This is a genomic window from Kocuria arenosa (assembly GCF_042879215.1).
Lineage (GTDB): Bacteria > Actinomycetota > Actinomycetes > Actinomycetales > Micrococcaceae > Kocuria > Kocuria arenosa.
Genome location: NZ_JBHZTA010000005.1, coordinates 222995 through 279544, shown reverse-complemented (window position 1 = coordinate 279544; position 56550 = coordinate 222995). Strand labels below are relative to the sequence as shown.

The window sequence follows — 56550 nt, the reverse complement described above, 5'->3', positions numbered from 1 at the left end:
CGGCGGTGCGCCGCACCAGGTCCAGCAGCCGCCGGAAGGCGTCCTCCACGTGGCCGCCCGAGGCGTCGAGATCGGCGACGGCCAGCTGGGCCGCCACGTCCTCGGGGGCGGCGGCGGCCTCCGCGCGGACCGTCGCGGCGTCCAGCGGCAGCACGCGCTGGAGCAGGTGCACCTGGGCGAGGGCGAGCTTCGCCTCCCGGTCCCCGGGGTTCTCGGCGATCGCCTTCCGGTACGCGGCCTCGGCGGCGTCGACGTCCCCCGCCTCGAGGGCGTCCACGGCCTCCTGGTGCAGCGGGGGCAGCGGCTCCGGCTCGTCGTCGGCGCGCGCGGGCTCCACGGTGCCCGAGATCCCGTTCTGCTCGGCGAGGGCGAGCAGCTCGTCGAGGAGCTGGCCCACCTGCTCGGGCGGGACCGTGGAGTTGAACAGCGGGACGGGCCGTCCGCCGAGCAGCGCCACCACGGTGGGCACCGACTGCGCCTGGAACATCTGGGCGATCTCGGGGGCGGCCTCGGCGTCCACGGAGGCCAGCAGGAGCCGCCCCCGGTAGCGGTCGACGACCTGCTCCAGGGTGTCGGTGAACGCCACGGACTGCTCGCTGAAGCGGGCCCACAGGGCGAAGACCACCGGTACCTGGGTGGAGAGCTGGGCGACCTCCTGGAAGTCCGCCGCGGTGACCTCCCGGCGGTACCCGCCCGGCCGGTCCTCCCCCGCGGGCGGGCCTCCGGGGGCGGGCACGGCGCCCAGGTCCACCGCGCCCCGCACCGACGACGGGAGCGCGGCCTCCTGGGGCGGCGGAGCGGCCTCGGCGGTGCGGCGGGGCTGCTGGTGCTGGAACTCGTTCACGGGGCGTCTCCTGAGGGCTCGACGACGGGCTCGGCGGTCCGCTCGGCCGTCGGCGTCGGGGGCTGGGTCGGTGGTCTGGGCCGGTGGTCCGGGTCGACGGCGGCGGAACGGCGGGTCTCCCACGATTATCGACCGCCGGGGGCGGCTCGGCCACCGGCGCGGCCCCGTGTCCGCTCCCGGCGTGACGGCGGCCGCGGCGAGGGGCGGCAGCGGTCTCAGCGGCGGGTGCGCCAGCAGCGCTCGTGCCAGTGGCGGCGGTCCTCGAAGGCGCTGCGCGCCCCCAGCAGGGAGTCCTGCTGCCAGACGACCAGATGCGCGATCCCCGGCGGGATCGACCGGCCGCAGCCGGGGCAGGTGTAGGTCTTGACGGCGTTGACGGGCCGGACGTGGCGGACCAGCCAGTCCCCGTCCGCCGAGCGCTCCACCGTGGGCGCCGGCTCCAGGACGCGTTCGACCGACCACGGCTCCTGCGCCGCGCCGCGCTGCCACTTGCTGGCGCGCGGGCCGGCGCCGGGGCCGCCGTGGCGGCGTCGCGAGGAGTGGTTGGAGCGTGGCACGGCGCCATCGTCTCACACGGGTGCCACCGGGTCCGGTCCCGCTCCCGCGGAGCGCTAGGCTGGAGCGCGTGCGTCTTGTCATTGCCGATTGCTCCGTCGACTACGAAGGGCGTCTGCGCGCCCACCTGCCCGCCGCCCGGCGTCTTCTGCTCGTGAAGGCCGACGGCTCCGTGCTCGTCCACTCGGACGGCGGCAGCTACAAGCCCCTGAACTGGATGAGCCCGCCCGCCCGACTGCACGTCGGCGAGCCCGGGGCTGAGCTCGCGGCCGAGGGGGTCCTGCAGACGTGGACCGTGCAGGCCGCCAAGAGCGACGACCGCCTGGTCATCCAGGTGTTCGAGATCCACGAGGACGTCTCCCACGAGCTGGGCAGCGACCCCGGGCTGGTGAAGGACGGGGTCGAGGCGGACCTCCAGCGCCTGCTCGCCGAGCAGATCCACCGCCTGGGCTCGGGGCACACCCTCGTCCGCCGCGAGTACCCCACCGCGATCGGTCCGGTCGACATCCTGGCCCGCGACGCCGCCGGCGCCACCGTGGCGGTCGAGCTCAAGCGCCGCGGCGACATCGACGGCGTCGAGCAGCTCACCCGGTACCTCGAGCTGCTCAACCGCGACCCTCTCCTGGCGCCCGTGCGCGGGGTGTACGCCGCCCAGCTCATCAGGCCCCAGGCCCGGGTGCTCGCCGAGGACCGGGGCATCGTGTGCCTCACCCTCGACTACGACGAGATGCGCGGGCACGACGACAGCGACTCGCGCCTCTTCTGAGCCCACCACGGGCTTCCGGGTCCCCCGCCGGGCGCAGGAGCGATCACGCGGTCGGCGAACAGCACGCAACACGCGATGATCAGCAGGCGAACAACGTTGACCGCCCCCGGGGAGTGTGTGAAGCTGAACATGTTCTTCGTTCCATGTTTTGCATGCTCGCAGAACGGGTAAGCGAGCGTGACGTTCGACCCTGGCCCTGGTCCTCCTCCCTCGGGAAAGGAGGCCTCGGCCCTCGGCTCATCTCGTGGTACCGCCCTTCCGTGCACGACCTGTGCACACGTTTCGCACCATCTCGCAAGGAGAGATCTTCATGGCCCAGGGCACCGTCAAGTGGTTCAACGCCGAAAAGGGCTTCGGCTTCATCACCCCCGACGACTCCGACTCGGACGTCTTCGTCCACTACTCGGAGATCCAGTCGGGCGGCTTCCGCACCCTCGAGGAGAACCAGCGCGTCGAGTTCGAGATCGGCCAGGGCCAGAAGGGCCCGCAGGCCACCGGCGTCACGCTCATCTGATCCGCTTCCCGCGCACCGGCTGAGCAGGAGCCCCGCACCCGTCCCGGGTGCGGGGCTCCTCCGTGCCCGACCGGCAGCTCAGTACGCGGTGCCGGCCAGGTGCCGCTCGACGGCGGCCCCGGCCGCCGCGAGCTGCTCGACGAAGTGCTCGTAGCCGCGGTCCACGTGCTCCACACCGTGCACGTCGGTCGTGCCCACCGCGGCCATCCCCGCGATCACCAGGGCCGCGCCCGCCCGGATGTCCTTCGCCTCCACGGGAGCCCCGGAGAGCACGGGCATCCCGGCGACGAGGGCGTGGTGGCCGTCGAGGCGCACGCTCGCGCCCAGCCGCTCCAGCTCGGCCGTGAAGCCCCATCGGGCCTCGAAGACGTTCTCCGTGACCATGCCGGAGCCCTCGGCCACCGCGTTGAGCGCGACCACGAACGGCTGCAGGTCGGTGGGGAACCCCGGGTACGGGAGGGTGGAGACGTTGATCGCCCGGGGACGCTCCGGCCCGGCCACCACCAGGGCGCCGTCGTGCGCGTCCACGTGGCACCCGGCCGCGCGCAGCTTGTCGAGCACGACCGCCAGGTGGCCCGGCTCCGCGCCCTCGATCCGCACGGTCCCCCCGGTCACGGCCGCCGCGAAGGCCCACGTGCCGGCCACGATGCGGTCCGGCACCGTCCGGTGCTCGACCGGGCGCAGGGACGCCACCCCGACGACCGTGACGGTGCTCGTGCCCAGGCCCTCGATCCGGGCGCCCATGCCCTGCAGCATCCGCCCGATGTCGACGATCTCCGGCTCCCGCGCGGCGTTGTCGATCACGGTGGTGCCCTCGGCCAGCGTCGCGGCCATCATGAGGTTCTCCGTCGCCCCCACGGAGGGGTAGTCCAGCCGGAAGTGCGTCCCGCGCAGGCTCCGGGGCACGGACGCCACGAGGTAGCCGCGCTCGATCTGCAGCACCGCCCCCATCGCCTCGAGCCCCGCGCGGTGCATGTCCAGCCCGCGGGAGCCGATGGCGTCCCCGCCGGGCAGCGCCACCTCGGCCACGCGGCACCGGGCGACCAGGGGGCCCAGCACGGAGATCGACGCGCGCATCGCCCGCACCAGGTCGTAGTCCGCCTGGTGGTGCAGCACCGGCGGGACGTCGATCCGGACCGTCTTCTCGGCGCGCTCGTAGGCCACGGCGCAGCCGAGTCGGCGCAGCAGCTCCGCCATGATCGTGACGTCGTGGATCTCGGGGACGTTCGTGATGGTGGACTCGCCCTCGGCCAGCAGCGTCGCCGCCATCAGCTTCAGCACGCTGTTCTTGGCGCCGGAGACGCGCAGGGTGCCGTTGACCGCGGTGGGCCCGTGCACGACGATCTTCTCTTCCATCCACTCTCCTGGGCGGTCTCGCCGGGGAACCTGGGGTCCCCGGGTACGGCCGCGGCCTCCGCACCGGTGGTGCGGAGGCCGCGGCTGGACTGGGTGCGCGGGGCGGTGCCCCGCGCGGACGGGCGGGATCAGGCGGCGGCGGCGCCGGGCAGCTCCACGTTGTCCGCCACGATCGTCACCCGGTCGTTGTCGACGAACACGAAGCCGGCGTCGATCGTGCCCTCGACCCGGGAGCCGTCCACCGGGTCCACCGCGAAGTCGCCCGGCTTGAGGATGCCGGCCAGGGCCTCGTGGCCGGGCAGGATACCGATGTCGCCCTCGGACGTGCGGACCCGCACCATCCGGGCCGTGCCGGTCCACACGGCCTGCTCGAGGGAGACGATTTCGACGATCATCTCAGCCACGGCTACTTGCCACCGGTCCGCTTCTTGATCTGCTCCCACTGCTGCATGACGTCGTCCAGGCCGCCGACGTTGTAGAACGCCTGCTCCGGGACGTGGTCGAACTCGCCCTCGGTGATCTTGCCGAACGCCTCGATGGTCTCCGCCAGCGGGACCGTGGAGCCCTCGACACCCGTGAACTGCTTGGCGGTATAGGTGTTCTGGGAGAGGAACTGCTCGATGCGGCGGGCGCGGGAGACGACGACCTTCTGCTCCTCGGAGAGCTCCTCGACGCCGAGGATCGCGATGATGTCCTGCAGCTCCTTGTTCTCCTGCAGGATCGACCGGACGCGGATCGCGACGTCGTAGTGCTCCTGGCCCACGATCTGCGGGTCGAGGATGCGCGAGGTCGAGGTCAGCGGGTCGATCGCCGGGTACAGACCGCGGGAGGCGATGTCGCGGGAGAGCTCCGTGGTCGCGTCCAGGTGGGCGAACGTCGTGGCCGGGGCCGGGTCGGTGTAGTCGTCGGCGGGCACGTAGATCGCCTGCATGGAGGTGATCGAGTGGCCGCGGGTCGAGGTGATGCGCTCCTGGAGCACGCCCATCTCGTCCGCCAGCGTCGGCTGGTAGCCCACTGCGGAGGGGATGCGGCCCAGCAGGGTCGACACCTCCGAGCCGGCCTGGGTGAAGCGGAAGATGTTGTCGACGAAGAGGAGCACGTCCTGGTTCTGCACGTCGCGGAAGTACTCCGCCATCGTGAGCCCGGTCAGGGCCACGCGCAGGCGCGTTCCCGGCGGCTCGTCCATCTGGCCGAACACGAGGGCGGTGTCCTTGAGGACGTTCGCCTCCTCCATCTCGACCCAGAGGTCGTTGCCCTCGCGGGTGCGCTCGCCCACGCCGGCGAAGACCGAGGTGCCGCCGAAGTTGCGGGCCACACGCGTGATCATCTCCTGGATCAGCACGGTCTTGCCCACGCCGGCGCCGCCGAACAGGCCGATCTTGCCGCCCTTGATGTAGGGGGTCAGCAGGTCGATCGACTTGATGCCGGTCTCCATCATCTCCGTGGAGCCCTCGAGCTCCGCGAAGGACGGTGCCTTGCGGTGGATCGGCCAGCGCTCGGTGATCTCCAGGGAGGAGGTCTCGACGTCGAGGGCGTCACCGAGCACGTTGAAGATGTGGCCCTTGACCACGTCGCCCACGGGCACGGAGATCGGCCCGCCGGAGTCCTTGACCTCGGTGCCGCGCACCAGGCCGTCGGTCTGCTGCAGGGCGATCGCGCGGACCATGTTGTCGCCCAGGTGCTGGGCGGTCTCGAACGTGATCGTCCGCTTCTCGCCGTTGAGCTCGTACTCGGAGGTCAGGGCGTTGTAGATCCCGGGGACGGCGTGCTCGGGGAACTCGACGTCGACGACCGGCCCGATGACCCGGGCGATGCGGCCCGTGGCACCGCCCGAGACCGGCTGCCCGGCCTGTTCGCTGATGGTGGCAGTCATATCTCTCACTTCACTTGTTCGTGGTGGATAGTTGCTGGATCGCCGGGACGGCCCGTCACAGGGCCTCGGCGCCGCTCACGATCTCGGTGAGCTCGGTGGTGATCTCGGCCTGGCGGGCGTTGTTCATCAGGCGCGTGTACTTCTTGATCAGGTCGTCCGCGTTGTCGCCGGCCGCCTTCATGGCCCGTTGCCGGGCCGCGAGCTCGCTCGTGGCGGCGTGGGCCAGGCTCGCGAACAGGCGGGCGTCGATGTAGCGCGGCAGGACCGCGTCGAGGAACTCCTCCGGGTTCGGCTCGAACTCGAAGGTGCTGTCCGGCTCCTCCAGCTCGTCGAAATCCCGGGCCACCTCGTCGGTCAGGGCGTTGGCGTCCACGACCTCCAGCGGCAGCAGCCGCAGCACCCGGGGCTCCTGGACGACCATCGACTGGAACGAGGTGTAGACGAGGTGGATCTCGTCGACGCCGCCGTCCTCGTACGGGGTCTCCAGGTCCCCGATCAGCACCTTGCGCAGCTCGCGCGCGCGGTCCGGGCGGGCGTTGTCCGTGTCACCGGTCCAGTTCTGCTCGTACGGGCGGCTGCGGAAGTCGAAGTACGCCTGGGCCTTGCGGCCGATCAGGTACACCTTGGTCTCCTTGCCCTCCCCGTGCAGCAGCTCGAGCAGGCCCTCGGCCTCCTTGAGCACGTTGGACGAGTAGGACCCGGCCAGACCGCGGTCCGAGGTCATGATCACCACGGCCGACCGGCGCACCTCGTCGGCCCGCGTGGTCAGGGCATGGGAGACGTTGTGCTGGGTGGCGACCTGTGAGACCGCCCGGGTCAGCGCGTTCGCGTAGGGACGCGCCGCCTGCAGACCCTGTCGGGACTTGTTGATGCGCGAGGTCGCGATCATCTCCATGGCCTTGAAGATCTTCTTCATGGACTTGGTCGACGCGATCTTGTTCCGGTAGACCCGAATCTGCGCTCCCATGTGACTTCCTTTCGTCACCGTGCCCGGTGCGCCGCCGCGGCGGCGCACCGGACCGACCGGTTACTTCCTGACGATCCGTTCCTGGTCGACCGCGGACGCGTCGAGGGGCTCGTGCTCCTCGTGGCCCGGCTCGATGCCGTGCTTCGTGCCCCGGAAGTCCCGCTTGACCTCGGCGACGGCGGTCTCCAGGGCCGCGACCGCGTCGTCCTCGAGCTTGCCGGTCCCGACGATCGAGTCCATCACGTTGGTGGTGCGGCGCACGTGCTCCAGCAGCGCCTGCTCGAAGTCGAGCACGTCGGCGACCTCCACCTCGTCGAGGTGGCCGTTGGTGCCGGCCCAGATCGACACGACCTGGTCCTCGACCGGGTACGGGGTGTACTGCTTCTGCTTCAGCAGCTCCATCAGCCGGGCGCCGCGGGTCAGCTGCTGCCGGGACGCGGGGTCCAGGTCGGAGGCGAACATCGCGAAGGCCTGCATCGAGCGGTAGGACGCCAGCTCGAGCTTCAGCGTGCCGGAGACCTTCTTCATGGCCTTGACCTGCGCGGCGCCGCCGACGCGGGACACCGAGATGCCCACGTCCACGGCCGGGCGCTGGTTGGCGTTGAACAGGTCCGACTGCAGGAAGATCTGGCCGTCGGTGATGGAGATGACGTTGGTGGGGATGAACGCCGAGACGTCGTTGGCCTTGGTCTCGATCATCGGCAGCCCGGTCATCGAGCCCGCGCCCAGCTCGTCGGAGAGCTTGGCGCAGCGCTCGAGGAGGCGGGAGTGCAGGTAGAAGACGTCGCCCGGGTAGGCCTCGCGTCCCGGCGGGCGGCGCAGCAGCAGCGAGACCGCGCGGTACGCCTCGGCCTGCTTGGACAGGTCGTCGAAGACGATGAGGACGTGCTTGCCGCCGTACATCCAGTGCTGGCCGATGGCCGAGCCGGCGTAGGGGGCGAGGTACTTGATGCCCGCGGCCTCGGAGGCGGGAGCCGCGACGATGGTCGTGTACTCCAGGGCCCCGTTGTCCTCGAGCGTCTGGCGCACGCCGGCGATGGTGGACGCCTTCTGACCGACGGCCACATAGATGCAGCGCACCTGCCGGTTGACGTCGCCCGTCTCCCAGTTGGCGCGCTGGTTGAGGATGGCGTCCACGGCGATCGCGGTCTTGCCGGTCTGGCGGTCGCCGATGAGGAGCTGGCGCTGGCCGCGGCCGATCGGGATCATCGCGTCGATGGCCTTGATGCCGGTCTGCAGGGGCTCGTGGACCGACTTGCGCATGGTCACGCCGGGAGCCTGCGTCTCGAGGGCGCGGCGCCCCTCGGCCTCGATCGGGCCGAGGTCGTCGATGGGCGTGCCCAGCGGGTCGACCACGCGGCCGAGGAACGCGTCGCCCACCGGCACGGAGAGGACCTCCCCGGTGCGCTGGACCTCCTGGCCCTCCTCGATGCCGCGGAAGTCGCCGAGGATCACGACGCCGATGTCGCGGGTGTCGAGGTTCTGCGCGAGGCCGAGCACGCCGTTCTCGAAGCGCAGCAGCTCGTTGGCCATGACCGAGGGCAGGCCTTCGACCCGCGCGATGCCGTCGGAGGCGCTGCTGACGCGGCCGACCTCGGTTCGTTCTGCGGTGCCGGGCTCGTAGGACGCGGCGAATTCGCTCAGCGCGCTACGGACGTCGTCGGCATTGATGGTGACTTCGGACATGTCCTGTCCCTGCTCTCCTAGTTCGTGATCACTGCCGTCAGCGGTGACCGTGAGTCCAAATCTGTGGCGGAACGCTGCGCCCGTCCACCGGCTGCCGCCGTTCGGCCGGCAGCGGCGCCCGCCCACGGCGGCGTCGTGCCGACCCCGGGGATCAGGCCCCGATCCGCTGGCGCAGCTCGTCGAGCCGGGCCGCGACGGAACCGTCGATGACCTCCTCGCCGACCTGCACCTTGAGCCCGCCGATCAGCGTCGGGTCGACGTCCACGGTGAGCTTGAGGTCCTTGCCGTACAGCGTGTTCAGCTGCTGCTGGAGCCGGCGCTGCTGGTCCTCGGTCAGCGGCCGCGACGTGGTCACGTGCGCGAGCCACCGCTGGCGGCGGGCCGCCACCTCCTCCGCGAAGCGCTCCACGAGACGGCCCACCAGGGCGCCGCGCGGCGAGAGCACGGCCTGCTCCACGAGCAGCAGGGCCTCGTCCGAGGCCCCCGGGGTCAGCCGCTGGGCCAGCCTGGTCTTGGCCTCGACGTCGGCGCGCTGGTCGCTGAGGGCGCGCTGCAGCTCGTGCGAGCCGTCCAGCACCCCCTTGAACGCGATCAGCTGGTCGACGACCTGCTCGAGGCCCTCGAGTCCGCCGCGGTTCTCGGCGGACGCCGCGGTAAGGGTCACCCCGGCGTGCTCGAGGGCGTCGGTGAACTCACGGTCGTCGCTCCAGCGCCGGCCGGCGAGGGTCGCGACGATCTCCACCGTGTCCGGGGAGACCTTGTCGGCGAAGATCTGGCGCACGACCTGCTCGCGCCGCGGCCCCTCGTAGGAGGGGTCGACCAGCGCGCGGCGCAGGGCGCCGTTCTCGTCGAGGATGGCGAGCACGGCGAACAGCTCACGGGCGAGCGCGGGGCTGGCGGAGCCGGCCCAGCGCTCGACCTCACGAGCGTTCTGCTGAGTGAATTCGTTCGCTGCGTCTGCCATTACCGCGCCGCACCTGCATTCCGTTCCTGCTCCTGCTCGAGGTCGGCGAGGAAGCGGTCGACCACCCGGTTGGACCGGGCGTCGTCGTCGAGGGACTCGCCCACGATCTTCGCCGCGAGCGTGGTGGCCAGGGCGCCCACCTCGTTGCGCAGGGAGACCACGGCCGCCGAGCGCTCCGCCTCGATGGTGCGGTGGGCGTTCTCGGTGATGCGCGCCGACTCGGCGTTCGCCCGGTCCTTGAAGTCCGCGAGGATCTTCTCGCCCTCGAGGCGGGCCTCCTCGCGGATCTTCTGAGCTTCCAGGCGCGCGCTCTCGAGCTGCTGGTTGTACTCGTCGCGGGCGGCGGCGGCCTCGGCCTGGGCGGCCTTGGCCTTCGCCAGCCCCCCTTCGATGGCCTCGGTGCGCTCACGGTAGACCCGCTCGAACGCCGGCACGACGAACTTGACGACGAGGAAGAGCAGGATCAGGAACCCGATGCCGGTGATCAGCATTTCCCAGACGTTGGGGAAGAGGGGGTTCGCCCCTTCCTCGGCTGCCAGCAACAGTGTCATGTGCGCGATTCCTGTTCTCTCAGAAGGACGTGTACTTGGTCAGGCACTCAGGCGATGAACGCGAGCACGAAGCCCAGAATCGCGAGGGCCTCGACCACGGCGAAGCCGAAGAACAGCATCGGCTGGAGCACGCGCTGCGACTCGGGCTGGCGGGCGACGGACTGCATGTACGCGGCGAAGATCAGACCCACGCCGATGCCACCGCCGATGGCAGCCAGACCGTAACCAATAGCGCTGAGCGAACCAGTCATGAGGGGTGTTTCCTTTCTAGGTGCCCGGGGGCCGGGCGTCGTAGCCGTGTCGGCTCTGAACATTTCGAGGATGGACTGCGGGGTCCGGCCGGGGCCGGGGCTGCTCCGCCGGCGTCAGTGGCCCTCTTGCAGGGCGCCCTGTACGTACACGGCGAAGAGGAGGGTGAAGATGTAGGCCTGGAGGACCTGGATCAGGATCTCCAGGAAGTAGATGAACACGCCGAGCACGGTCGAGCCCAGGGCGACGACGCTGATGGCGCTGGCCTGGGAGAGCAGGTAGCCCGTCATGGACGCCGCGACCATCAGGGCGAGGTGACCGGCGAACATGGTGGCGAACACACGCAGGGCGTGCGTGACCGGGCGGATGATCAGGTTCGAGAGGAACTCGATCGGGATGAGGAAGATGTAGAGCAGCTTCGGGACGTCCGGCGGCATCGTCATCTTGCCCATGAAGCCGCCGAGGCCGTGCCGCTTGATGCCCATGAAGACCCAGGTGACGTAGGCGATGCCGGCCAGGACGTAGGCGGAGCCCGCGTGGGAGAGGGTCGGCAGCTGCAGCACCGGGATGGAGCCGAACAGGTTGTTCACCAGGATGAAGAAGAAGAACGTGAACAGCAGCGGGACGTAGGGGCGGAACTCCTTCTCACCGATGATGTCCCGGCCGAGGTGGTTGCGCACGAAACCGTAGCCGCTCTCCGCGAGGTACTGCGACTTCGACGGGACGAGCGCGTTGCGGCGGATGGCCCACATGAAGAAGCCGGCGATCAGGACGACCGACAGGAGGATCAGCAGCGTCTGCTTGCCGAACTCGAAGGTGCCCAGCGCGAAGAACGGCGGCAGGTGCATCTCGTCGACGGTCGGGGCGGTGAATCCTCCGGTGGCGGGGAGCCTGATGAGGGCGGCGTTCAATGCGGGTCCTTTCTGCAGTGCTCTGGCCGGTGGTCACGGTCGGGGCGCCGAGTCCGGGCCGGACTGGTGCGGGTTGTGTGGATCTCGCCCATCGGAGGTCAGGCTGCGACGAAGCCCCTCCTGCATGTGGAGGTACACGACGTAGATCCCGGAGGCGGCGCCGATGCACGCTCCCAGGACCACGATCCACCGGGTTCCCAGCACGCGATCCGCACCCCACCCTACCAAACTCCAGAACCCCATCCCGATCACCACGTAGAGGAGTGTCGTGAGACCTCCGGAGAGTCCTCCGCCCTCCACGAGCTCCCCCGCGGTGCGCAGTCCGGGGGTCTCCGGGGGCCCGTTCCGCCGTGCCCCGGGGCCGTCGTCCGGGGCTCCCGGCAGGGGCGTCCCGTCGGGGCCGGCCGCGTCGTCGCGGTCATCCGTGCTCATGGTCGTCCTGCCTCCTGTCGTCCTGCTTCCGGTCGTCGGTGCTGCCGGTCGCGCCGGGGCCGCCCGGGCGCTCGGCCTCCGCCCGCCGCCGGGCCGCCGGCACCGGGCCGAGGGCGGCGCGGGTGCCCCGGGCGCCGGCTCGGGCCGCGAGCGCCAGCGAGACGACCAGCGCGGTCAGCACGCCGGCCGCGACCCAGCCCGGTGCGAGCCAGGGCGGCGCGGGCACGGTGAGCAGCACCCAGCCGAGCAGCAGCACCTTCAGCACGTACGTCGCGGCGAGCACCGGGGCGGCGACCGGCCCGTCCGTGCCCGCGGTGGCCCGCGCCACGAGCACGGTGACCAAGTGGCTCGCGGCGACGAGCCCCGCGCCGAGCAGGACGCTGAGCGCGGTCGCGCTCACGGGCGGGTCTCCATCCGGGCGCGGGCGGCCGCCCGGCGCCCGAGCAGTGCGGGCAGCACGAGGTAGAGCGCGAGCACCGCGAGCACGAACGCGCCGGCCAGGGCCGTGGCGGCGGGTCCCGTGCGCAGGCCCACGACCGAGGCGACGCTCACGAGGACGGTCGCGGCCGTGACGACGAGCGCGGAGCCCGTGTGGGACAGGCCCACGTCGGTCAGTCGCTGGTAGACGTGCTGGCGGTGCGGCCGGTACCAGGCCTCCCCCGCGCGGACGCGGCGGAGCAGGGTCACGGAGGTGTCGGCCACGTAGACCGCGAGCGGGGGCAGGAGGTACTCGACGTAGACGCCCGAGAGGAAGGCCGCGACCGCGATGCCGGCCAGCGACCCGCCGAGCAGGTAGGAGCCGACGTCGCCGAGGAACACGGTGCCGCGGCCGAGGTTCCAGGGCAGGAACCCGGCGAAGCCGCCCGCCACGGCCAGGCCGGCGGCGACCATCCACGGCAGGTCGTTGGAGGCGCCGGCCCACGCGTACAGCAGCCCGGCGGCCAGTCCGTGCAGCCCCGAGATGCCGTTGATGCCGTCCATGAAGTTGGCCATGTTCACGTAGGCGGCGATCGCGAGGGTCCCCACGGGCAGCCACCACGCGGAGGTGCCGAGCACCGTGACCAGGACGGCCGTGGCGGCCAGGCCGATGCCCAGCTGGGCGGCCAGGCGCACCCGCACGGACACGCCCCGGTAGTCCTCGGCCCAGCCGAGGGCTGCGAACAGCCCGGTGACGGCCAGGACCACGAGCGCGACGGAGCGGTCGACCTCGATCGCGCCGGTGAGCAGGGCGGAACCGTAGGCGAGGAGCACGGCGACGGCCACGGCCAGGCCCATGCCCCGCACCACGGTGCGGTGGTGGGAGGAGCGCTCGTTGGGGACGTCGAGCACGCCCCACCTGGCGAGCAGCGGCTTGACGACCAGGGGCAGCAGGAGGCTGAGCACGAGGGCCGGGACACCGACCGTGAGCACGAGCTCCCCGAGCCGGCGCAGCTCCTCGGGGTCGGGGGCTGCGCCCGGGTCGGTGAGGTCCAGCCCGGCCGGGAGCAGCACGGCCGGGAACGGGGCCGCGCTCACGACGCCCGTCCCGAGGAGCTGCGCGGACGCTGGACCGACGTGGGCGGCGGCTGCGTGGACGGTCTCACCACGGGGATCGTGCCCGTGTAGACCATGCCGCCGCGCACCTTCCACGTGTGCCGGTCCAGCTGGGCGGGGTCGAGTCGGTCGGCGCGCGCGTGCGAGATCTTGGGGTGGAAGGGCCGCTCGTCCTTCTCGCCGAGGCCGATGAGGTCCTCGTGCAGCTTCTCCCCCGGGCGCAGCCCGGTGATCTCGATCTCGATGTCCTCGCGTCCGCTCATCACGCGCAGCCGCTCGGCGATGTCCATGATCCGCACGGGCTCGCCCATGTCCAGGATCAGCACCTCGCCGCCGCGGGCGATCGCCCCCGCCTGGATCACGAGCTGGCAGGCCTCGGGAATGGTCATGAAGTAGCGGGTGGCCTCCGCGTGCGTCACCGTGATCGGGCCCCCCTGGCGGATCTGCTCGGTGAACAGGGGGAGCATCGAGCCCCGGGAGCCGAAGACGTTGCCGAAGCGCACGGAGACGTACCGGCTCCCGGTGCGGTCCGCCATCCAGGCGGTGAGCTTTTCCGCGACGCGCTTGGAGTGGCCCAGGGCCGTGGTGGGATTGGCGGCCTTGTCCGTCGAGATGTTGACGAAGACCTCGACCTCCGCCTCCTCCGCGGCCTGCAGCACGTTGAGGGTGCCGATGACGTTCGTCTTCCACGCCTCGTCCGGGTACTGCTCGAGCAGGGACACGTGCTTGAGAGCGGCCGCGTGGAAGACCACCTGGGGCCGGCGGTCGCGGAAGATCGCCCCGACGGACTCGGGATCGCGGATGTCGGCGAGGACGGTGTCGCGGCCGTCGAGCAGACCGCGGCCCGTGATGGAGATCTGGGTGCCCTGCAGGGCGGACTCGTCGCGGTCCACCATGATCAGTTCCGCGGGATCGAACCCGACGAGCTGGCGGCACAGCTCGGAGCCGATGGATCCGCCCGCCCCGGTGACCAGGACGCGGCGGCCCTTGACGTAGCCGGCGATCTCCTCGACGTCGATGTCGACGGGGCGGCGGCCGATGAGGTCCTCCATGCTGATGTCCCGGAAGTCCGAGGCCTGGTGCTTGGCGGTGAGCACCTCGCCGAGCGGGGGCATCGTCATGACCCGGATCCCGGTGCCGGCCACGGCGTCCGCGACCCGGTGCATGATGCGGGGGTCCGGGCTGGACATCGCCACGATGAGCACGGAGGCGCGGGTGCGGGCCATGACGTCCCGGATGTCGTGCAGGGTGCCGAGCACGGGCACGGAGGAGATCCGCAGGTGCTTCTTGGCGGGGTCGTCGTCGAGCAGGGCCACGGGCAGGAACTCCGAGTGCGGGTCCTGCATCATGCGCTGGATGAGGAAGGTCCCGAGGTAGCCGGCGCCGTAGATCACGACGTGCTGGGCGGAGGCCCCCGGGCGGGCGGAGGCCTCCTGGTACATCCGCTTGAGGTAGCGGAAGGCGGCCATGAACAGGCACGCGAAGGGGAACGCGATGAGGGCGGTGGAGCGCGGGATGCCGATGCTCGTGCCGACCACCAGGAGCAGGACCTGGACCACGGCCGTGACGATGAGGGTGACCACCACCAGGAGCTTGGCCTCGTCGAAGCTGCCGAAGGAGTACCTCCCCTTGTACAGGGCGAAGGAGAAGCCGACGACGAGCTGGGCGGCGACGGCCACCAGGGACACCAGCAGCAGCCCGGGGGTGCTGATGAACTGGAGGTCCATCTCGTAGCGCAGCACGAGGGCGAGCACGAAGGCCACGACCCAGGCGACGGAGTCCAGCAGCATCTGGATCCACAGCCACGCCACGGGCCGGTCCTGCGGGGCGGCGCGGGGCGGGAACCCCGTGCCGGCGCTCCCGGGGGGCACCGCCGTGCCGGCGGGGCGCTCGGGCTCACCACTCATCGCGTCGTTCCTTTCGTGGTCGGTGCCGGAGCCGGGGGCCGGGCGGGAGGAGGTCCGGTGCGGGTCGGTCAGCGGCGGGGCGCGCCGACCATGGCCCGGTAGGCGAGCTCCCGGAGCCGGGTGGGGACGAACCGGTAGCCGCCGCGCACCACCACGTTGCGCCCCCATTGTAGGAACCCGACGTGGCCGATCCCGCGCAACCGGGCCTGGAGGGCGAGCTCCGCGCGGAGCACGCGCCACCCGCCGCGCCGCTCGTAGGAGCCCGCGGAGACGCGGTAGCCGACCAGCGGCTCGGCCACGTTGCGGACGTCGGCGCCCGCGCGCAGCATCCGCACCCACAGCCAGTAGTCCTCGGCCAGGGGCACGTGCACGTAGCCGCCGGCAGCCCGCACGGCCGAGCGCCGGAACACCACCGTCGGATGGCTCACGGGGTTGCGGCGCCGCGAGACGGACAGGATGTCCCGCTCCCCCACCGGGGAGCGGCGCAGGGCGAGCGGGGTCCGCTCGTCGTCGCCGATCTCGTGCATCGACGAGCCCACGAGGTCGGCCCCGTCCTCGATCACGGGCAGCTGCACCGCGAAGCGGCGGGGGTAGGAGACGTCGTCGGCGTCGGCGCGGGCCACCACGTCGTGCCGGCACCGGTCGAGGCCGGCGTTGAGCGCCGCGGTGAGTCCCTCGTTGCGCTCGAGGTCGACCCGCACCACGGGCACGGGGAGCTCGCGCACGAGGCGGTCCAGCTCGGCCTCCAGCAGCGCGGGGACGGGGCCGTCGCGCACGACGACGAGCTCGGCGGGCCGGCGCTGCTGCTCGACGGTGGCCGACTCGGCCGCCCGGCGGACGCGCTCCGCGGTGTCGGCGCGGTAGACGGGCATGAGCACGGAGAACTCGGCGCCGGGGGGCGGGCTCACGGCGTCACCGCGGTCCGCCGAAGCCGCGGCCGCGCATCCCGCCGGCGTAGCGGCTCGCCCAGGACGCGAGACCGCGCACGTCGCGCCGGCGCAGGTAGTAGAGGGGGTAGCCGACGAGGTCGGCCCCGAGCTGGACGACCCGCTTGTACCGCCACGTGGTCCAGCCCCGGTTGCGGAAGAAGTGCTCGCGCTTGAACGCGGTCCCGGGCACCACGACCTTGAGCCGGCCGGGGACCACGACGTGCTCCTCGTCCCAGCCCGGCGGGTGTGCCACGGCGGTGCGGGTGGTGGTGCCGAAGGGCAGCCCGGAGCGGCGCAGCCGCACGAGGAAGTCGACCTCGTCGCCGCGCAGGAAGAGCTTGAGGTCCGGGAGCCCGACCGTGAAGAAGACGTGCTCGGCCATGAGGGCGCCGTTGAAGAAGGTGGCGTAGCCGGGCAGGAAGCCGAGCGGCTCCAGGTCCGCCCGGGCGTGGGTCATCCGCCCCTCGAGGCGGTAGGAGAAGGCCAGCGCGCCGTGGTCCTGGGGCGCCACGACGAGCGGGGACACGACCGACAGCTCCCGCTGCGCGGCCTCGTCCAGCAGGATCTCGAGGCAGTCGGGGCCCTCGGGACGGGCGTCGTCGTCCATGAGCCACACCCGGTCCGCGCCGGTCGCGAGCGCGGTCAGGATCGCGAGGGAGAACCCGCCGGCCCCGCCCAGGTTCGCAAGGGACCGCACGAGCTCGAGCGCGAACCGACCGCCGATCGCCTCCTCCAGCACGTCCCGCGGCAGCGCCTCGCGCCCCGCGTCGACGAGGCACAGGGAGGCGACGGGCACCGTCTGCTCGCGCAGCGCGGCGACGAGCGCGAGGACGTCCTCGTGCCGGTCCTGGGTCACGCAGGCCACCGCCACCGTGGGGGTGGGCGTGGGGTCGGACGGCATGCGGCTCCTCCAGTGCGGTGACGGGTGCGGGGTCCGGTGCGGTGCGGTGCCGAAGGTGGGCACCGGAACGACCCGAGTCTAGCAAGCGGCGCCCGGGCGGCAGGGCCGGCGGGCCGCGTCGCCCCGCCCCGGCGGTGGGCCGGTCTGTACGATGAGCGCAGGGATCGGGACCCGGACGACGGCGACCGGCAGCGACCGGCAGAGAGGAAGCACCGTGACATCGACGACGTGGGCAGTCCTGGGAGCGACGGGGTTCGTGGGTTCCGCGACCGTGGCCCGGCTGCAGGCGGACGGACAGACGGTGGTCCCGGTCTCCGCGCCGCGGCTGGCGTCCGGGGCGCGCACGGTCCACCACCTGCTCCAGCAGGCCGGCCGGCTCGAGTCCGTCATCGACTACCTCGCCGAGTCCTTCGCCGGGGCCCACGTGGTCGTCAACGCGGCGGGCCTGGCGGCCCCGGACCAGACCCACGAGGAGTCCCTCGTGGGGGCGAACGCGCTGCTGCCCGTGCTCGTGGCCCTCGCGGCGCGCCGCACGAGCGTGCGCCGGATCGTGCACATCAGCTCCGCGGCCGTCCAGGGCGACGTCGACGTTCTCGACGAGACGCCCACGGTCCGGCCGTTCTCCCCCTACTCCTTCTCCAAGGCCCTCGGCGAGAGCGCGCTCCTGAAGCTGCGCCGCGACTGGGCGGCCGAGGACGGGACCCCCACGATCACGGTGCTGCGCGCGACCTCGGTGCAGGGCTCCGGCCGGCGCACCACGGCACGGCTGGCCCGCTTCGCGTCCTCGCCGCTGAGCTCGGTGGCCGGCGACGGCAGCGCGCCCACCCCGGTGACCTCCGTGCACGCCCTGGCCGAGTTCGTCTCCCGGGTCGGGCGCCACCGCGAGGCGCTGCCCCCGGTCGTGCTGCAGCCGTGGGAGGGCGCCACCACCGGCTCCATCCTGCGGGACGCGGGCCGGCGGGAGCCGCGCCACCTCCCCGTGCTGCTGTGCCGGCTCGTGGTCGACGCCGGGTTCGCGGTCTCGGCCCTGGCCGGGAACCGCTGGCACGGGGTCTTCAGAAGGCTCGAGGTGACGTGGTTCGGCCAGCGCCAGGTGCGCGGCTGGGCCGAGGACCACGACGCGGTCCCTGAGCCGCGGATCAGCGAGGTGCTGCGCCAGGCGCACCTGGCCGCCGGCCGGGGCTGAGGCCCCGCCGGGGACGGCGCTCAGGCGCCGCCGTTGCCCCGCGCCACGAGGCGGGCGGCCTCGTCGACCGGCAGGGGCCGCGGCTCCCCCGGTGCCCCGGGGCGCTCGACGCGCGTGCGGTCCTGGTCCACCGCCGGCCGGGTGCCCGCTGCGGAGCGCGCCACGAGCGCCGCGGCCAGGCCCTGCGCCGCCGCGGCCCGCGCCGGGCCGGGCGCCGGGGGCTGCTGCTCCGCGGGCGCGGCGGCGCGGGGGTCCTGCGGGGCGGCCGGCTCCGCGGCGGCCGGCACCGCCTCCGGGTCGGGCTCGCTCACCGCGTGCGATCCCGCGGCCGCCGGGCGCTCGACGGCCGGGTCCGCGGAATCGGCCGCGGGGGTGCTGTCGAGCTCCTCGTCGCCGTCCGCCGGCACCACCGAGGGCACGACGGAGCGCAGCCGGGCGAGGCTCACGGTGCCGTGGCGCACCAGCAGCGGGGTCTCCCCCGTGCAGTCCACGATCGTGGAGGAGACCGGATCCCGGTCGGCGGGGCCGCCGACGGGCCGGGGGCCGCCGTCCAGGTAGAGCTCCACGGAGTCCCCGAGCATGTCGACCGCGTCCTGCGCCGTCGACGCGGCCGGGTGGCCGGTGCGGTTGGCCGAGGACACGGCCAGCGGGCCGCTCTCGATGAGCAGGGCCTGGGCGAGCTCGTCGTCGGGCACACGCAGGGCCACGGTTCCGTGGGTCTCCCCCAGGTCCCAGCCCAGCGACGGGTGGGAGTGGAGGATCAGGGTCAGCCCTCCGGGCCAGAAGGCGTGGGCGAGCGCGCGGGCGTCGTCGGGGACCTCGTCCGCCAGGCCGTCGAGCACCCCGGCGTGGGCGATGAGCACGGGCGGGGGCATGGCCCGCGACCGACCCTTGGCCGCGAGGAGGGTCGCGACGCCCCGGGCGGAGAACGCGTCGGCCCCGATCCCGTAGACGGTGTCGGTGGGCAGGACCACGCACGCGTCGGCCGCGAGCGCGCGCGCGGCGTGCTTGAGCCCGGCGGTGCGCTGGGCGATGCTGCTGCAGTCGTAGACGGTGGAGTTCACGGCGTCCATTCTCCCACTCCGGTCGTGCGCGCGCGGCCGCCGGGGGGCGTCCGGCCGGCCGTGGCCCGGTCCCGGCCCGCCAGGTCCTGGTGGCTCACGACGTCCTCGAGCCCCGCGGCCCGGAACGCGTGCGCCACAGCACCGGCCTGCACCTCGGCGTGCTCCATGACGAAGAACCCCCCGGGGCGCAGCAGCCGCACGGCCGAGGCCAGGGCCGCCCGCGGGAGCTCGAGCCCGTCCTCCCCGCCCCCGTACAGGGCGAGGTCCGGGTCGTGCTCCCGGGCCTCCGGCTCGCGCGGGACCGCGTCCGCCGGGATGTACGGCGGGTTGGAGACCACCACGTCGCAGCGGCCCTCGAGCTCCGGGAAGGCCGTGCGCAGATCGCCCCGGACGAGCTCCGCGCGCGTCCCGCGCAGGTTCTCGGCCGCCCACGCGTGGGCGGTGCCGGACAGCTCCACGGCGTGCACCCGCGCCTGCGGCACCTCGTGGGCCACCGAGGCGGCGATCGCACCGGAGCCGGTGCCCAGGTCCACCACGTGCGGCCGGTGCACGCCCGCGGCCAGCTGGTCGCGCAGCTCGTCGACCACGGCCTGCACCACGGTCTCCGTCTCGGGCCGGGGCACGAACACGCCGGGCCCGACGGCCAGCGTCAGGTAGCGGAAGTGGGCGACGCCCGTGAGGTGCTGCAGCGGGATCCGGCGGGCACGCTCGGCCACCAGGTCCGCGTAGCCCTCGGGCTCGTCCCCGCCGATGATGGCCCGCGCCTCGATCTCCCCCCGGGACAGCCCCGTGAGGTGCCCGGCGAGCAGCAGCGCGTCGGTGCGCGCGGAGTCGATCCCCGCCTCGGCGAGCACCTGCTCCGCCCAGCGCACCGCCTGGCCCAGCGACCTCGTCATCCCGGGACCCGCTCAGTCGTCCTGCTGGCCGATGGCCTCGAGCTGGGCCTGCTCGTCCATCTCGATGGCCGAGCGCACGACCGGCTCCAGGTCCCCCGCCATGACGTGGTCGAGGTTGTAGGCCTTGTACCCGGTGCGGTGGTCGTTGATCCGGTTCTCGGGGAAGTTGTAGGTGCGGATCCGCTCGGACCGGTCCATGGTCCGGACCTGGGAGCGGCGCTGCGCGGCGTTGTCCGCGTCGATCTGCTCCTGCTGGTGGGCCAGGATCCGAGCGCGCAGCACGCGCATCGCGGCCTCCCGGTTCTGCAGCTGCGACTTCTCGTTCTGCATGGCCACCACGATGCCCGTGGGCAGGTGCGTGATGCGGACCGCGGAGTCGGTGGTGTTCACGGACTGCCCGCCGGGGCCCGAGGAGCGGTAGACGTCGATCTTCAGGTCGTTCTGGCTGATCTCGACCTCCTCGGGCTCGTCGACCTCCGGGAAGACGAGCACCGCCGCGGCCGAGGTGTGGATCCGGCCCTGCGACTCGGTGACGGGCACGCGCTGCACGCGGTGCACCCCGCCCTCGTACTTCAGCCGCGCCCACACGCCCTCGGCGGGGTCCGTGGCGTTCGACTTGATCGCCACCTGCACGTCCTTGTAGCCGCCCAGGTCGGAGTCGTTGGTCGAGATGAACTCGGTCTTCCAGCCCCGGGCCTCCGCGTACTTCAGGTACATGCGCAGCAGGTCCCCGGCGAAGAGCGCGGACTCGTCGCCGCCCTCCCCCGCCTTGACCTCGAGGATCACGTTGCGCCCGTCGTCGGGGTCGCGCGGGACGAGCAGCCGGCGCAGCTTCTCCCGGGCGGCCGTGAGCTGCTCCTCGAGCGCCGGGATCTCCTCGGCGAACTCGGGCTCCTCGGCGGCGAGCTCCCGCGCCGCGCCCAGGTCCTCCTCGAGGCGGTGCACCAGGCGGTGCGCCTCGACGATGCCGTTGAGCTCGGCGTAGCGGCGCCCCAGCTTGCGGGCCTTGCCCTGCTCCGCGTGCACGGCGGGGTCGGCGAGCTGCCGCTGCAGCTCGGCGTGCTCGTCGATCAGGGACTGGACGGGATCCGGCATGGGGCGCTCCTTCGGAGGGGGCGGAGAAGGTCTGGCGGTGGTGGGCACGACGACGCCGCCGCGGCCCCGTCCGGTCGAACCGGTCGGGGCCGCGGCGGCGCGGACCTGCTAGCGGTCGCTCTCGGCGCGGGCCGACAGCGTGGTCTTCTGCACCTGGAGCAGGAACTCGGTGTTGGACTGGGTGTCCCGCAGCTTGTTCGTGAGCAGCTCGAGGGCCTGCTGCTGGTCGAGCCCGGACAGGACACGGCGCAGCTTCCACATGATCTTGATCTCGTCCGGGGAGAGGAGGTTCTCCTCACGGCGGGTGCCCGAGGAGTTGACGTCCACGGCCGGGTAGATCCGCTTGTCCGCGAGCGAGCGGGACAGGCGGAGCTCCATGTTGCCGGTGCCCTTGAACTCCTCGAAGATGACCTCGTCCATCTTGGACCCGGTCTCCACGAGGGCGGTCGCGAGGATCGTGAGCGAGCCGCCGTTCTCGATGTTGCGGGCCGCGCCGAAGAACTTCTTCGGCGGGTACAGCGCCGCGGAGTCCACGCCGCCGGAGAGGATGCGGCCGGAGGCGGGGGCCGAGAGGTTGTAGGCACGACCCAGGCGGGTCATGGAGTCCAGGAGGACCACCACGTCCATGCCCATCTCCACGAGGCGCTTGGCCCGCTCGATGGCCAGCTCGGCGACCGTGGTGTGGTCGTCCGCCGGGCGGTCGAAGGTCGAGGCGATGACCTCGCCCTTCACCGTGCGCTGCATGTCCGTGACCTCCTCGGGGCGCTCGTCGACGAGCACCATCATGAGGTGGACCTCGGGGTTGTTCGTGGTGATCGCGTTGGCGATCGCCTGCAGCATCAGCGTCTTCCCGGCCTTCGGCGGGGAGACGATCAGGCCGCGCTGGCCCTTGCCGATCGGGGCGACGAGGTCGACGACGCGGGGCCCGATCTTCTTGGGCTCCGTCTCGAGGCGCAGGCGCTCCTGCGGGTACAGCGGGATCAGCTTCCCGAAGTCCACGCGGTCCTTGTTCTCCTCGGTCTTCTTGCCGTTGACCGTGGTGAGCTGGACCAGCGCGTTGAACTTCTGCCGCGTGGCGTTCTGCTGCTCGCCGTCGCGGGGGGCGCGGATGGCGCCGACCACGGCGTCGCCCTTGCGCAGGTTGTGCTTCTTGACCTGGGCGAGGCTGACGTAGACGTCGTTCGGGCCGGGGAGGTAGCCGGAGGTGCGCACGAACGCGTAGTTGTCGAGGACGTCCAGGATGCCCGCGACGGGCAGCAGGACGTCGTCCTCGGTGAACTCCGTGTCGTCCACCTCGGGGCCGGTGCTGCGCCCGCGTCGGTTGCGGCGCTCGTTGCGCTCGGCGCGGTCGTTGCGGTCCCGGTCACGGTCGCTGCGGTCCCGGTCGCGGTCGTTGCGGTTGCGGTTGCGGCGGCTGCGGCGGCTGCCGCCGTCGTCCTGGCCGCCCTTGTCCTGACGGTTGTCCTGGCCCCGGTTGTCCTGGCCGCCCTTGTCCTGACGGTTGTCCTGGCCCCGGTTGTCCTGGCCGCCCTTGTCCTGACGGTTGTCCTGGCCCCGGTTGTCCTGGCCGCCCTTGTCCTGACGGTTGTCCTGGCCCCGGTTGTCCTGGCCGCCCTTGTCCTGACGGTTGTCCTGGGACTTCCCGCCCTCGGAGCGGTTGTCACGCCGGTTGCGGCCGTCTCCCTTGTCCTGGCCGCCCTGGACCTGGCGGTTGTCCTGGCCGCGGTTCTGGCCACGGCCCCGGTCCTGCTTCGACTGGTCGTCGTCCCGGCCCTCGGCAGAGGAGCGCGACTCGTCGGTCCTCTGCCCGTTGTCCTGGCCGCCGTTGTCCTGGCCGGTGCTGTCCTGGCCGTTGTCGTCGCGGTTGCGGTTGCGGCGGCTGCGGTTGCGGTTGCGGCCGCCCTCGCCCTCGGCGCCGGAGGAGTCCTCGGCCGGAGCGGTCTGCTCCGCCGGCTGCTGCTCGGTGGTTCCCTGAGCGGTGACCTGCTGCCCGGTGTCCTGCTGGGCGGCGACCTGCTGCCCGGTGTCCTGCTGGGCGATGTCCTGCTGCGCGGAACCCTGCTGGTCGGGGGCGGACACCACGCCGGTGCTCGTGGCGCGGCGGGAGCGCGAGCGCCGCTGCGGCTGGCCGCCGTCGGCGCCCTGCGCGGCGGAGGAGTCCTCGCCGGTCGTCGCGGCGGTGCCCTGGTCGACGCTGCCGTCGGCGGTCTTCTCGACCGTCTGCGCGATCTTCTCCTCGACGGCCTTGTCCCGGTCGGCGACGGCCCCGCCGCGCTGGTGGGCAGCGATCGCGTCGACCAGCAGGCTCTTGCGCATCCGGCGGGCGCCGGTGATCCCGAGCTGGGAGGCGAGCGCCTGGAGCTGGGCCAGCTTGAGCGCGGACAGGCCCGCGTTCCGGGGGTCGCTGGTGGTGGTCTCTTCCGTACCCGTGGAAAGGTCGGTGGTCTCGGTCACGAAGTGTCCTTCTCCCTCGGTGGGGGGCCCATGGATCTCAGAGTCCAGGACCGTGGATGGTTCCCGGCGGGCCGCGATCGCGGGCCGCCTGCGGCGGGGCGCACTTCAGGGCGCGGCAGCCTGGGCGAACAGGGTTGTCACCCGGAGATCATGGTGTGCTCCGGTCCGTGTCTGCGCGGGCCGGGGCGCCGACGGCATCGAAGAAGCCGGTGCCGGCGGGGGATCACCGGAGGATCTGAGGCGGTGGAGTCGAGGACCCGGGGCATCTCACCGGGGCGTGTCCCCTCATGATGCCCGCTGTCCTCACCGCGCCGGGCGCGGTCTCCTACCCCTGGATCTGCTGCGGGTGCTTCTCCAGCTTAGCACCCTGACCGTCGACCCGCAGACGGAGGACACGCCAGGAGACGGAATCGGTTCCGCGCACGACGAGCTCCGCGAGGGCCTCCTCCGTCTCCTGCGCCTGGTGCCGGTCCGCGGCGAGGACCAGGACGGTCGGCCCGGCCCCGGAGATCATGGCCGGCAGCCCGCGCTCCCGCAGCGCGGTCATCAGCCGGGCGCTCGGGGGCATGGCGGAGGCCCGGTACGGCTGGTGCAGCCGGTCCTCGGTGGCGGGCAGCAGCAGTTCGGGGCGCCGCGTCAGCGCCTCGACGAGCAGGGCCGTCCGCCCGGCGTTGACCGCGGCGTCGTGGTGGGGAACGGTCGCGGGCAGCAGGGACCGGGCGAGGCGGGTGGGCACCTCGAAGTCGGGGATCGCCACCACCGGCACGACGTCCTCGTGGACGGTCACGGGGGCGCTGCGGTAGCCGTCCGCGCCGGTCCAGGAGATCACGAGCCCCCCGTAGAGGGACGGGGCCACGTTGTCCGGGTGGCCCTCCATCGCCGCGGCGACCTGGAGCAGGCGCCGGTCGTCGAGGACGCGCTCCGCCGGCAGCAGCGCGTTGGCCGCGAGCACGCCGGCCACCACGGCCGAGGCGCTCGAGCCCATGCCGCGCCCGTGCGGGATGCGGTTGGTCGCCTCGAGCCGCAGTCCCGGCAGCTCCTCGACCCCCGCGGCCCGGAAGGCGGCCCGCATGGCGCGGACCACGAGGTGCTCCGCGGAGCGGGGCACGGACGCGGAGCCCTCCCCGCGGAGCTCGAACTCCAGGCCGCCGCCGGTCACGGTCACGGCGAGGTCGTCGTAGTGGCCGAGCGCCAGGCCCAGGCTGTCGTAGCCCGGGCCCACGTTGCCGGTGGAGCCGGGCACGCTCACCGCCACCCGCTGGCCGATCTCGAACATCCGGGACTACTCCAGGCCCAGCGCGGCGGCGACGGCCACCACGTCGAAGGGCACGCGCTGGGGCTCGACCAGTGCGGGGTCCTCCCGCTCGGCGGCCTTGATCGCCCACTGCGGGTCCTTCAGTCCGTGCCCGGTCACCGTGATGACGACCGTCTGCCCCGTGGGGGCCTCCCCCGCGGCGTGCTTCTGGAGCAGACCGGCCACGCCCGCGGCGGAGCCCGGCTCGACGAACACACCCTCCTTGGCCGAGAGCCACCGGTGGGCGGACAGGATCTCGTCGTCCGAGACGGAGCCGATGAGCCCGCCGGACTCGTCGCGGGCGGCGATCGCCGAGTCCCAGGACGCGGGGTTGCCGATCCGGATGGCGGTCGCGATCGTCTCGGGCTCCGTGACAGGGTGGCCGAGGACCAGCGGGGCCGCCCCCTCCGCCTGGAAGCCCCACATGACGGGCAGCTTCGTCGACACGGCCGGCAGCTCCCCCGCCGTCGCGGAGTCGTAGGGCCGGGCGTACTCCTGGTAGCCCTTCCAGTACGCGGTGATGTTGCCGGCGTTGCCGACCGGCAGGATGTGCAGGTCCGGGGCGTCGCCGAGGGTGTCGACCACCTCGAACGCCCCCGTCTTCTGGCCCTCGATCCGGTAGGGGTTCACGGAGTTCACGAGGAACACGGGGTAGGACTCGGAGAGCTTGCGGGCCACCTCGAGGCAGTTGTCGAAGTTGCCGTCCACCTGGATGATGTCCGCGCCGTGCGCGACCGCCTGCGAGAGCTTGCCCATGGCGATCCGCCCCTCGGGCACGAGCACCGCGCACGTGAGCCCCGCCTGCTTGGCGTAGGCCGCGGCGGAGGCGGAGGTGTTGCCGGTCGAGGCGCACACGACGGCCTCCGCGCCCTCTTCCTTCGCCTTCGTGATGGCCATGGTCATGCCCCGGTCCTTGAACGAGCCGGTCGGGTTCATGCCCTCGAACTTCAGCCAGACGGTGTTGCCGGTGAGCTCCGACAGGGCGCGCGCCCGGATCAGCGGCGTGCCGCCCTCCCCCATCGTGATGACCTCGGTGGAGCCGGAGACCGGGAGCCGGTCCCGGTACTCGTTGATGACGCCCTGCCAGACGTGTGCCATGTGCTGGATCTCTTCCTGTGGACTCGGTGGTGCGGGGGGTGCTCATGCAGTGGGGGGTGCGTGCGGCGGTGCCGCCCGGTCCGCGGGCGGCACCGCCGGGCGTGGGTCAGTCGGCGTGCTCCACGCGGACCACGCCGGTGACGTCCTCGACGAAGGGCAGCTCGCGCAGGGCGTCCACCGTGGCCACGAGATCCTTGTTCGCGCCCCGGTGGGTCACGAGCCGGATCTCCGCCAGCTGCGGGTCGCCGTGCGGGTGGTCCGTCTGCTGCATCGTGAAGATCGACACGCTGTGGTCGGCGAAGACCTGGGCGATCCGCGCCAGGACGCCGAGACGGTCCTGGACGGTCAGGGTGATCGAGAAGCTCGTGCGGACGTCGTCCATCGGCGCGGCGGCCAGCTGGGCGTGGGGGTCCGCGCCCTGGGCCGGACCGCCGAGCACGAGCCGGCGCGCGGCCGAGACGAAGTCGCCCAGCACGGCCGAGGCCGTGGCGGCACCGCCGGCGCCCGCACCGTAGAACATCAGGGAGCCGGCGTTGGCGGCCTCGACGAACACGGCGTTGTAGGCCCCGTGCACGCCGGCCAGCGGGTGCTCCCGCGGGATCATGGTCGGGGTGACCCGCAGGTTCACGCCGCCCGAGCAGCGCTCGCACACCGCCAGGAGCTTGATCACGTAGCCGGCCTCGCGGGCGGCGGCGACGTCCGCGGCGGTGACCCCGGTGATGCCGCGGCAGTAGACGTCGTCGATGGTGAAGGTCGAGTGGAAGGCCAGGGACGCGAGGATGGCGGCCTTCGCCGCGGCGTCGTGGCCCTCGACGTCGGCGGTGGGGTCCGCCTCCGCGTAGCCGAGCTTCTGCGCCTCGGCGAGCGCGTCGTCGAACTGCGCGCCCGTGGTGTCCATCTGGTCGAGGATGTAGTTCGTGGTGCCGTTCATGATGCCCAGCACACGGTCCACTCGGTCCCCCGCAAGGGAGTCCTGCATGGGGCGCACGATGGGGATCGCCCCGGCCACGGCGGCCTCGTAGGACAGGGGCACGCCGGCGGCGTCGGCCGCGTCCTGGAGCTGGCGGCCGTGCCGGGCGATGAGGGCCTTGTTGCCCGAGATCACCGGTTTGCCCGCGTGCAGGGCCCGGAGGATGCGGCTGCGGGCCGGCTCGATGCCACCGGTCAGCTCGATGACCACGTCCGCGGCGTCGACGAGGGCCTCGGCGTCGGTCGTGAGCAGGGCCTCGGGCAGCTCGACGGTCCGCCGGGCGGCGAGGTCCCGCACGGCGATGCCGACGAGCTCCACGGGCGCACCCACGCGGGCGGCGAACTCGGGGCCGTGGTCGAGCAGGGTCCGGGCCACCTCGGCGCCGACGTTGCCGGCACCGAGCAGGGCCACCTTCACGGTCGAGGGCGGGCGGGTGGTCTCAGGGGTCGAGGCGGTCAATCAGGCTCCCAGGTCGCGGGCGAACAGGTCTTCTTCGGTCTCGCCCCGCACGATGAGCCGGGCCTCCGGCCCGTCCCCGGCGGCGCGCACGGCGACGACCGGGGGGCGGGCGATCCAGTTGTAGTTGCTGGACAGCGCCCAGCAGTAGGCGCCGGTGGCGGGCACCGCCAGGACGTCCCCGGGGGCGAGGTCCCGGGGCAGGTAGACGTCCCGGACCACGACGTCCCCGGACTCGCAGTGCTTGCCCACCACCCGGGAGAGCACGGGAGCCCCCTCGGCGCGGCGGTTCGCGAGCACGGCCGTGTAGTCGGCCCCGTAGAGCACCGGCCGGGCGTTGTCGCTCATCCCGCCGTCCACGGAGACGTACTGGCGCTGCGCCCCGGACTCCACCGTGACGGTCTTCAGGGTGCCCACGGTGTAGAGGGTGCACGCGGCCGGCCCGGAGATCGCGCGGCCGGGCTCGATGGACAGGTGCGGGACCGCCATCCGCAGGGACCGGGCCGTGGTGGCCACCTGGTCCGCGAGCGCCTCGGCGATCTCGCGGGCCGGGCGGGGGGTGTCGGCCTCGGTGTAGGCGATGCCGTAGCCGCCGCCGAGGTCGAGCTCCGGGAGGGTCAGGCCGAAGCGCTCGTCGGCGTCGGCCATGAAGGCGAGCACCCGCTCCGCGGCCATCCCGAAGCCGTCGGCGTCGAAGATCTGGGAGCCGATGTGGCAGTGGATCCCGCGCAGGTCGAGCTCGGGCTCCAGGACGCACGCGGCGACGGCCTGCATCGCGGGGCTGTCCCCGCCGCCCTCGGGCGGGGCGAGGGACAGGCCGAACTTCTGGTCCTCGTGGGCGGTGGCGATGAACTCGTGCGTGGACGCGTGCACACCGGGGGTGACGCGGATCAGCACGGGGGCGACGACGCCGAGGGTGCGCGCCAGGTGGGCGACGAGCTCGATCTCGGCGAGGGAGTCCACGACGATCCGACCGAGCCCGTGGTCGAGGGCGCGGGTGATCTCGGCGGCGGACTTGTTGTTGCCGTGCAGGGCGATCCGGGCGGGCTCCATGCCGCCGCGCAGAGCGACGGCCAGCTCCCCGCCCGAGGCGGTGTCCACGTTGAGGCCCTCCTCGCGCAGCCAGCGCACCACCTCGGTGGTCAGGAAGGACTTGCCGGCGTAGTAGACGGAGACCTCGGCGCCGATCCGCGCGAACGCCTCGGTGAAGGCGGAGCGGAACTCGCGGGCGCGCGCCCGGAACGTGTCCTCGGAGTAGACGTAGGAGGGCGTGCCGTAGCGCTCGGCGAGCTCCGGGACCGGGATCCCCGAGACGGCCAGCACGCCGTCGTCGTCGCGGCGGAACGCCTCGGGCCAGATGACGGGGTCGAGGGCGTCGAGGTCCTCGGGCACGCTCAGCCAGGACGGCGCCAGGGGGGAGCCCTCGGTGCGGGTGGTCGGGTCGGCGGTCATGCGATCACATCCTCTCCGGTGCGGACACGCCCAGCACGCCCAGCCCGTTGGCCAGGACCTGGCGCGCGGCGTCGTTGAGCCACAGGCGGGTGCGGTGCAGGTCGGTGACCTCGTCCTCCCCCTGCGGCGCCACGCGGCAGGCGTCGTACCAGCGGTGGTAGGTCCCGGCGAGCACCTCGAGGTGGCGCGCCACGCGGTGCGGCTCGCGGAACTCGGCGGCCTGGGCGAGCACCGAGGGGTACTGGCCGAGGGCGGCCAGCAGCTCCCCCTCCATCGGGTGGTCGAGCAGCGACGCGTCGAACACGTCCTCGCCCCGCTCGTCCGTGCGGGCGACGCCCGCCGCCTCGGCGTTGCGCCCCACCGCGCACGTGCGGGCGTGGGCGTACTGGACGTAGAAGACCGGGTTCTCGTTGGAGCGGCGGGTCAGCAGACCCAGGTCGATGTCGATGTTGGAGTCCACGGAGAAGCGGGTCAGCGAGTACCGGGCGGCGTCGACGCCCACGGCCTCGACGAGGTCCTCCATGGTCACCACGTTGCCGGCGCGCTTGGACATCCGCACGGGCACGCCGTCCTTGACGAGGTTGACCATCTGGCCGATGAGCACCTCGACCCGGTCCGGGGCGTCGCCCAGGGCCGCGGCGGCGGCCTTGAGCCGGGCCACGTAGCCGTGGTGGTCGGCGCCGAGCATGTAGATGCACAGGTCGGCGCCGCGGTCCCGCTTGTCCTTGAAGTAGGCGATGTCCCCGGCGATGTAGGCGGCCTGGCCGTCCGACTTGACGACCACCCGGTCCTTGTCGTCGCCGTAGGCGCTCGAGCGCAGCCACCAGGCGCCGTCCGCGAAGTAGAGGGCGCCGGAGCTCTTGAGCTGCTCGAGGAGCTTCTCCACGGCGCCCTGGTCGAACAGGGACTGCTCGTGGAAGTACACGTCGAAGTCCACGCCGAAGTCGTGCAGCGAGGACTTGATCTCGGCGAACATCAGCTCCACGCCCGCGGCGCGGAACGCCTCCTGCGGGTCCCCGGCCTCGAGGACGCCGGGGTTCTCGGCGACGATCCGTGCGGCGATGTCGGTGATGTACTCCCCGCCGTAGCCGTCCTCGGGGGCGGGCTCGCCCTGGGCGCGGGCCAGCAGGGAGCGGGCGAAGCGGTCGATCTGCGCGCCGGCGTCGTTGAAGTAGTACTCGCGCACCACGTCCGCGCCCTGCGCCTCGAGCACGCGGGCGAGAGAGTCGCCGACCGCGGCCCAGCGGGTGCCGCCCAGGTGGACCGGGCCGGTGGGGTTCGCGGAGACGAACTCCAGGTTGACGGACGTCCCGGCCAGCGAGCGCGCCCTGCCGAAGGCCTTGCCCTGCTCCACGACGGTGCGGGCGATCTCCCCCGCCGCGGCGGCGTCCAGGGTGATGTTGAGGAAGCCCGGCCCGGCCACGTCGACGGCGGCCACGCCCGCGGTGTCCTGCAGCCGGTCCCTGACCACGGCGGCGACGTCGCGCGGGGCGCGCCCCACCTTCTTGGCGAGCTGCATGGCGACGTTGGTCGCCCAGTCCCCGTGCTCCCGGTTCTTCGGTCGCTCGATCCGCACCTCCGGCAGGCGGGCGCCGTCGGCGAGGGCGAGGTCGCCCCGGGCCACGGCGTCCTGCAGGCATGCGGATACGGCGAGAGAAAGTTGTTCTGGAGTCACCGGACCAGTGTAACCGGGCGCCGTGGAGCGCCCGTGCCGGGTGGTCGACGACAGCCCCGGGAAACCTGCTAGTATCGTTGAGGTTCATCGCTGAGGCGGTGAGAGGCCCGCGTAGCTCAGGGGATAGAGCGTCTGCCTCCGGAGCAGAAGGCCGTAGGTTCGAATCCTATCGCGGGCACCACACGGGACGAAGGCCCCGGACCAGCTGGTCCGGGGCCTTCGTCGTGCCCGGCCCCGGGGCGGGGACGCTCAGCGGGGCCCCGTGGGCTCCTCGGTCCGTGCGCCCTCCACCCGCCGGTACCGGACGGGCTGTCCGCCGCGGATCCGGGCGACGGCGTAGAGCAGCACGCCGACGGCGAGGACGATCCCGCCGCGCGCCCACACCCCGGCCTCCAGCTGCGTCAGCAGCACCAGGCACGACAGGACGGCGAGGACCGGCAGGGGCGTCCAGGCGCGGAAGTGCCGGTGCTCCACCGCCTCCCGGCGCAGCACGAGGACGGCGACGTTCGTGCTGATGAAGACGACGAGCAGCAGCAGCACCACCGTCTCCGCGAGGACGGCCACCCCGCCGGTGAGGGTCAGGGCCAGCGCGGCGAGGGTCGTGGCGACGATGGCGACCCACGGGGTGCCCCGGCGTGGGAGGACCCGGCCCAGCACCGCGGGGAAGAGTCCCTGCACGGCCATGCCGTAGGTGAGGCGGCTGGCCATGATCATGGTCAGCAGGGCACCGTTGGCGACCGCGACGAGGGCGAGCAGGCTGAACAGCCAGCCCGGCACCGGGACCCCGGTGACCGTCACGACGTCCAGCAGCGGGGCGCTCGAGGCCCCCAGCCGGTCGGCCGGCAGTGCTACCGACGCCGCCGTGCCGACGAGCACGTACATCGCCCCGGCCGCCAGGAGGGACCCGAACAGGGCCCGGGGGTAGACCCGCGACACGTCGCGGACCTCCTCGGCGACGTTGGCCGAGGTCTCGAAGCCCACGAAGGAGTAGTACGCGAGCAGGGCGGCTCCCAGCACGCCCAGCAGCGGATCGACGTCCTCGCCGAAGCGCACCGCACGCCCGAGGTCGCCGTTCCCGCCGCCGAGCATGACGGCGACGGCGACGACGACCAGCACCAGCCCCGAGACCTCGAGCGCGGTCATGACGACGTTGGCCCGCAGCGACTCCTTGATCCCGCGGGCGTTGAGCAGGGCGACCGCGACGAGGAACACGATGGCCCCGACGGCGGGGGGCACGTCCACGAAGACCGCGAGGTAGTCCCCGCTGAAGGCCAGGGCCAGTGCGGACGCGCTGACCACGCCGGCGGTGAGCATGCAGAAGCCGACGAGGTAGGGCACGATCGGGACGCGGAAGGCGCGGTGGGCGAAGACCGCCGCCCCGCCGGCCTGCGGGTACTTGGTGACGAGCTCGGCGTAGGAGGCGGCCGTGAGCAGGGCGAGCAGCAGCGCCACGAGCATCGGGGCCCAGGTGACGCCGCCCACCTCCCCCGCGATGACGCCCACGAGGGCGTAGACCCCGGCGCCGAGGACGTCGCCGAGGATGAACAGGAACAGGAGCGGCCCGGTGATGTGCTTCTTGAGGCCCGGACCGTCAGCAGGCTGATTGGGCATGGGACGAGTGTAGGCCCACCGCCCCGCCCCGGGAGCACCGGGCCCCGGCCGCGGGCTCGTCAGTCGCGGCCGCCGGGGCCCCGGTGCCCCGGGCCCCGGAACTCGTCCGGGTCGTAGGGGCGCACGGGGCCGTCGCCGAACTGCTCGTCGAGCAGCCGGTCCTCCGGACTGGGGCCCTCCCCCGCCGAGCGGCGCCAGTTGAACCCGGCGATCGCCAGGGCCCCCCCGCCGAGCAGGGTCACGGCGCCCACCACGACGACCACCACCGCGCGCCCGCTCAGGCCCGTCCCCTCGTCCGTCGAGGCGCGCGCGAGGTGGTGGATGGCCTCGGGCACGGTGAACGTGGAGATGAACAGGGCCACCACGCCCACGGCCAGCAACCACCTCCCGGTGCGTCGGCGGGCGTGGTGCGGGTCGGGGCTCTGGCTCACGGTGCTGCTCTCCTGGCTGCTGGACGGATGCGGGGCGCTGCCGCGCGGACCGCCCGCCGACGCGCGACGGGGCGGGCCGTGCCCGGCCCGCCCCGTCGTCCGTGCCGGTCGTGGACCGACGGCCGGTGCCGGCCGGTCAGGAACCGTCCTCGGTCTTGACGCTCTCGAACAGCGTAGCGTCGTCGAACGCGTCCTGCCCCGCCCCCGGCTGCAGCCGGCGGAACTGCTCCAGCAGGCCGGGCACGGTCATGGACTGCTTCTGGGCGGCGTCGAGCTCGAAGAGGATCCGGCCCTCGTGCATCATGATGAGCCGGTTGCCCAGGCGCAGGGCCTGGTCCATGTTGTGCGTGACCATCACCGTGGTGAGGTTCTGCTCGGCCACGATGTCCGCGGTGAGCCGGGACACGAGGTCCGCGCGCTGCGGGTCGAGGGCCGCCGTGTGCTCGTCGAGGAGCAGGATGCGCGGCTCGGAGAACGTCGCCATGAGCAGGGACAGCGCCTGGCGCTGGCCGCCGGAGAGCAGGCCCACCTTGGCGCCCAGCCGGTTCTCCAGGCCCAGCTCGAGGCTGGCCAGCTTGTCGCGGAAGAGCTCGCGGCGGGCGTTCGTGAGGCCCGGGACGAGCCCCCGGGACTTCCCCCGCTGGTACGCGATCGCCATGTTCTGCTCGACCGTCATGGTCGGCGACGACCCCTTCATGGGGTCCTGGAAGACGCGGGACAGGTATCGGGCGCGCTTGTGCTCCGGCAGCCGGGTGACGTCGGTGTCGTCGACCCGCACCGTGCCCGTGTCCGGGATCAGGCTCCCGGAGATGGCGTTGAGGATCGTCGACTTGCCGGCGCCGTTGGAGCCGATGACGGTGAGGAAGTCGCCCTCCTGCAGGGTCAGCGAGACGCCGGCGAGGGCGCGCCGCTCGTTGACGGTCCCGGCGAAGAACGTCTTGTGGACGTTGTCGATGGTGAGCACGGCTCAGGCACCTGCCTTCGTGGTCGCGGGGGTGTCGGTGAGGTCGTCGACGAGACGCGCCGCCTCGCTCGCGAGGTGCCGTTCCCTGCGGCGCCTGAAGAACTGCAGCTGCGGCACCACGAGCGCGGCCACCACGAGCACCGCGGAGATCAGCTTCATGTCGGACGGGTTGAGGCCCGCCTGCAGCGCCACGGTGATGACCAGGCGGTAGACGACCGAGCCGAGGACGACGGCCAGGGTCGCCATCACGACCGTGCGCGAGCCGAAGAGCCCCTGGCCGAGGATCACGGAGGCGAGCCCGACGACGATGAGGCCGATGCCCATGCCGATGTCGGCGAAGCCCTGGTACTGGGCCACGAGGGACCCGGCGAGGCCGACGAGCCCGTTGGACAGGCACAGGCCCAGCATCTTCTGGTGGTCCGTGTTCACCCCGAAGGAGCGGATCATCTCCGGGTTGTCGCCGGTGGCCTGCATGGCGAGGCCGGCGTCCGTGTAGAGGAACCAGTCGAGGAGGACCTTGACCACGGCGACGCCGAGCAGGAACAGGGCGATGCCGATCCACGTCCCCTGCACGCCCATCTCGGCGAGCGGGGTGAAGACCGTGTCCTCGCGCAGCAGGGACAGGTTGGCCTTGCCGTCCATGACCCGCAGGTTGATGGAGTAGAGCGCGGTCATGGTGAGGATGCCCGCGAGCAGACCGTTGATGTGGGCCTTGGTGTGGAGCAGGCCCGTGATGAGCCCGGCGAGCGCCCCGGTCAGGAAACCGGCGGCAGTGGCGAGCCAGGGGCTGCCGCCGCCGAGGATGATCATCGCCGTGGTGGCGGCGCCCGTGGTGAAGGACTGGTCGACCGTCAGGTCGGGGAAGTCGAGCACCCGGAACGTGAGGTAGACGCCCAGCGCCATGACCGCGTAGAGCAGTCCGAGTTCGATACCGGCTATCACTTCTGCTGGATCCGTTCTGGTTGGTGGGAGACGGGGGCCGTCCGCCGATCGGGCGGGCGCGCCCCCGTCGGAAGGGGGTGCCGCGGTGGGCCGGGGGCCGGGCGGGCCGGTGTCCGGGATCTCCGGGCGCCGGCGCCGTCCCGGCCGCCCGGGACTACTCGATGACCTGGTCGGCGGAGTCGCGCAGCTCCTGGGGGACCTCCACGCCCATCCGCTCGGCGGCCTGCAGGTTGATGATCAGCTGGGTGTCCTCCTGGGACTCCACGGGCATGGACGCGGGGTCCTCGCCCTCCTTGAGGATGCGCACGGCCATCTCGCCGGTCTGGCGGCCGAGCTGCTCGTAGTCCAGGCCCTGGGTGATGAGGGCGCCGCGCTCCACGGAGTCGCCCTCGCCCGCGATCAGGGGGATCTGCTTGGACTCGGCGGCGGCGATCACGGCCTCGAGGCCGGAGACCACCTTGTTGTCGGTGGGCACGTAGATGGCGTCCGTGTCGAAGGACTCGGCGGCCTGGGCCACCTCGGAGGTGTTGGTCACCGACTTCTCGACGACCTCCAGCCCCTCCTCCGCGGCGGCCTCCTTCGCGAGGTCGACCTGGACCTGCGAGTTCGTCTCGCCGGAGCTGTAGATGATGCCCACGGACCTCGCCTCCGGGTCGAGCTGCTTGACCAGCGCGATCTGCTCGGCGACCGGGTTCATGTCGGTGGTCCCGGTGACGTTGCCGCCGGGGCTGTCGAGGGAGTCGACCAGCCCGGCCTCGACCGGGTCGGTGACGGCCGTGAACAGCACCGGGCGGTCGGTGACGGACTGGGCCAGGCCCTGGGCGGACGGCGTCGCGATGGCCAGGACCAGGTCGGCGTCCGAGGACGCCATGTTGGACGCGATGCTGGTGGAGGTGCCCTGGTCGCCCGAGGCGTTCTGGAAGTCGAGGGTGAGGTTCTCCCCCTCCGTGTAGCCGCCCTCCTCGAGCGCCGCGAGGAAGCCCTCGCGTGCCGCGTCCAGCGAGGGGTGCTCCACGAACTGGCTGATCCCGACGGTGGCCTCCTCGGCGGCCTCGCCGCCGCCCCCGCCCCCGGCGGTCTCGGTGTCGGAGCCGCCGCAGGCCGTGAGCAGCAGGGCGGTGGAGGCGAGGGCCGCCGTCATCGGGAACAGTCGCTTCATGGTGGGTCCTTTCGGGAACGAGTGGTGTCAGCGATATTACCTTCCGTTCGGTCACAAAATGAGAGGCAGCTCACAAGTGGTGACATAACGGCGCCGACGGCGTGTCGCCGGTGCCCGATCGTCCACCGGGACCGGGCCCTCCGCGGCCCGTGTCCCCGGTAGGATCGGGAGGTCATGTCAGCATCCCTGGGCAGCCCCCGAACCATCGTCTATCCCGAGAACCTCCCGGTCTCCGCGCGCCGCGAGGACATCATGGGCGCGATCGCCGCGCACCAGGTGGTCGTGATCGCCGGCGAGACCGGGTCCGGCAAGACGACGCAGATCCCGAAGATGTGCCTCGAGCTCGGCCTGGGCGAGCGCGGCCTGATCGGCCACACCCAGCCGCGGCGGATCGCGGCGCGCTCGGTGGCGGAGCGGATCTCCTCGGAGCTGGGCGAGAAGATCGGCGGCACGGTCGGCTACCAGGTGCGCTTCACCTCCGAGGTGGGCGCCGACTCGCAGGTCAAGCTGATGACCGACGGCATCCTGCTCGCCGAGATCCAGCACGACCGGCTGCTGCAGAAGTACTCGGCGATCATCATCGACGAGGCCCACGAGCGCTCCCTCAACATCGACTTCCTGCTGGGCTACCTCCGGCGGATCCTGCCCCGGCGCCCGGACCTCAAGGTGATCATCACGTCGGCCACGATCGACCCCGAGCGCTTCGCCCGGCACTTCGCGCCGGAGCCGGCCGAGGGCGCCGAGCCGGAGAAGGCCCCGGTCATCGAGGTCTCGGGCCGCACGTACCCGGTGGAGGTCCGCTGGCGCCCCCTGGCCCAGCCGCGCTCGGGGGACGGCGGCCCGGACGCCGAGGACACCGGCGACGGGCTGGAGGACGAGGACCGGGACCCCATCGACGCCGTGTGCGACGCCGTCGAGGAGCTCTCCTCCGAGCCGCCCGGGGACATCCTGATCTTCTTCGCCGGCGAGCGGGAGATCCGCGACGCCCAGGAGGCGCTGCAGGGCACCCTCAAACGGGTCCGCGGCCTGGCCGACGCCGAGATCCTGCCCCTGTTCGGCCGGCTGTCCATGGCGGAGCAGCACCGGGTGTTCGCGCCGTCGGGCCGTCGCCGGATCGTGCTGGCCACCAACGTGGCCGAGACGTCGCTGACCGTCCCGGGCATCAAGTACGTGATCGACCCGGGCACGGCGCGCATCTCGCGCTACTCGGTGCGGACCAAGGTGCAGCGCCTCCCGATCGAGCGCATCTCCCAGGCCTCGGCGAACCAGCGCGCGGGCCGCTGCGGGCGCGTCTCCGACGGCATCTGCATCCGGCTCTACTCGGAGGAGGACTACCTCTCCCGCCCGGAGTTCACCGACCCCGAGATCCTGCGGACGTCCCTGGCCGCCGTGATCCTGCAGATGACCTCGGTGGGGGTCGTGAAGGAGCCCGGGGACATCGAGCGGTTCCCGTTCGTGGAGCCGCCGGAGTCCCGGGCCGTCAAGGACGGCGTGGCCCTGCTCCGGGAGCTGGGCGCCCTCAAGGAACCGCGGGGCGCGTCCGCGGGGGGTCCGCGGGACGACGACTCCCGCGGCGGACCCCTCACCCCGGTGGGCCGGCAGCTGGCGCAGCTGCCGGTGGACCCGCGGCTGGGCCGGATGATCGTGGAGGCGGACCGGCGGGGCTGCGCCCGGGAGGTCATGGTCCTCGCGGCGGCGCTGACCGTGCAGGACCCCCGCGAGCGCCCCCTGGAGAAGCGGCAGCAGGCCGACGAGCTGCACAAGCGGTTCTTCGACGAGAACTCGGACTTCACGAGCTGGCTGCTGCTGTGGCGCTACGTGCAGGAGCAGCAGGAGGAGCTCTCCTCGACGCAGTTCCGGAAGCTGTGCCGGCGCGAGCACCTGAACTTCCTGCGGATCCGGGAGTGGCAGGACCTCTACGCCCAGCTGCGCCAGATGGGCCAGCAGGTCGGCATCCGGGTCGGCAAGGGCCGGGAGGTGGACCCCTCCGGGAAGGAGCGGGAGATCCACGTCTCGCTGCTGGCGGGGCTGCTCAGCCACATCGGGCTCAAGGACGAGCGCAAGCGCGAGTACCAGGGCGCCCGCGGCTCGCGGTTCGCCGTCTTCCCGGGCTCCAACCTGTTCAAGAAGTCCCCGGACTGGGTCATGTCCGCGGAGCTCGTGGAGACCTCCCGGCTGTGGGCGCGCGTCAACGCCGCGATCGACCCGCTGTGGGCCGAGGAGCTGGCCCCGCACCTGGTCAAGCGCAGCGTGTCGGAGCCGCACTGGTCCCGGGCGCAGGGCTCCGTGATGGCCTACGAGAAGGTGACCCTCTACGGCGTGCCCGTCGTGGCCCAGCGCCGGATCAACTTCTGGCGGGTGGACCCCGCCCTGGCGCGGGAGCTGTTCCTCCGCCACGCCCTCGTGGAGGGCGACTGGCAGACCCGGCACCGGTTCTGGGCGCGCAACCGCAAGCGCCTGGCCGAGGTCGAGGAGCTCGAGAACCGGCTGCGCCGCAAGGACCTGCGGGTCGACGACGAGGCCCTGTTCGCGTTCTACGACGCCCGGATCCCCGACTCCGTGGTCTCGGCACGGCACTTCGACGCGTGGTGGAAGAAGGCCCGGCAGCAGGACGAGCACCTCCTGGACCTGGACCCCGAGGACCTGATCGCCGAGGAGGCCGGCGGCTACGACGAGTCGCTCTACCCGCGCCAGTGGGTCCGGCGCACCCGGGACGGGGAGCTGGTGCTCGACCTCACCTACGAGTTCGCGCCGGGCTCCGACCAGGCGGACGGCGTGACCGTGCGCGTGCCCGTGCTGTTCCTCAACCAGCTGGACCCCGAGCAGTTCCGGTGGCAGATCCCCGGGTTCCGCACCGAGCTCGTCACGGCGCTCATCAAGTCCCTGCCGAAGGCAGTGCGCCGCAACTTCGTGCCGGCCCCGGACGTCGCCCGCCAGGCGGTCGCGATGCTCGACGCCGACTTCGACCCGGCCGTCGACGCCCTCGAACCGTCCCTGGAGCTGGTCCTGCGCCGGCTCAAGGGCCACGTGGTCCCGCCGGGGTCCTGGAACTGGGAGGCCGTCCCGGCCCACCTGCGGATGCGCTTCGAGGTGCGGGACCGCCGCAACCGGGTGCTGGGCGAGGGCGAGGACCTCGAGGCGCTCCGGTCGGAGCTGCACGACGAGATCCGCGCCGCCCTGGCCGAGTCCCTCGGCGCGGTGCCCGGCGCGCCCTCCGGGGCCCCGTCCGGAGGAGCGGCCCGGACGGGCCCGCGCTCCCCCGCCCCGCGGCCCCCGGAGGCGGCCCCGCCGGCGCTCGAGCGCTCGGGGCTGACGGCGTGGCCCGAGGAGGACCTGCCGCGCAGCGTCGAGACCACGGTGGCGGGCCAGCGGATCACCGGGTGGCCGGCGCTCGTCCCCGAGCGCCCCCGCGCCTCGGCGACGCAGCGGCCCGGCCGGGAGGCCACGGTGGCCGTGCGCATCCTCTCCTCGGCCGCCGAGCAGCGGGCCGCGCAGCGCCGCGGGGTGATCACCCTGCTGCAGCTGCGCATCCCCTCTCCCGAGCGGTACGTGCTGGAGCACCTCAACAACCGCGAGAAGCTGGTCTTCACGCAGAACCCGCACGGGTCGGTGACGGAGCTCATCGCGGACTGCACGGTCGCCGCGATCGACAAGCTCACGCCGGCCGAACCCCCGTACACCCGCGCCGCGTTCGACGCGCTGCACGAGCACGTGCGGGCCGAGCTCATCGACACCGTCTTCCAGGTCACCGCGCTCGTGGAGCAGGTGCTCTCCGGGGCGGCGCGGATCCGCAAGCAGCTCAAGCGGTCCTCCTCGCTCGCCGCGGTGAACTCGCTCAACGACGTCAAGGCCCAGCTGGAGCACCTCGTGCACCCGGGCTTCGTCGCCGCCACCGGCTACGACCAGCTCCAGCACCTGCCCCGCTACGTGCGGGCGATGGAGGTGCGTCTCGAGAAGCTCGCCGGCCACCTGCAGCGGGACACGGTCGGCATGCTCGCCGTGCAGAAGCTCGAGGACGACTACGACGCCGCGCTGGACTCCCTGCCCCCGCACGCCCCGGTCCCCGACGAGCTGCGCCGGGTGGCCTGGATGATCGAGGAGCTGCGGGTCTCGCTGTTCGCCCAGGAGCTGGGCACCGCCCACACCGTCTCGGAGAAGCGGATCCGGAAGTCCCTCAAGGACGCCCTCGGGGCGGCCCGGGCCTGAGCCGGCGGCGGCTCTCCGCGGCCCGGTCCCGAGGACCGGGCCGCGGAGAGCCCAGCCGGCGCGCCAGGCCGGCACATCAGGCCGGAGGGTCCAGGCGGCGGGTCAGGCCTGCGGCACGGCGGACCCGTGCCCGGCCTCGGCGAGGGCGGCCCGGATGCGCTCCGCGGCCTCGTCCATCCAGGCGGGGTCCGGGTTCCGGATCACGTTGACGAACTGGAACTGCTCGACCGTGTCCGCCGGCCAGACGTGGACGTGGGTGTGCGGGACCTCGAAGCCCTGGATCATCTGGCCCACCCGCGCCGGGTGCCACACGGCGTCGATGGCCTGCCCGATCCGCTGGGAGACCACCATCAGGTGGGCCGCCAGGTCCTCGGGCAGGTCGATCCAGTGGTCGTGCTCCTCGCGCGGGACCACGAGGGTGTGGCCCTGGGAGAGCGGGTCGATCGACAGGAAGCCGACGCAGCGCTCGTCCTGCCAGACGAAGCGGCCGGGGATCTCCCCCTCGATGATCTTCGTGAAGACGGTGCTCACAGGTGCTCCCTTTCGGTGGTGGGTCGGGATCGGTCGGCGCGCCGGGCGGGCCCGCGGCTACAGGGCGACGCGCTCGCCGGTGGCGAGGTGGCGGTACTCGGCCCCGTACTTCGCGGCGAAGGAGGTCAGCTGTCCCTCGATCACGCCGAGACCCTCGGCGGAGAGCAGGCCGTCGTGGATCTGGAAGACCCGCTCGGGACGCACAGCCACCACGAAGTCGATGACCTCCGCCAGCTTGTTCCACGGCGCGTGGATGGGGGCCAGCAGCACGGGGGCGGCCAGCCCGTGCGGGACCACCAGCGAGTCACCGGGGTGGTAGACCGTGTCGTCGACCAGGTAGCCGATGTTGTCCACGGTGCGGATGAGCGAGTGGATCAGCGCGTGCTGGCCGCCGAACGTCCGCACGGTGAAGCCGTCGAGGTCCAGCACGGTCTCGGGCTCGGCGTCGTGGATCACGTGGCCCTCCCCCAGGGCCTCCCGGAGCTCCGCGGCCACCGGGGCCGGGGCGTACACCTGCAGCTCCGGGTGCGCCCGGAGGTGCGCGCGCACCGGCTCGGGGTCCAGGTGGTCGGGGTGCTCGTGCGTGACGAGCAGGGCATCGGCCCCGTCGAGGGCCTCCGCCAGCTCGTCCCGCCCGGAGAACTTGCCCGGGTCGATCACCAGGACACGGCCCGCCTTCTCGAGCCGCACGCACGAGTGGGTGTACTTGATCAGCTCCATGGGCCCACCCTATCCCCGGGTCCGGCCGTGCCCCACAGGGCGGCGGGGCACGTGTCGGGCGGTCCTTGTTAAGCTGGTGACCTGCCCGGGCACCAGCGAGGAGAGGACGAGGCGTGAGCGTGAGAACCAGCGGGGGGAGCGCCGGGGAGGTCCGCAACACCCGGCAGCGCCGTGCCGTCGCGCGGGCGCTCGCGTCCCTGGAGGACTTCATCTCCACGCAGGACCTGCACGCTCTGCTGCGGGAGCGCGGCGACTCCGTCTCCCTGGCCACGACCTACCGGATCCTGCAGTCGATGTCCGAGCTCGGGGAGCTGGACGTCCTGCGCAGCGACGACGGCGAGGCGATCTACCGCCGCTGCGCGGCCGAGCACCACCACCACCACCTGGTGTGCCGCCGCTGCGGCGCCGCCGTGGAGCTCGAGGCCCCCACGGTCGAGGAGTGGGCCGGGCGCACCGCGGCCGCCCACGGCTTCACCGAGGTGGACCACACGGTCGAGATCAGCGGTCTGTGCGCCGCCTGCGGGGCGCGGCGGGCCGATGGCTGAGCCGGGCTCGTCCCGCGGCGCCTTCGTCCTGGCGGTCAACCCCCGTGCCGGCCGCGGCCGGGCCCTCGAGGACGCCCACCGGGCCGCGGAGCTGCTGCGCACCGGCGGTGACGAGGCCGTGGTGCTCACCGCCGAGGACCTCGGCGCCCTGGTGGCGCTGGTGCGCGACCGCCTGCGGGCGCAGGCCCTCAGCACCCGGGCGCTCGTGGTCGTGGGCGGGGACGGGATGGTCCAGGCCGGTCTCGGGGTGCTCGTGGAGCTCGCCGCGCAGGGCGTCGACATCCCGCTGGGCGTCGTGCCGTGCGGCACCGGCAACGACCTGGCCCGCCACCTGCGCATCCCGCTCCTCGACCCGGTCGCCGCGGCGGGCCGGATCCTGCGCCGGCTCGACGAACCCGGCGTCCGGCGCCTCGACGTCGGCCGGGTGCGCTTCGCGGACGGGCGCACGTCCTGCTTCGCGACCGCCCTGTGCGCCGGGTTCGACGCCGTGGTCAACGAGCGCGCCAACCGGTGGCTTCGCCTGACCGGGTCCACCAAGTACCTGCTGGCCGTCCTGGTGGAGATCGCTCGGCTGCGCACCGTGCACTACCGGCTCGAGATCGAGGACGCCGGCGGCCGGCGCCGCGCGGAGCGCCGGGAAGGGGTCCTGCTGAACGTCGCCAACACGTCGTCGATCGGGGGCGGCCTGCGGATCGTGCCCGGCGCCCGGGAGGACGACGGCCTGCTGGAGCTCTTCACGGTGGCGCCCCTGGGCCGGCTCCGGTTCCTGTTCCTGTTCCCCCGGCTGTTCTCGGGCCGGCACGTGGCGCTGGAGTGCGTCCGGATCGAACAGGTGCGCTCCGTGGCCGTGCACGCCCCGGACGTCACCGCCTACGCGGACGGGGAACGCCTCGGCCCCCTGCCCGCGCGCGTGGACGTGCTCCCCGCGGCGGTCCGCGTCCTGGCCTGAGCGCGGTCGGGCGCGCCGGACCGGAGGTTCGTGCGCACCGCGGCGGCGCGGCGGCTCATCGGCGACCTGCCCCGTGCCCTCGCGGCGGGGCGGCCGTCCGGGTCCCCGCGGTCACCCCGCGCCCGGGGCCGTCGGCCGCAGCGCGCCCAGGGCCTCCGCGACCGCGGTGACGTTGCCGTCCATCCACTCCAGGTAGGAGGTGCCCTCGGGCAGGGTCCCGGTGAGCTCCACGACCACCGCGCCGGCGGACCGGGCGTCGTCGCGCAGCTGCTCGGTCCGGGCCGAGCCGGTGCCCGCGTCGAACGCGAGGAACTGCACGTGGCCGTCCCGCATCTCGTCCCGGACCTGCCGGAGGACGAGCGGGGGGACGTCGGTGCCGTTCTCGACGGCCGCGGCCCACTCCGCGGGGGTGTCGTCGTGGAGCCCCGCGTCCTCGAGCAGGTGGACCGCCACGGGCTCGACCGCCACGAAGGCCGCGTTGTCGGCGGGCACCTCGGCGAGCTGCTGCCGCAGGCCCGAGAGCTGGGCGGCGAAGGCACCGGCGTTGTCCCGGTAGGCGGTCGCGCCGCGCGGGTCGAGCGCGGCGAGCCGGGCGGCGAGCGCCCGGGCGACGTCGTCCATGGCGTCGAGGTCGTACCAGACGTGCTGGTTGCTCTCGCCGTGCTCGTGGCCCTCGTGCTCGTGGCCCTCGTGCGGGGCGGGCCCGGCCGTCTCACCGGCCAGGCCCGAGACGCCGTAGGCCTCGACCACCGGGGCGTCGCCCTCGGCGGCGAGGTCCTCCATGAACGCGTCGTAGCCCCCGCCGTTGAGCACCACCAGGTCGGCGTCCGCCAGGGCGGCCCGGTCCTCGGGGGTGGCCTCGTAGGAGCGGGGGTCCTGGACCGTGGAGTCGATGATCGGGTCCACGACCACGGCGTCCCCGGCGATCTCCCGCACCACGTCGGCGTAGACGGTCGTGGTGGTCACGACGGTCAGGGCGTCGTCCGGCCCGGCCCCCACGGCGGCGCCGTCCGCGCACGCGGTCACGCCCAGGAGCACCGCTCCGGCGAGGGCGGTGGCCCGGAGGGCGGCGCGCGGAGGCGCGGCGGGGAGCAGCGCGGTCATGGTGGGTCCGTTCCTGCCCGGTCGCGGCCCCTTCGGGATCGCCGCGGGGCGCCGGGACCTGAGCACTCGGATGAGAACGGTTGTCCTCAGCGCGCCATGCTACCAAGCCGTCGGGACGCCGAGGACGCACCGGCCCCCCGCGGGAGTCCCCGCGGGGGGCCGGTCGGCGGGTGCCGGTCCGTCAGCGCGGTGGTTCCGAGGCGTCCATCCGGTCCCCGCGGCGCTGCCGCCGGTCCTGGGTGGTGTCCCGGATCTCCCCCACCAGCTCCTCGATGACGTCCTCGAGGAACAGCACGCCCAGGGTCTGCCCGCCGGCGTCGACCACGCGCGCCAGGTGCGAGCCCGTGCGCTGCATCGCCGCCAGCGCGTCGTCGATCTCGATGCCGGGGCGCAGGTTCGCCAGCGAGCGCACCCGGGTCACCGGCACCGGCTCGTTGTAGCGGCTCTCCGGGATCGAGAGCACGTCCTTGATGTGCAGGTAGCCGTTGAGCTCGCCGTCGTCCTCCGTGAGGGCGAACCGGGAGAAGCCGGTGCGGGCCACCGCCTTCTCGACCTCCGCGGCGGAGGCGTCCTCGGGCAGCGTCACGAGCTGGTGCAGGGGCACCATGACGTCGGCGGTGCGCTTGGACGAGAACTCGAGGGCGCCGGACAGCAGACCCGTCTGGTCCGCCACGGTGCCCTCCTTCGTGGACTCCGCCACGATGGACTGGAGCTCGTCGAGGGTGAAGGTCGAGGAGACCTCGTCCTTCGGCTCGATGCCCATGAGCTTCAGGACGTGGTTCGCCGCCCAGTTCAGCGTGGCGATGACCGGCTTGACCACGCGGGAGACGAACACGAGCGGCGGTGCGAGCAGCAGCACCGCGCGGTCCGCGGCGGACACCGACATGTTCTTCGGCACCATCTCCCCGAACACCACGTGCAGGAAGGTGACCACGAGCAGGGCCGTGAGGAACCCGCTGACATCGGCGACCTCGGCCGGCACGCCCAGGTGCTCCAGCGGGCCGGAGACGATGTGGTGCAGCGCCGGCTCGGAGATGTTGAGGATCAGCAGCGAGCACACGGTGATGCCCAGCTGGCAGCAGGCCAGCATCAGGGACACGTGCTCCATCGCGTACAGCGCCGTCCGGGCCCGCTTGTGGCCGTCCTCGGCCAGCGGCTCGATCTGGCTGCGCCGCGCGGACATGACGGCGAACTCGCCGCCCACGAAGAAGGCGTTGCCCGCCAGGAGCACCACGAGCCATGCCAGGCCTGCCCAGTCGCTCATCGTGCGTCCTCCTCTCGGGCGCCGCTCTCGCGGGCCCCTGCCGGGGCGTCCTCGGGCTCGGCCGGTGCCGGGACGAAGCGGATGCGGTCCACGCGGCGCCCCTCCATCCGGGCGACCTCGAGCACGCCGCCCTGCACGGGGACCACGTCCCCGGGCTTCGGGATCTGTCCGAGCCGGTCCATCATGAACCCGCCCATGGTCTCGTAGGCGGGACCGTCCTCGATGTCGAGCTCGGTGATCTGCTCGGAGACCTCGTCGGGGCGCATCAGTCCGGGGAAGTACCACTCGCCCGCCGCGGACTGCAGGGCGCCGAGGCTGAGCCGGTCGTGCTCGTCGGAGACCTCCCCGACCACCTCTTCCACGAGGTCCTCCAGGGTGACGACGCCGGCGGTGCCGCCCCACTCGTCGACGACGACGGCCATCTGGAGCCCGCCGGAGCGCAGCTGCACGAGCAGGGAGTCCAGGTGGACGGTCTCGGGCACGCGCAGGACGTCCTCCATGATCGCCCCGCACTCCAGGGCGGCGCGGCGCTCCGACGGCACGGCCACGGCCTTCTTGACGTGGACCACGCCGCGGACGTCGTCCGGGGAGTCGTCCATCACGGGGAAGCGGGAGTGCCCGGTGCGGGAGGCCACGGCCACGACGTCCGCGACGGACTCGTGGGAGTCGAGCATCTGCACGCGGATCCGGGGCGTCATGACGTCCGCGGCCGTGCGCTCCGCGAACGTGAGGGTCTTGGCGACGAACGCGGCGGTGCCGGCGTCCAGGGTGCCCATCTTCGCGGAGCGGCGGACCATCGAGGACAGCTCCTCCGGGGAGCGCGCGCCCGAGAGCTCCTCCTTGGCCTCCATCCCGAACAGGTGCAGGACGCGGTTGGCCACGCCGTTGAGGGTGACGACGAACGGCTTGAACACCGCGGTGAACAGGAGCTGGGGACGGGCGACCCGCCGGCCCACCCGGAACGCCTCCGCGATGGCCCAGTTCTTGGGCACGAGCTCGCCCAGCAGCATGGACAGCAGGGTGGAGATGAGCATCGACAGCGCCAGGGTCGCTCCCCCGGCCGCCGCCACGGACAGGCCGGTGAGCTCGGCGATCGGCTCCCGCAGGAAGGACTGGAGCGCGAGGTCCAGGGTGTAGCCGGTGAGCAGGGTGGTCAGGGTGATCCCGAGCTGGCAGCTGGAGAGCTGCGTGGACAGGGACTTGAGGCACTTGAGCAGTGGTTCCGCCGCACGGTCGCCCTCGGCGATCGCCCGGCGCACCGTGGTCTGGTCGAGGGCCACGAGCGAGAACTCCACGGCCACGAAGAAGCCCGTGCCGAGGATGAGGAGCAGGCCCGCCGCCAGGAGCAGCCATTCCATCAGGAGCGGCCTTCCGTGGCGTCCCGCCGTGCGCGGGCGGGGCGGTCGGGGGCCGGGCGGCCGGGGGTGGGGAGGGGGACGGTGGGTGAGCCGGCTCGGGGGCCGCGGCGGGGGACGCCGCGGCCGGGCCGGCAACTACTGAACGAGTCCATGAGAGCTCCAGGGTACCGGAGCGGGAGCCGCCGGGCGCGTGCTCACGCCCAGCTGACGGGGCGCGCCCTGCCCTCCTCGTAGCCGGAGGCCGACTGGATGCCGACCACGGCCCGGGCCGCGAACTGCTCGAGGGTCGTGGCGCCCGCGTAGGTCATGGAGCTGCGCACGCCCGCGGTGATCTGGTCCACGAGGTCCTCCACGCCGGGGCGCTCGGGGTCCAGGTACATCTTGGAGCTCGAGATGCCCTCCTCGAACAGTCCCTTGCGGGCCCGGGCGAAGGCGCCCTCGCCGCGGGTGCGCTCGCGCACGGCGCGGGTCGAGGCCATGCCGAAGCTCTCCTTGTACATGCGGCCGTCGGCGTCCACGTTCAGCTCGCCGGGGCCCTCGTGGGTGCCGGCGAACCAGGAGCCCACCATCACCTGGCTGGCCCCGGCCGCGAGCGCGAGGGCCACGTCCCGGGGGTGCTTCACGCCGCCGTCCGCCCAGACGTGCCGGCCCAGCCCGGCGGCGGCCTCGGCGCACTCGAGCACGGCGGAGAACTGCGGCCGGCCCACGGCGGTCATCATCCGGGTGGTGCACATCGCGCCGGGGCCCACGCCGACCTTCACGATGTCCGCGCCGGCGTCGACGAGGTCCTGGACGCCGTCGGCGGTGACCACGTTGCCGGCCACGACGGGCACGTCGGGGGCCGCCGCGCGGACCTGCTCGAGGGCCTCCACCATCTTGCGCTGGTGGCCGTGCGCGGTGTCCACGACGAGCACGTCCACGCCGGCGTCGAGCAGTGCCCGCGCCTTGCCGCGGACGTCCCCGTTGATCCCGACGGCGGCGCCCACCCGGAGCCGGCCCGCGCCGTCCAGCGCGGGGGTGTAGATGGTGGAGCGGACCGTGCCCTTGCGGGTCAGCACGCCCACGACCGTGTCCCCGTCGAGCACCGGCGCCACGTGGGCGCGGGACTGGGCGAGCCGGTCGTAGGCGGCGGCGAGGACGTCGTCGCCGGACCCGGCACGGACCTCCGCCAGCGAGAACACCGGGGCGTCGGTGCGCATGATCGAGCCGAGCTGCGTGAAGCGGTCCACCTCGGCGCAGTCGGCGGCGAGCACCACACCGCGGTAGGCCCGCTCCGGGCCGCAGACCACCACGGCGCCGTGGGGGCGCTTGTGCATGATGCCCAGGGCGTCGTGGACGGTGTCCTCGGCGCCGAGGACCACGGGCGTCTCGAAGCGCGGCGAGCGGTCCTTGACCCAGGACGTGACGTCCGCGATGACGTCGAGCGGGATGTCCTGCGGCAGGATGCCCAGTCCGCCGCGGCGGGCGAGCGTCTCGACCATCCGGCGCCCGGTGACGGCCGTCATGTTCGCGGCCACCAGCGGCACGGTGGCGCCCGTGCCGTCGCGCGGGGTGAGGTCGACGTCGAACCGGGAGGTGACCCGGGAGCTCGAGGGGACGAGGAAGACGTCGCTGTAGGTCAGGTCGGACGTGGGGGTGTTGAGGAATCGCACGCCCGCCAGTCTAGCCGGGGCCCGCGACACGCGCCCCGGGGGCGGGGCGGCGGACTAGCCATGCCGCCGCGCGGATCACTAGACTCGCCGGAGGTACGGCCGCGCCCGGTCGACGACCGTCCGGCAGCTCCCGGAGGCGGACGCCGCCGGCTGTCACGGGAGACGGCCGGCGACGAACACCGGCGGCGGTCCGGACGCTGCCGGGACCGACACTGTGGGGACCGGGCAGACGGCCTCCACGCGATCAACCATGGAAGAGGCGTATTCCCCGTGCCACATCAGCCACAGCACCCCATCCCTGAAGAATTCGCAGGTAACGAGTGGCTCGTCGACGAACTGTTCGAGAAGTACCGGACGGACAAGAACTCGGTGGACGAGAAGTGGTGGCCCATCTTCGAGTCGATGAGCGCGGACAGCGGCACCGCCGCGGAGCAGCCGGCCTCCGCGCAGTCCCCGGCGCCCGGGGCCGCCCAGGCCCCCGCGAAGGAGGCGGCCCCCGCGGCCTCCCCCGTCCAGCCCAAGGCCGCCGCCCAGCCCCCCGCGGCCCGGAGGACCTCCTCCGGAACCGCCGCCCGAACCGCCTCCGCCCCGACCGCCTCCGCCCGGACCGCATCCGCCCCGACGGCGAAGCCCGCGACGGCGCCGGCGCCCACCCGGTCCGGGGCCAAGGCGGAGGGCCGGCCCGAGTCCGACCACGGTGAGACCGAGGCCGCGGACGCGAAGAAGCCCATTCCGGCCCAGCCCGCCCGCGCCCGCGCCACGGCCCCCAACCACGACGCGCCGGCCGAGGACAAGGTCGTCAAGCTGCGCGGGCCCGCGAAGGCCGTGGCCGCCAACATGGACGCGTCCCTCACGGTGCCCACCGCCACGACGGTCCGCGCCGTCCCGGCGAAGCTGCTGATCGACAACCGGATCGTGATCAACAGCCACCTCGCCCGCAACCGTGGCGGCAAGGTGTCCTTCACGCACCTCATCGGCTACGCCGTGATCAAGGCGCTGGCCAACTACCCGTCCCAGAACGTCGTCTACGACGAGCAGGACGGCAAGCCCGTCGCGGTGCACCCCGCCCACGTCAACTTCGGCATCGCCATCGACATCCCGAACAAGGACGGCTCCCGCAACCTCGTGGTGCCGAACATCAAGGGCGCCGAGGCCATGTCCTTCATGCAGTTCTGGAACGCGTACGAGGACGTCGTCCGCCGCGCGCGCGCCAACGAGCTGACCATGGAGGACTACCAGGGCACCACGGTGTCCCTGACCAACCCGGGCGGCATCGGCACGGTCCACTCCGTGCCGCGGCTGTCCAAGGGGCAGGCGTGCATCGTCGGCGTCGGCGCGCTCGACCACCCCGCCGAGTACCGGGGCTCCTCCCCCAAGACCATCGCGCGGCACGCGGTCTCGAAGATCATCACGCTGACCTCGACCTACGACCACCGCGTCATCCAGGGCGCGGGCTCCGGCGAGTTCCTGCGCCTGATCGAGTCCTACCTGCTGGGCGCCGACGACTTCTACGACGAGATCTTCGAGGCCCTGCGGATCCCCTACGAGCCCGTGCGCTGGGCCGTGGACAACCAGGTCAACCCGGAGATCCAGGTCAACAAGGTCGCCCGGATCCAGCAGCTCATCCACGCGTACCGGGTCCGCGGACACCTCATGGCGGACACCAACCCGCTCGAGTACGTGATGCGCAAGCACCCGGACCTCGACATCCGCACCTACGGGCTGTCCCTGTGGGACCTGGAGCGCGAGTGGCCCACCGGGGGATTCGGCGGCGCGGACGTCCTGAGCCTGCGCACCATCCTGGGCCGGCTGCGGGACGCCTACTGCCGCACCCTCGGCGTGGAGTACATGCACCTGCAGGAGCCGGAGGAGCGCGAGTGGTTCCAGGACCAGCTCGAGCACGGGTACCAGAAGCCCAGCCGTGAGGAGCAGTTCCGCATCCTCGGCCGGCTCAACGCCGCCGAGGCGTTCGAGACGTTCCTGCAAACCAAGTACGTCGGCCAGAAGCGCTTCTCCCTCGAGGGCGGCGAGTCCCTGATCCCGCTGCTGGACGAGATCATCTCCGACGCCGCCGACGCCGGGCTCGCGGGCGTGGGCATCGCCATGGCCCACCGCGGCCGGCTCAACGTGCTCACCAACATCGCCGGCAAGTCCTACGCCCAGGTCTTCCGGGAGTTCGAGGGCAGCCAGGACCCGCGCACCACCGAGGGCTCGGGCGACGTGAAGTACCACCTCGGCACGGAGGGCTCCTTCACCTCCGACAACGGCAACGAGACCCAGGTGTACCTCGCCGCGAACCCGTCCCACCTCGAGGCCGCCGACCCGGTCATCGAGGGCATCGCCCGGGCCAAGACCGACGTCCTGGGCGCCGGCCCCGAGGGCGACGGCACGTTCCCGGTGCTGCCGATCCAGGTGCACGGCGACGCGGCCTTCGCGGGCCAGGGCGTCGTGGCCGAGGTCCTGCAGATGGCGCTGCTGCCCGGCTACACCGTGGGCGGCACCGTCCACGTCGTCGTGAACAACCAGGTGGGCTTCACCACGTCGCCCGCCGCGGCCCGGTCCACGACCTACGCGACGGACATCGCGAAGGGCCTCCAGGCGCCGATCTTCCACGTCAACGCCGACGACCCCGAGGCCGTCACCCACGTGGGCCAGATGGCGTTCGCCTACCGGCAGACCTTCCACAAGGACGTCATCATCGACCTCGTGTGCTACCGGCGGCGCGGCCACAACGAGGGCGACGACCCCTCGATGACCCAGCCGCTGATGTACAACCTCATCGAGGAGAAGCGCTCGACCCGCAAGATCTACACCGAGAACCTCGTGGGCCGCGGCGACATCACCCAGGAGGAGGCCGACCGGGCGCTGAAGGACTACCAGGAGCGGCTGGAGCGGGTCTTCGCCGAGACCCACGAGGCGCAGACCTCCTCCATCCCGCTGGTCACCGGGGACTCCGCCGCGATCTCGAACATCGAGCGGCCCTCCGCCCAGCAGGCGGACTCGGGGGTCTCGATCCCCCGCACCACGGCGATCTCCACCGAGGCCGCCGAGCGGATCGGCGCGGTGCACGTGGAGGTCCCCGAGGACTTCGCCGTGCACAAGAAGCTGCGCAAGCTGCTCGAGCGCCGAGAGGCGATGACCCGCGAGGGCGGCGTGGACTGGGGCATGGGCGAGCTCATGGCCTTCGGGTCCCTCATGATGGAGGGCATCCCGGTCCGGATGTCCGGCCAGGACGTCCGGCGCGGCACCTTCACCCAGCGCCACGCCGTGTTCTACGACTCCGACACCGGCGCGGAGTGGACCCCGCTCAACCACCTCTCCGGGAACCAGGCGCAGCTGGCGATCTACAACTCGCTGCTGTCCGAGTACGGCGTGCTGGGCTTCGAGTACGGCTACTCCGTGGAGCGGCCCGACGCCCTGACCGTGTGGGAGGCCCAGTTCGGCGACTTCGTCAACGGCGCCCAGATCATCCTGGACGAGTTCGTCTCCTCCGCGGAGCAGAAGTGGGGCCAGCGCTCGTCGCTGGTCATGCTCCTGCCGCACGGCTTCGAGGGGCAGGGCCCGGACCACTCCTCGGCCCGCATCGAGCGCTTCCTGACGCTGTGCGCCGAGAAGAACATGGTCGTGGCCAACCCCTCGACGCCGTCGAGCCACTTCCACCTGCTGCGCCGGCAGGCCTACAGCCGCCCGCGCAAGCCGCTGGTGGTGGCCACGCCGAAGCAGCTGCTGCGCCTCAAGGCGGCGGCCTCCCCGATCGAGGAGTTCACGTCCGGCGGGTTCCGCCCGGTGATCGGCGACCAGGCGGGGCTCGAGGCCTCCGAGGTCACGGACGTGGTGCTGGTCTCCGGCCGGCTCTACTACGACCTCGCCGCGGCCCGCGAGGAGCGCAAGGACCGGAGGACGGCGATCGTGCGCGTGGAGCAGCTGTACCCGCTGCCCCTCGCGGAGCTCCGGGAGGAGCTCGGCAAGTACCCCGAGGCCCGGCTCACGTGGGCGCAGGACGAGCCCGCCAACCAGGGCGCCTGGCCGTTCATGGCGGTCAACCTCGTGCCGCAGCTCGACCGGCCGGTCCGGCTGTCGTCCCGCCCCGCGTCCGCGTCCCCGGCCAACGGGTCGGCCAAGCGCCACGCGGCCGAGCTCGAGACCCTGGTGCAGACGGCCTTCGAGCGCGACTGAGCCCGTCCCGGGAGGGCGGGGGCCCGTGCCCCTGCCCTCCCGCACGTCCCCAGCGAGTCCGGCGCCGGCCCGTGCCCACGGGCCGGCGCCGCTCGTCCCCCCAGACATCCCGCACCCCCGACCAGAAAGAACGACGTGGAGCAACGAAGGATCAGAATTGTCGCAGTCGGTGACGAGCTGCTGGCCGGCGAGGGCGACCCCCGGGGCCTCGGCTGGTTCGGGCGGGTCATGGCCCGGACCCCGCACCACGTGGTCCCGGTGTCCGCCTACAACCTGGCGGCGCCCGGCGAGGGCAGCGAGTCGCTCAACGAGCGCTGGTTCGAGGAGGCGGCCCGCCGCTTCTCCCCCGGGCACGACAACCGCCTGGTCATCGCGCCCTCCACCCTGGACATCGAGCTGTCCATCACGAGTGCGCGGTCCCGGCTGAACATGGCCAACATCATCGACACCGCCTCCCAGCACAACGTGCGGGTCCTCGTCGTCGGCCCCCCGCCCACGATGGACGCCGAGCGCAACCGCCGGATCGCGGACCTCTCGGCCGCCTATGCGGACGTGACGACCCGGCGCAACCACGTCTACGTGGACACGTTCAACCCGCTGCAGCACCACGAGCAGTGGCGCAAGGACCTCGCGGCCAACCACGGCCACCCCGGCCAGGCCGGCTACGGTCTGATGGCGTGGCTCGTGCTGCACCGCGGCTGGTACGACTGGCTGGACCTGCCCGAACCCCGGTGAGCCCCGCCCGTCCCGCGTGTGAGACAATGGCGAGCAGTGCCTCGTCCGGCCGCCGCTGACATCTCCAGACCACGCGGGAACGGACGCCGACACCCACGATCCGCCGCGGGCGACCGCGGACAGACAGGAGGCTCGCATGAGCAAGCGCGGACGCAAGCGCAAGGACCGCCGCAAGGGCGGCGCCAACCACGGCAAGCGCCCCAACGCCTGAGGTCCTTCCCGGACCCCGGCGACGCCGTGACGGAAGGGCCCCGGACCGCTGACGCGGACCGGGGCCCTTCCGTGTGCCCGGGGTCCGTCCGGGTGCCCGGGGGCCCTCCGTGCGGCCGGGCGCCGTCCGCAGACCGGGGTGCCTCGTCCGGGCGGCCGGAGCCCACGCCGCTGCGCTCAGGCGGCCGGTGGGTCCTGGCGCGCCCCGTGCAGCCGGGCGAGGATGGAGACCCGCAGGTCGGCGGGCGCGGTCTCCGCGCAGGACCGCCGGACCACGGAGCGGATCACGCACTCCAGGTCGTACTCGCGGGCGCACTCCGGGCACTCGAGGAGGTGGCCGTGGATCTCGTCGAGGTCCTCCGCCGGGAGCACCCCGTCGAGGTACTCGTAGATCAGCCGGATCCTCTCGTCCGTGCAGCATCCGAGACTCTCGCAGTCGGCCATGTCTACTTGTCCTTTTCCTTCTTCTTGTCGCCGGTCACCCTGGACGTGTCGAAGCCGCGCTCGGCGGCGTAGTCGGCGAGCTTCTCGCGCAGCAGCTTCCGCCCCCGGTGCAGGCGGGACATCACCGTCCCGATCGGCGTGTCCATGATCTCGGAGATCTCCTTGTAGGCGAACCCCTCCACGTCGGAGAAGTACACCGCCAGCCGGAACTCCTCGGGCAGCTCCTGCAGGGCGCGCTTGACGTCGCTGTCCGGCAGGTGGTCCAGCGCCTCGACCTCCGCGGAGCGCAGCCCCGAGGAGGTGTGGGACTCGGCGCGGTGCAGCTGCCAGTCCTCCACGGTGTCGGTGTTCGCCTGCAGCGGCTCGCGCTGCCGCTTGCGGTACAGGTTGATGTACGTGTTCGTGAGGATGCGGTACAGCCACGCCTTGAGGTTCGTGCCGGGCTTGTACTGGTGGAACGCGGAGAAGGCCTTCGTGTAGGCCTCCTGCACGAGATCCTCGGCGTCGGCCGGGTTGCGAGCCATGCGCAGGGCGGCGGCGTAGAGCTGGTCCACGTACTCCATGGCGTCCTGCTCGAAGCGCGCCTTCCGGTCCTCGGGGGTCTCGGTCTCGACGTCGACGGGCGGCTCGGTGCGCTGGGGGGCGGCCCCCTGCTGGTTCTGCTCGTTCATCACGGACCAGTCTACGGGGACACGGGCCGGGGCCGGCTCGAGAACGCTCGTGGGGGCGGTGATGGCTGCTCCTCTCCCCCGGCCGTGCGGGTCCGCTCGCTGGACTGTGGTGGTGGCCTGCCCGTGGCGGGCCGGTCGCTGTCCTGCACAACGGGAGACACCGCCACGCCTATTCCCCACCACGGTGACGCCGTGCTCGCCCCGTGCGCGGTCCCCGTGGCTAGGATGGGACGAGCGGCGCCGTCCGCCGATCCAGACCCGCCCGACCACAGCCCCGCGGTACCGTCTGCCGCTGAGGAGGAACCCATGAGCATCGTCCGTCGCATCGCCCGCCCGCTGCTGGCCACCGGTTACGTCGCCAACGGGGTGGAGAGCTTCCGCTCCTCGTCCAGCGCCGCCCAGCACCTCGCCCCCGCGGCGTCCGCGGTCACGAAGGCCTTCCCGCAGGTCGGCCCCGCACTCCAGAACCCCGCGATGGTGGCCCAGGGGCTCGCCGCGGCGCAGGTCGGCGCGGCCGTGCTGTTCGGCCTCGGCCGGCTGCCCCGCCTCTCGGCCGGCGTCCTCGTGACCACCACGGCCCTCAACGCCTACGCCGACTACCGCGCCGCGGAGGCGAGCACGGCGGAGCAGAAGGCCGCCCGCCGCTCCACCGCGTTCAAGAACGCCTCGCTCGTGGGCGCGGTCATGCTCGCCGCCGTGGACACCGAGGGCAACCCGTCCCTGCTGTGGCGCGCCGAGCACCTCGCCGGGGACGTCCGCAAGAACGCCTCCAAGCTGGGCAAGGACACCCAGAAGCAGGTCGCGAAGGCCGAGAAGGCCCTCCAGCACGCCGTCAAGCAGGGCTAGGCCGCGGTCCCCCTGTCGTGATGCCGTCGGAGTCCTCCGCCCCCGTGGCCCGTCCCGACGCCGCGGAGCCGGCCCCGCAGCACGAGCTGTGGCCGGCTCCGTTCGTCGGTCCCCGTCCCGTCGTCGCCGAGCTGACGGTGCCGGGCTCGAAGTCCCTCACCAACCGGTACCTGCTGCTCGCCGCCCTGGCGGACGGCCCGTGCCGGCTGCGTTCGCCCCTGCACTCCCGCGACTCCCGGCTCATGGTCGACGCCCTGCGCGCCCTGGGGGCCCGCGTCGAGGAGGTGCCGGGGGAAGGAGGCTTCGGCCCCGACCTGCGCGTCGAGCCCGCCCCGTGGGACGCCACGGACCCGGTCACGGTCGAGTGCGGGCTGGCCGGGACCGTGATGCGCTTCGTGCCGCCCGTCGCCGCCCTCGCGCGGCGTCCCGTCACCTTCGACGGCGACCCGGGTGCCCGGGTGCGCCCCATGGGACCGGTGATCGACGCCCTGCGCGGGCTCGGCCTGCGCGTCGAGGACGACGGCCGCGGCCGGCTGCCCTTCACCGTGCACGGCACCGGCGGGGCGCGCGGCGGGGAGCTGGAGATCGACGCCACCGGCTCCAGCCAGTTCGTCTCCGCCCTGCTGCTCGCGGGCGCCCGCTTCGACGACGGGCTCGTGCTGCGCCACCGCGGCGCCGACGGCTCGGGCCGCGGCGTGCCGTCCATGCCGCACGTCGAGATGACCGTCGAGGTGCTGCGCGGCCTCGGGGTCTCCGTGGACGACACCGTGCCCGACGAGTGGCGGGTGGCCCCCGGGCCGGTGCGGGCCTTCGACGTGACCATCGAGCAGGACCTCTCCAACGCCGGCCCGTTCCTGGCCGCCGCGGTGGTGACCGGCGGGCGGGTCTCGGTGCCCCGCTGGCCCGCCCGCACCACCCAGGGCGGCGACCACTGGAAGCACATCCTCCCGGCCTTCGGCGCGGCCGTGGAGCTCACGGACGGGACCTTCACCGTCACGGGCCCGGACACGGTGACCGGGGTCGACCTCGACCTCGGCGCGGCGGGGGAGCTCGCGCCCACCGTCGCGGCCGTGTGCGCGGTCGCCGGCACGCCCTCGCGGCTGCGCGGCATCGCGCACCTGCGCGGCCACGAGACCGACCGGCTCGCCGCGCTCGTCACCGAGATCAACCGGCTCGGCGGCGACGCCGAGGAGACCCCGGACGGGCTGGTGATCCGGCCGGCGCCGCTGCACGGGGGGACGTTCCACAGCTACGAGGACCACCGCATGGCCACCGCCGGCGCCGTGATCGGCCTCGTGGTCCCGGACGTCCGGGTCGAGAACATCGCGACCACCGCCAAGACCCTGCCCGAGTTCCCGCGGCTGTGGGCGGAGCTCACGGGCACGAGCCGTGACGCGTAGGGACTCCGTCCGGCGCGACTGGGACGAGTCGGACGTGCGCGTCCGTCCCAGCAA

At 72.9% G+C, this 56550-nt stretch carries 51 protein-coding genes and 1 tRNA gene (2 of these 52 only partly in view); 13 read left to right on the top strand and 39 right to left on the bottom strand.

The genetic code is table 11. The annotated features are described in order from the left end of the window. Both ACFYE3_RS11140 and ACFYE3_RS11135 read right to left on the bottom strand, forming a co-directional pair. Positions 1-844: the 5' portion of a tetratricopeptide repeat protein gene (locus ACFYE3_RS11140; protein WP_387609035.1), read on the bottom strand. It extends 113 nt beyond the left edge of the window; the window shows 844 of its 957 coding nt (coding positions 1-844); its start codon is at positions 842-844; its stop codon lies beyond the left edge, outside the window. 215 nt (positions 845-1059) lie between these two features. Next, positions 1060-1401, bottom strand: a complete 342-nt coding sequence (locus ACFYE3_RS11135; RefSeq protein ID WP_368820172.1) for an ATP/GTP-binding protein — start codon at positions 1399-1401, stop codon at positions 1060-1062. Between the two features lie 68 nt (positions 1402-1469). Between ACFYE3_RS11135 and nucS the strand changes: the two genes are divergently transcribed. Together nucS and ACFYE3_RS11125 are read left to right on the top strand one after the other, a co-directional pair. Continuing rightward, a complete protein-coding gene (gene nucS / locus ACFYE3_RS11130; protein ID WP_387609032.1) occupies positions 1470-2165 on the top strand; it encodes an endonuclease NucS in 696 nt (231 codons plus the stop codon). Positions 2166-2475: 310 nt separating this feature from the next. After that, the gene (locus tag ACFYE3_RS11125; RefSeq protein ID WP_017833253.1) at positions 2476-2679 is read left to right on the top strand and encodes a cold-shock protein; all 204 of its coding nucleotides are present in this window, start codon (positions 2476-2478) and stop codon (positions 2677-2679) included. A 78-nt stretch (positions 2680-2757) separates the two neighbouring features. Here the strand turns inward: ACFYE3_RS11125 and murA are convergent, their stop codons facing one another. The 15 genes from murA to ACFYE3_RS11050 form a co-directional block, all read right to left on the bottom strand. Then, positions 2758-4035, bottom strand: a complete 1278-nt coding sequence (murA, locus tag ACFYE3_RS11120; protein ID WP_387609028.1) for a UDP-N-acetylglucosamine 1-carboxyvinyltransferase — start codon at positions 4033-4035, stop codon at positions 2758-2760. A gap of 128 nt (positions 4036-4163) precedes the next feature. Next, complete coding sequence (locus tag ACFYE3_RS11115) at positions 4164-4439, bottom strand: F0F1 ATP synthase subunit epsilon (protein WP_387609025.1); 276 nt, start codon at positions 4437-4439, stop codon at positions 4164-4166. A 2-nt stretch (positions 4440-4441) separates the two neighbouring features. After that, positions 4442-5908: a F0F1 ATP synthase subunit beta gene (gene atpD, locus ACFYE3_RS11110; protein WP_368831481.1), complete on the bottom strand. Its 1467-nt coding sequence runs from the start codon at positions 5906-5908 to the stop codon at positions 4442-4444. A gap of 55 nt (positions 5909-5963) precedes the next feature. Further along, positions 5964-6875 (bottom strand): F0F1 ATP synthase subunit gamma, encoded by a 912-nt coding sequence (locus ACFYE3_RS11105; RefSeq protein ID WP_387609022.1) that lies wholly within the window; start codon positions 6873-6875, stop codon positions 5964-5966. 60 nt (positions 6876-6935) lie between these two features. Beyond that, entirely contained in the window at positions 6936-8561 is a 1626-nt protein-coding gene (gene atpA / locus ACFYE3_RS11100) for a F0F1 ATP synthase subunit alpha (protein WP_387609020.1), read from the bottom strand. A 151-nt stretch (positions 8562-8712) separates the two neighbouring features. Beyond that, positions 8713-9525 carry a F0F1 ATP synthase subunit delta gene (locus tag ACFYE3_RS11095; protein WP_387609018.1) on the bottom strand — a complete coding sequence of 271 codons (813 nt, stop codon included), beginning with the start codon at positions 9523-9525 and terminating at the stop codon, positions 8713-8715. Then, complete coding sequence (locus ACFYE3_RS11090) at positions 9525-10076, bottom strand: F0F1 ATP synthase subunit B (RefSeq protein ID WP_031282934.1); 552 nt, start codon at positions 10074-10076, stop codon at positions 9525-9527. Before ACFYE3_RS11090 ends, ACFYE3_RS11095 begins: the two co-directional genes overlap by 1 nt. 47 nt (positions 10077-10123) lie before the next feature. Continuing rightward, positions 10124-10327, bottom strand: a complete 204-nt coding sequence (gene atpE, locus ACFYE3_RS11085; protein WP_017833261.1) for an ATP synthase F0 subunit C — start codon at positions 10325-10327, stop codon at positions 10124-10126. 114 nt (positions 10328-10441) lie between these two features. After that, positions 10442-11236, bottom strand: coding sequence for a F0F1 ATP synthase subunit A (gene atpB / locus ACFYE3_RS11080; protein ID WP_368831485.1), 795 nt, complete (start codon positions 11234-11236; stop codon positions 10442-10444). A gap of 33 nt (positions 11237-11269) precedes the next feature. Then, complete coding sequence (locus ACFYE3_RS11075) at positions 11270-11668, bottom strand: AtpZ/AtpI family protein (protein WP_387609015.1); 399 nt, start codon at positions 11666-11668, stop codon at positions 11270-11272. Then, positions 11655-12068, bottom strand: coding sequence for a hypothetical protein (locus ACFYE3_RS11070; RefSeq protein ID WP_387609012.1), 414 nt, complete (start codon positions 12066-12068; stop codon positions 11655-11657). Before ACFYE3_RS11070 ends, ACFYE3_RS11075 begins: the two co-directional genes overlap by 14 nt. Then, positions 12065-13183: an MraY family glycosyltransferase gene (locus ACFYE3_RS11065; protein WP_387609010.1), complete on the bottom strand. Its 1119-nt coding sequence runs from the start codon at positions 13181-13183 to the stop codon at positions 12065-12067. The genes ACFYE3_RS11070 and ACFYE3_RS11065 overlap by 4 nt, the downstream gene beginning before the upstream one ends. Next, positions 13180-15108, bottom strand: coding sequence for a polysaccharide biosynthesis protein (locus ACFYE3_RS11060; RefSeq protein ID WP_387609008.1), 1929 nt, complete (start codon positions 15106-15108; stop codon positions 13180-13182). Before ACFYE3_RS11060 ends, ACFYE3_RS11065 begins: the two co-directional genes overlap by 4 nt. 68 nt (positions 15109-15176) lie before the next feature. Continuing rightward, on the bottom strand, positions 15177-16016 hold the full coding sequence (locus ACFYE3_RS11055; protein ID WP_387609006.1) for a glycosyltransferase: 840 nt from the start codon (positions 16014-16016) through the stop codon (positions 15177-15179). A gap of 4 nt (positions 16017-16020) precedes the next feature. Then, positions 16021-16938 carry a glycosyltransferase gene (locus ACFYE3_RS11050; RefSeq protein ID WP_387609004.1) on the bottom strand — a complete coding sequence of 306 codons (918 nt, stop codon included), beginning with the start codon at positions 16936-16938 and terminating at the stop codon, positions 16021-16023. 214 nt (positions 16939-17152) lie between these two features. On the opposite strand from ACFYE3_RS11050, the gene ACFYE3_RS11045 reads away from it, so the two are divergent. Beyond that, positions 17153-18124 (top strand): NAD-dependent epimerase/dehydratase family protein, encoded by a 972-nt coding sequence (locus ACFYE3_RS11045; protein ID WP_387609001.1) that lies wholly within the window; start codon positions 17153-17155, stop codon positions 18122-18124. Between the two features lie 20 nt (positions 18125-18144). Here the strand turns inward: ACFYE3_RS11045 and ACFYE3_RS11040 are convergent, their stop codons facing one another. The 9 genes from ACFYE3_RS11040 to argS form a co-directional block, all read right to left on the bottom strand. Continuing rightward, positions 18145-19188: an L-threonylcarbamoyladenylate synthase gene (locus ACFYE3_RS11040; protein ID WP_387608998.1), complete on the bottom strand. Its 1044-nt coding sequence runs from the start codon at positions 19186-19188 to the stop codon at positions 18145-18147. After that, complete coding sequence (prmC, locus tag ACFYE3_RS11035; RefSeq protein WP_387608996.1) at positions 19185-20084, bottom strand: peptide chain release factor N(5)-glutamine methyltransferase; 900 nt, start codon at positions 20082-20084, stop codon at positions 19185-19187. The genes ACFYE3_RS11040 and prmC overlap by 4 nt, the downstream gene beginning before the upstream one ends. Positions 20085-20096: 12 nt before the next feature. Beyond that, positions 20097-21179, bottom strand: coding sequence for a peptide chain release factor 1 (prfA, locus tag ACFYE3_RS11030; protein WP_387608994.1), 1083 nt, complete (start codon positions 21177-21179; stop codon positions 20097-20099). A gap of 108 nt (positions 21180-21287) precedes the next feature. Then, positions 21288-23633 (bottom strand): transcription termination factor Rho, encoded by a 2346-nt coding sequence (rho, locus tag ACFYE3_RS11025; protein WP_387608992.1) that lies wholly within the window; start codon positions 23631-23633, stop codon positions 21288-21290. Positions 23634-23958: 325 nt separating this feature from the next. Further along, a complete protein-coding gene (gene thrB / locus ACFYE3_RS11020) occupies positions 23959-24909 on the bottom strand; it encodes a homoserine kinase (protein ID WP_387608990.1) in 951 nt (316 codons plus the stop codon). Positions 24910-24915: 6 nt separating this feature from the next. Then, a complete protein-coding gene (gene thrC, locus ACFYE3_RS11015; protein WP_387608988.1) occupies positions 24916-26025 on the bottom strand; it encodes a threonine synthase in 1110 nt (369 codons plus the stop codon). Positions 26026-26131: 106 nt separating this feature from the next. Then, complete coding sequence (locus tag ACFYE3_RS11010) at positions 26132-27454, bottom strand: homoserine dehydrogenase (RefSeq protein WP_387608986.1); 1323 nt, start codon at positions 27452-27454, stop codon at positions 26132-26134. Further along, positions 27455-28903 (bottom strand): diaminopimelate decarboxylase, encoded by a 1449-nt coding sequence (gene lysA, locus ACFYE3_RS11005; RefSeq protein WP_387608984.1) that lies wholly within the window; start codon positions 28901-28903, stop codon positions 27455-27457. Between the two features lie 4 nt (positions 28904-28907). Then, on the bottom strand, positions 28908-30578 hold the full coding sequence (argS, locus tag ACFYE3_RS11000; RefSeq protein WP_387608982.1) for an arginine--tRNA ligase: 1671 nt from the start codon (positions 30576-30578) through the stop codon (positions 28908-28910). Positions 30579-30683: 105 nt separating this feature from the next. Between argS and ACFYE3_RS10995 the strand changes: the two genes are divergently transcribed. Then, positions 30684-30759, top strand: a tRNA-Arg gene (locus ACFYE3_RS10995). A gap of 68 nt (positions 30760-30827) precedes the next feature. On the opposite strand, the gene ACFYE3_RS10990 is transcribed toward ACFYE3_RS10995, so the two are convergent. The 5 genes from ACFYE3_RS10990 to ACFYE3_RS10970 form a co-directional block, all read right to left on the bottom strand. Then, positions 30828-32189, bottom strand: a complete 1362-nt coding sequence (locus tag ACFYE3_RS10990) for an APC family permease (protein WP_387608980.1) — start codon at positions 32187-32189, stop codon at positions 30828-30830. 59 nt (positions 32190-32248) lie between these two features. Beyond that, complete coding sequence (locus ACFYE3_RS10985; RefSeq protein WP_387608978.1) at positions 32249-32620, bottom strand: hypothetical protein; 372 nt, start codon at positions 32618-32620, stop codon at positions 32249-32251. Positions 32621-32756: 136 nt separating this feature from the next. Next, positions 32757-33584, bottom strand: a complete 828-nt coding sequence (locus tag ACFYE3_RS10980) for an ABC transporter ATP-binding protein (RefSeq protein WP_387608976.1) — start codon at positions 33582-33584, stop codon at positions 32757-32759. 3 nt (positions 33585-33587) lie between these two features. Further along, positions 33588-34526, bottom strand: a complete 939-nt coding sequence (locus tag ACFYE3_RS10975; RefSeq protein ID WP_368831505.1) for an ABC transporter permease — start codon at positions 34524-34526, stop codon at positions 33588-33590. 154 nt (positions 34527-34680) lie between these two features. After that, on the bottom strand, positions 34681-35685 hold the full coding sequence (locus ACFYE3_RS10970) for an ABC transporter substrate-binding protein (RefSeq protein ID WP_387608974.1): 1005 nt from the start codon (positions 35683-35685) through the stop codon (positions 34681-34683). Positions 35686-35859: 174 nt separating this feature from the next. On the opposite strand from ACFYE3_RS10970, the gene hrpA reads away from it, so the two are divergent. Next, positions 35860-39891 carry an ATP-dependent RNA helicase HrpA gene (gene hrpA, locus ACFYE3_RS10965; RefSeq protein ID WP_387608972.1) on the top strand — a complete coding sequence of 1344 codons (4032 nt, stop codon included), beginning with the start codon at positions 35860-35862 and terminating at the stop codon, positions 39889-39891. A 102-nt stretch (positions 39892-39993) separates the two neighbouring features. Here hrpA and ACFYE3_RS10960 read toward each other — a convergent pair whose 3' ends face one another. Continuing rightward, positions 39994-40422 (bottom strand): HIT family protein, encoded by a 429-nt coding sequence (locus tag ACFYE3_RS10960; protein WP_387608970.1) that lies wholly within the window; start codon positions 40420-40422, stop codon positions 39994-39996. Positions 40423-40479: 57 nt separating this feature from the next. Then, positions 40480-41142 (bottom strand): MBL fold metallo-hydrolase, encoded by a 663-nt coding sequence (locus ACFYE3_RS10955; RefSeq protein ID WP_387608967.1) that lies wholly within the window; start codon positions 41140-41142, stop codon positions 40480-40482. A gap of 113 nt (positions 41143-41255) precedes the next feature. Between ACFYE3_RS10955 and ACFYE3_RS10950 the strand changes: the two genes are divergently transcribed. Next, positions 41256-41687: a Fur family transcriptional regulator gene (locus ACFYE3_RS10950; RefSeq protein WP_368831510.1), complete on the top strand. Its 432-nt coding sequence runs from the start codon at positions 41256-41258 to the stop codon at positions 41685-41687. After that, positions 41680-42636, top strand: coding sequence for a diacylglycerol kinase family protein (locus ACFYE3_RS10945; protein ID WP_387608964.1), 957 nt, complete (start codon positions 41680-41682; stop codon positions 42634-42636). Before ACFYE3_RS10950 ends, ACFYE3_RS10945 begins: the two co-directional genes overlap by 8 nt. 111 nt (positions 42637-42747) lie before the next feature. Here ACFYE3_RS10945 and ACFYE3_RS10940 read toward each other — a convergent pair whose 3' ends face one another. From ACFYE3_RS10940 to guaB1, 4 genes are all read right to left on the bottom strand, one after another. Next, positions 42748-43740, bottom strand: coding sequence for a metal ABC transporter solute-binding protein, Zn/Mn family (locus ACFYE3_RS10940; protein WP_387608961.1), 993 nt, complete (start codon positions 43738-43740; stop codon positions 42748-42750). 181 nt (positions 43741-43921) lie between these two features. Beyond that, on the bottom strand, positions 43922-45004 hold the full coding sequence (locus ACFYE3_RS10935) for a hemolysin family protein (protein WP_387608959.1): 1083 nt from the start codon (positions 45002-45004) through the stop codon (positions 43922-43924). Continuing rightward, positions 45001-46362: a hemolysin family protein gene (locus ACFYE3_RS10930; protein WP_387608957.1), complete on the bottom strand. Its 1362-nt coding sequence runs from the start codon at positions 46360-46362 to the stop codon at positions 45001-45003. The genes ACFYE3_RS10935 and ACFYE3_RS10930 overlap by 4 nt, the downstream gene beginning before the upstream one ends. Positions 46363-46556: 194 nt before the next feature. Beyond that, on the bottom strand, positions 46557-48014 hold the full coding sequence (gene guaB1 / locus ACFYE3_RS10925; protein ID WP_387608955.1) for a GMP reductase: 1458 nt from the start codon (positions 48012-48014) through the stop codon (positions 46557-46559). Positions 48015-48284: 270 nt separating this feature from the next. Between guaB1 and ACFYE3_RS10920 the strand changes: the two genes are divergently transcribed. The 3 genes from ACFYE3_RS10920 to ACFYE3_RS10910 all read left to right on the top strand — a co-directional run bounded on the left by ACFYE3_RS10920 (position 48285) and on the right by ACFYE3_RS10910 (position 53136). After that, positions 48285-52190 carry a multifunctional oxoglutarate decarboxylase/oxoglutarate dehydrogenase thiamine pyrophosphate-binding subunit/dihydrolipoyllysine-residue succinyltransferase subunit gene (locus ACFYE3_RS10920; RefSeq protein ID WP_387608953.1) on the top strand — a complete coding sequence of 1302 codons (3906 nt, stop codon included), beginning with the start codon at positions 48285-48287 and terminating at the stop codon, positions 52188-52190. Between the two features lie 135 nt (positions 52191-52325). Beyond that, positions 52326-52925, top strand: coding sequence for a GDSL-type esterase/lipase family protein (locus ACFYE3_RS10915; RefSeq protein ID WP_368820214.1), 600 nt, complete (start codon positions 52326-52328; stop codon positions 52923-52925). 136 nt (positions 52926-53061) lie between these two features. Next, positions 53062-53136, top strand: a complete 75-nt coding sequence (locus tag ACFYE3_RS10910) for a 50S ribosomal protein bL37 (protein WP_095343185.1) — start codon at positions 53062-53064, stop codon at positions 53134-53136. A 176-nt stretch (positions 53137-53312) separates the two neighbouring features. Here the strand turns inward: ACFYE3_RS10910 and rsrA are convergent, their stop codons facing one another. Continuing rightward, on the bottom strand, positions 53313-53579 hold the full coding sequence (rsrA, locus tag ACFYE3_RS10905) for a mycothiol system anti-sigma-R factor (RefSeq protein ID WP_133411264.1): 267 nt from the start codon (positions 53577-53579) through the stop codon (positions 53313-53315). A gap of 2 nt (positions 53580-53581) precedes the next feature. Next, on the bottom strand, positions 53582-54250 hold the full coding sequence (locus ACFYE3_RS10900; protein ID WP_368831518.1) for a sigma-70 family RNA polymerase sigma factor: 669 nt from the start codon (positions 54248-54250) through the stop codon (positions 53582-53584). A 306-nt stretch (positions 54251-54556) separates the two neighbouring features. Between ACFYE3_RS10900 and ACFYE3_RS10895 the strand changes: the two genes are divergently transcribed. The 3 genes in view from ACFYE3_RS10895 to rsgA are tightly spaced (at most 20 nt apart) and all read left to right on the top strand, a layout consistent with a single transcriptional unit that may run on beyond the window. Further along, on the top strand, positions 54557-55096 hold the full coding sequence (locus tag ACFYE3_RS10895; protein WP_368820217.1) for a DoxX family membrane protein: 540 nt from the start codon (positions 54557-54559) through the stop codon (positions 55094-55096). Positions 55097-55116: 20 nt separating this feature from the next. Further along, positions 55117-56496 carry a 3-phosphoshikimate 1-carboxyvinyltransferase gene (aroA, locus tag ACFYE3_RS10890; RefSeq protein ID WP_387608950.1) on the top strand — a complete coding sequence of 460 codons (1380 nt, stop codon included), beginning with the start codon at positions 55117-55119 and terminating at the stop codon, positions 56494-56496. Continuing rightward, on the top strand, positions 56486-56550 hold the start of the coding sequence (rsgA, locus tag ACFYE3_RS10885) for a ribosome small subunit-dependent GTPase A (RefSeq protein WP_387608947.1). It continues 1045 nt past the right edge of the window; only the first 65 of its 1110 coding nucleotides appear in the window; it begins with the start codon at positions 56486-56488; its stop codon lies off the right edge, out of view. Before aroA ends, rsgA begins: the two co-directional genes overlap by 11 nt.

Excerpts from the sequence above, each read along its gene's own strand:
- rsrA (WP_133411264.1), bottom strand. The coding sequence starts at position 53,579 with ATGGCCGACTGCGAGAGTCTCGGATGCTGCACGGACGAGAGGATCCGG.
- ACFYE3_RS10900 (WP_368831518.1), bottom strand. The coding sequence starts at position 54,250 with ATGAACGAGCAGAACCAGCAGGGGGCCGCCCCCCAGCGCACCGAGCCG.
- ACFYE3_RS10945 (WP_387608964.1), top strand. The coding sequence starts at position 41,680 with ATGGCTGAGCCGGGCTCGTCCCGCGGCGCCTTCGTCCTGGCGGTCAAC.
- ACFYE3_RS11125 (WP_017833253.1), top strand. The coding sequence starts at position 2,476 with ATGGCCCAGGGCACCGTCAAGTGGTTCAACGCCGAAAAGGGCTTCGGC.
- murA (WP_387609028.1), bottom strand. The coding sequence starts at position 4,035 with ATGGAAGAGAAGATCGTCGTGCACGGGCCCACCGCGGTCAACGGCACC.
- thrC (WP_387608988.1), bottom strand. The coding sequence starts at position 26,025 with ATGGCACACGTCTGGCAGGGCGTCATCAACGAGTACCGGGACCGGCTC.
- ACFYE3_RS11105 (WP_387609022.1), bottom strand. The coding sequence starts at position 6,875 with ATGGGAGCGCAGATTCGGGTCTACCGGAACAAGATCGCGTCGACCAAG.
- prmC (WP_387608996.1), bottom strand. The coding sequence starts at position 20,084 with ATGACGAGGTCGCTGGGCCAGGCGGTGCGCTGGGCGGAGCAGGTGCTC.
- ACFYE3_RS10955 (WP_387608967.1), bottom strand. The coding sequence starts at position 41,142 with ATGGAGCTGATCAAGTACACCCACTCGTGCGTGCGGCTCGAGAAGGCG.
- ACFYE3_RS11090 (WP_031282934.1), bottom strand. The coding sequence starts at position 10,076 with ATGACACTGTTGCTGGCAGCCGAGGAAGGGGCGAACCCCCTCTTCCCC.
- thrB (WP_387608990.1), bottom strand. The coding sequence starts at position 24,909 with ATGTTCGAGATCGGCCAGCGGGTGGCGGTGAGCGTGCCCGGCTCCACC.
- hrpA (WP_387608972.1), top strand. The coding sequence starts at position 35,860 with ATGTCAGCATCCCTGGGCAGCCCCCGAACCATCGTCTATCCCGAGAAC.
- lysA (WP_387608984.1), bottom strand. The coding sequence starts at position 28,903 with ATGACCGCCGACCCGACCACCCGCACCGAGGGCTCCCCCCTGGCGCCG.
- ACFYE3_RS11050 (WP_387609004.1), bottom strand. The coding sequence starts at position 16,938 with ATGCCGTCCGACCCCACGCCCACCCCCACGGTGGCGGTGGCCTGCGTG.
- aroA (WP_387608950.1), top strand. The coding sequence starts at position 55,117 with ATGCCGTCGGAGTCCTCCGCCCCCGTGGCCCGTCCCGACGCCGCGGAG.
- prfA (WP_387608994.1), bottom strand. The coding sequence starts at position 21,179 with ATGCCGGATCCCGTCCAGTCCCTGATCGACGAGCACGCCGAGCTGCAG.
- ACFYE3_RS11075 (WP_387609015.1), bottom strand. The coding sequence starts at position 11,668 with ATGAGCACGGATGACCGCGACGACGCGGCCGGCCCCGACGGGACGCCC.
- atpE (WP_017833261.1), bottom strand. The coding sequence starts at position 10,327 with ATGACTGGTTCGCTCAGCGCTATTGGTTACGGTCTGGCTGCCATCGGC.
- ACFYE3_RS10970 (WP_387608974.1), bottom strand. The coding sequence starts at position 35,685 with ATGAAGCGACTGTTCCCGATGACGGCGGCCCTCGCCTCCACCGCCCTG.
- ACFYE3_RS10990 (WP_387608980.1), bottom strand. The coding sequence starts at position 32,189 with ATGCCCAATCAGCCTGCTGACGGTCCGGGCCTCAAGAAGCACATCACC.
- ACFYE3_RS10935 (WP_387608959.1), bottom strand. The coding sequence starts at position 45,004 with ATGAGCGACTGGGCAGGCCTGGCATGGCTCGTGGTGCTCCTGGCGGGC.
- ACFYE3_RS11095 (WP_387609018.1), bottom strand. The coding sequence starts at position 9,525 with ATGGCAGACGCAGCGAACGAATTCACTCAGCAGAACGCTCGTGAGGTC.
- ACFYE3_RS10895 (WP_368820217.1), top strand. The coding sequence starts at position 54,557 with ATGAGCATCGTCCGTCGCATCGCCCGCCCGCTGCTGGCCACCGGTTAC.
- atpD (WP_368831481.1), bottom strand. The coding sequence starts at position 5,908 with ATGACTGCCACCATCAGCGAACAGGCCGGGCAGCCGGTCTCGGGCGGT.
- ACFYE3_RS11060 (WP_387609008.1), bottom strand. The coding sequence starts at position 15,108 with ATGAGTGGTGAGCCCGAGCGCCCCGCCGGCACGGCGGTGCCCCCCGGG.
- ACFYE3_RS10940 (WP_387608961.1), bottom strand. The coding sequence starts at position 43,740 with ATGACCGCGCTGCTCCCCGCCGCGCCTCCGCGCGCCGCCCTCCGGGCC.
- atpA (WP_387609020.1), bottom strand. The coding sequence starts at position 8,561 with ATGTCCGAAGTCACCATCAATGCCGACGACGTCCGTAGCGCGCTGAGC.
- ACFYE3_RS10930 (WP_387608957.1), bottom strand. The coding sequence starts at position 46,362 with ATGGAATGGCTGCTCCTGGCGGCGGGCCTGCTCCTCATCCTCGGCACG.